This is a genomic window from Paraburkholderia sp. EG287B (assembly GCF_040965595.1).
Lineage (GTDB): Bacteria > Pseudomonadota > Gammaproteobacteria > Burkholderiales > Burkholderiaceae > Paraburkholderia.
The window spans coordinates 55366-112182 of the sequence record NZ_JBFRCG010000017.1 but is presented as its reverse complement, the minus strand read 5'-3'; the positions used below and the strand labels follow the sequence as shown (position 1 = coordinate 112182).

The following is a 56817-nucleotide window of genomic DNA, read 5'->3' as shown; positions in this document are numbered from 1 at the left end:
GCTACCTGAGCCTCTCGCCGGACGGGCGCTATCTGTTCGTGGCGAACTACTCGGTCGCCGCCGACCCGGGCGGCAGCTTCGCGGTCCTGCCCGTGCAGCAGGACGGCAAGCTGGGCGAGTCCGTGCTCACCGTGCACCACGAGGGCGGCGGCCCCGTGAAGGGGCGTCAGGACAACGCGCACGTGCACTCGACGGTGTTTTCGCCAGACGGGCACTATCTCTTCACCCAGGATCTCGGCACCGACAAGCTGTGGACGTATCTCTACACGCCGGACGGCAGCCGCGGCCTGGTGAGCCCCACCGAGTGGCGTTATACCGATGTGAAGTCAGGCAGCGGTCCGCGTCACCTGATCTTCGGCAATGACGGGCGTCACGCGTATCTCACGAGCGAACTGGCCGCCACCGTGACGGTGTTCGCGTATCACGATGGCCACATGAAGCCGGAGCAAGTGGAGAAGCTCGCGGAGCCGGGCTTCAAGGGAATCCAGGGCGCGGCGGCACTCCATCTGTCGCCGGACGGCAAGTTCCTCTATGTTTCCAATCGCGGCGACGCCAACGACATCTCGATCTTTGCCGTCGATGGCGACAGCGGCAAGCTTAGGCGCGTGGGGCGCCAGTCGAGCCTCGGCAAGTCGCCGCGCGAGTTCGCGATCGATCCGACCGGGCAGTGGCTGATCGTCGGCAACCAGAACAGCGATACCGCCTACGTGTTCCGCCGCGATCAGCAGACTGGGTTGCTCGCGCCGAACCCGAAGCGCATCGAGATCGGCTCACCGGTCGATTTCAAGTTCGTCGCGCAGTAACGGCTCGAGATGACGAAAGAAGGCGCGCGGCGCGCCTTCTTCCTCACTCGCCCTGGCCGCCGCCGGGCACGAGCACTTCGCGGCTGCCGTTGATGCCCATCGGCGAAACGAGCCCCGCCGTTTCCATCTGTTCGACCAGACGCGCGGCGCGGTTGTAGCCGATGCGCAGTTGCCGCTGCACCGACGAGATCGATGCGCGCCGTGTGCGCACGACGAACGCGACGGCCTCGTCGTAGAGCGGGTCGGCTTCGGCGTCGGGCGAGTCGCCGAACAGGTCCTGCGGCGCGCCTTCGGCAGCCGGGCCGTCGAGAATGCCTTCGACGTACTCGGGCTCGCCGAACTGCTTCAGATACTCCACCACGGCGTGCACTTCCTCGTCGGCGACGAACGCGCCGTGCACGCGCTGCGGGTAGCCCGTGCCCGGCGGCAGGAACAGCATGTCGCCCTGGCCGAGCAGCGACTCGGCGCCCATCTGGTCGAGAATCGTGCGCGAGTCGATCTTCGACGACACCTGGAACGCCACGCGCGTCGGAATATTCGCCTTGATGAGACCGGTGATGACGTCCACCGAAGGACGCTGGGTCGCGAGAATCAGGTGAATGCCGGCGGCGCGTGCCTTCTGTGCGAGACGCGCGATCAATTCTTCGATCTTCTTGCCCGCAACCATCATGAGGTCGGCGAGCTCGTCGATCACGACCACGATCATCGGCAGCGGCGAGAGCGGCTCGGGGGCTTCCGGCGTGAGCGAGAACGGGTTGCCGATCTTCTTTTCGTGCGCTTCGGCGTCGCGGATCTTCTGGTTGAAGCCCGCGAGATTGCGCACGCCCACCGCCGACATCAGCCGGTAGCGCTTCTCCATCTCGCCCACACACCAGTTGAGCGCGTTGGCGGCGAGCTTCATGTCGGTCACGACCGGCGCGAGCAGATGCGGAATGCCTTCGTAGACGGACAGTTCGAGCATCTTCGGGTCGATCATGATGAGCCGCACGTCCTCGGGCGTCGCCTTGTAGAGGAGCGAGAGGATCATCGCGTTGATCGCGACCGACTTGCCCGAACCGGTCGTGCCCGCCACGAGCATGTGCGGCGCCTTGGCGAGATCGGTGACGATCGGATGGCCGACGATGTCCTTGCCCATCGCGATCGTGAGCTTCGACTGCGAGCGATGGTAGGGCGCCGATTCGAGGATCTCTGAAAGGCGGATCATCTGGCGGCGCGCGTTCGGCAGTTCGAGGCCCATGCAGGTCTTGCCGGGGATCGTCTCCACCACGCGGATCGACGTGAGGCCGAGGCCGCGCGAGAGATCCTTCATGAGGCCGACGATCTGGCTGCCGCGCACGCCGAGCGCGGGTTCGACTTCGAAGCGCGTGATGACCGGGCCCGCCGAGGCGCCGACCACCGTCACGGGGACCTTGAACTCCTGGAGACGCTGCTCGATGAGCTGGCTCGTCTCTGCGAGCTTCTGCTCGGAGACGGGCTCGATCTCTGACGATGCACGCTCGAGCAGATCGAGGCCCGGCAGCTCGACCGCCGATGCGCTGAGCGGCTCGAACGCGAAGGACGTGGGCGCGTGGCCGCGCACGGAAGTGCGCTGGACTACGGGCTCGGGGGCTTCGACCAGCTCGGGGGCTTCGATGGCTTCGGGTGCTTCGGATGCGGACTCGAAGTCGGGGCTCGCGGCGCCGGGATCGGTCGCGATGGCGGGGTAGGGCGCCGCGATCGGCGTGGCAACCGGCGTCGCGGGCTGCGCGGGAGTCGGCGTGAGCGTGGGCTCGGCAACGGCAGGATGGCTTACCGGCTGCGATTCGGCAACCCATGGCGGCGTTGCTGTGGGTGCGGGCGCTTGCGCTGCGGGCAGGGGCGTCGCGTCAAAAGCCGGTGTCTGGGTTGGCGGCGCGCCAGGTGCCGGCAAGGCCTCAGCGGCTTCGTTCGCAACGCCCTGCGCTTCGTCCATCGACGGGGGTTGCTCGCCGACGCTGGCGGATTCGCTGTGCGCGACGGGCGCGAAAGACTCGCTCGCCTTCTGCTCTGCCACCGGTGAAGGCGCTACGTCGAACGGCGTCGCGGCGTCGTCGGGTTGCGCGTCGCGTGCGAAGCGGGGGAAGTGCACGATGTCCGACGCGGCCGCTGTGTCGAGCTGATCGTCTGCTTCGTGCGCATCGTGTGATTCGGCCGGAGCGGGTTGCTCGGCCTGCGCGCTTGCCGCGACCGGCGTTTGCGTCGCTGCGGGCACTGGCACTGGCACTGGCGCCGGTGCCACAACGGGAGAAACCGCTGCAGGCGCAGGCACCTGCTCCTGCACCGTCGACGGGCTGAACGTGAAGAACGGTTCGGCGGCGCGCGTCTCGGCGGGGGCGGTGGACGGTTCGTCGTCGAGCAGGATCCACGGCATGCCGTGATCGAGCGTTGGCCACGCCGAGGGCGTTGCGGCTTCCTCCGCTGCAGCTTGCACCGGCTCGACATGCGTTGCCTCGCTCGAAGCGCCTTGCGCGGCTTCGTCCACGTGCGCAGCCATCGGTTGCCAGGCAGTCGGCGCAGCCGTGTAGCCGGCGCTGACCGGATTCGGCTCGAACGATGCCGGGTTCTGAGCCACGGCAGGGTAGGAGGCAGCGGACGTCGCGCCCGGCGTCGTGTCGCCCGGTTGCGCCGAGGCCTGCGTTTCCACGAACGACTGCACACCCGCGTTTGGCGAAACGTAATCGCCGTCCGGCTGCGTGACCGGAGTGGACGTCGCGTCCAGCGACCCGGCCGACGGCATCACCGGGAGCGCCGCCGTCGCGATGTCCGGCGATGCGCTCGGGAATTGCGCGTGCGTCTGTTCCTCGCCCGTGAGCGCACTCGCTTCGTCCAGGGTACGGCGTGCGAGGCTCGCGCCGGCGAGCGTGGTCCAGCGCGCGGCGTTTTCTTCGATCGAGCGCAACGTTTCGAGCACGCTCGTCGAGAGCGGCGCCTCCGCCTGCGGCGCGCTGGTGGGGGCGGGGCGCGAGTAGGCCGGCGTCGCGGGCGGCGTTTCGGCTGGATGCGAACCGAACGGCGCCGTGCGCGGCGCACTCATGGGCGGGCGAGGGTTCACGCGCGCGGGCTGCCCCTGCCAGACGTACGGCTTAGGCGGCTTCGCGACGCGCGGCGGCGCGGCGGCCGCGGCGCGCGCGGCCGTGCTGCCCGCCGCGGGCGGTGGCGCCGTGCGGCGCGGCATGACGGGTTGCGCGAACGGCGAAGTCAGCGGATCGAGCGGCGCCGGCGTCGTGCCGAACGCGGCACTACGCGCGGCGGCCGCGGCTGCTGCGGCACCGGCCGCGAGCGGCGCAGCGTGCACTGCCGCCGCCGAAGCTGTGCGCGCGCCCGCGCCGGTCATCGCGGCGGCCATGGCCGGTCGCGTGTGAGCCGTCTCCGCCCGCCACGGGGCATTGGGCTGCGCAGGGACGCCCTGCGCCCCACGCACTCCCGCCATGTCCTGCACTGCGCCCGCACCGCGCGCCGGCTGGCGGCGCGCGTCGCCAAGCGGCGCGCCTGTCTGCAACGGCGCGCGCGGCGGCTCCATCGGGGCTCGCGACGCGCCCGCAGGCGGCGTTGGCCCCGGCGCACGCGTGCCGCGCAGCCAGTCGGCGGTCGCGGTCGGTTCGGTGCGCGCCCACGCCGCGGAGGGATCGGCGGGACCACGGAAGCCCGGTTCGGCACGCCACGAACCCGCATCGGCAAAAGCGTCCTGTGCGGTGGCAGCGGCCGACACTGCGCCAAGTCCCGCAGCCATCGCACCGGCTGCGCGCGGGTTATCGCGACCCTCGCGCGCGTCACGCGCCGGCGGGCGCCAGATCGTCGGCCGTTTGCGTCGCGCGCCGTCGCCAGGCATCGGTGGATTGAAGGTGGCGGCGCTATGCGCGGGCAGTCCCTCTTCGGCCGCGGCGCGGCGGCTGCGGCGTTCGCGGCGCGGGCTGTCTTCGGTGTCGCGCGCGGCGCGGATGTTCAGGCCGAGGCCGAGCGAGATGTCGGCCCACGCGAGGAATTCGCGCCAATGGAAGTCGAGCAGCCACGGCAAGCTCACGACGAGGAGCGCCGTCATCGCGAGCGGCGCGGCCACGTGGCCGATGAGCTTGCCGAGCCCGCCCGCGAGCGCGTGGCCGAGCCCGTTGAAACCGGCGATGTCGATGAGTGTCGCCTCGAGCGCGCAGCTCGCCACGAGCACGCCGACGAAGCCGAGCCAGAGTCTGATCGTGCCCGGGCCGCGCAGGCCCGCGCCGCCCGGCAGCACGGACTTGACGAGACGCCAGATCAGAGGGATGAACCAGACGGCCGAAACGCCGAACCAGCCAGGAACTACCGTGTGCATGCCAAAGATGTACGTAGAGAAGGTGTGCGACGTGTGGAGTGTAACCGCTCGGCCTCTGCGCGCCGCCATCCACATGAGGGTCGTGTTGCGCGCGGTACGGCGGGCGTTGCGCGGCCGACACGCCAGAGACCCTGCGCGCGCCGCTTTGGTTCGCGCGCAACAAAAAAAGCGCCGCGCCGGGTAAGGGCGCGGCGGCTCATGCGCGCAGCGTTCACTGCGCCGGTTTGGCGTCGGAGGCGGCGCCGGGCGTCGCGGCCGGGCCCGTGCCTGGCTCGGCGCCCTGCTCGGCGAACGTCAGGCGGTCGCCGTTTTCGAGCACGAGAAAGAGCGATTGCGGATGGCGCATCTGCACGCCCGATCGCGCGATATGCGAGAGCGCTTCGAGATAGGCGCCCTCGATATCGCCGCCTGCGCCGATGCACGCCATGCGCGTGCCGCCGAGCTGGCTGAACGAGAGCAGGCCGTTCTTGAGCCTGTAGGCGCCGAAGTAGCGGTTGCAGCCCGAAAAGCCGCTTGCGCGGCGCTGGCCGTTCTCGGTCGAGAGGTCGAGCGTAATGGGGCGGGCGTCGGGGTTTTCGGCGTTGCCGGCATCGGCGTTGCGCCCCGGCAGGGCGCGCATCGTGCCGTCGGCGCGCTTCCATTCGACGAGCTGCCAGTGGGTGTTGTCGAGCAGCTGCGTCGTGGCGGGGTTGAACGGATCGGGCAGCGGCGCGGAGGCGTCCGTGTGCACAGGCAGCTTGCACGCGCACACCAGCAGGGCCGCAGCGAGCATCGCCGTGCGCGAGGCCAGCTTTCGCGCGAATTTGCCTCGGGCAGGGCGCAGGCGCGGGCGCATATTCATGCGCGGGCTCTCGCTCGGCGTCTGGCTAATAGGCATCGCATCGTTCCTCGTAATCGACGAAGGCGTAAGCGTAACGCACCGCGCTGCAGCATGCGAGCGCAAACGTGCGCGCGCCGTGCTGGAAGCGGGCGGCCGCCGACGCGCCAAAGCGCCGCGCCGCGGCGGGGTCGCGTGTTAACATCGGCGCTCTTACGCATTTGCGCCATACCGCCATTCTGGAGACATCATGCAAACCCGCCCCCGCATCGGCACGCCGCTTTCCGCTTCCGCCACCCGTGTCATGCTGCTCGGCGCGGGCGAGCTTGGCAAGGAAGTGATCATCGCGCTGCAACGTCTCGGCGTCGAGGTGATCGCCGTCGATCGTTACGAAAATGCGCCCGGCCATCAGGTCGCGCATCGCGCGCACGTGATCGACATGGCCGATCCCAAGGCGCTGCGCGCGCTCATCGACGCCGAACGCCCGCATCTCGTCGTGCCCGAAATCGAAGCGATCGCCACCGACGCGCTCGCCGCCGTCGAGGCCGAGGGTGTCGCCGAGGTGATCCCCACCGCGCGCGCCGCGCAGCTCACGATGAACCGCGAGGGCATCCGCCGCCTCGCCGCCGAGGAACTCGGCCTCGCCACCTCGCCTTATGCGTTCGCCGATTCGCTCGACGAGTTGAAGGCGGGCGTCGCCAAGGTCGGCTATCCGTGCGTGGTGAAGCCGGTGATGTCGTCGTCGGGCAAGGGGCAGTCGGTCGTGCGCAGCGACGCCGACGTCGAGCGCGCCTGGGAATATGCGCTGGCGGGCGGCCGCGTGAACCGCGGTCGCGTGATCGTCGAGGGCTTCATCAACTTCGACTATGAAATCACCCAGCTCACCGTGCGCGCCATCGACCCGGCCAGCGGCCAGGTGCAAACGTATTTCTGCGATCCGGTCGGCCACCTCCAGGTGGACGGCGACTACGTCGAATCGTGGCAGCCGCAGCCGATGAGCGCGAAGGCGCTCGAACGCTCGCGCGAAATCTCGCACAAGGTGACCGAGGCGCTGGGCGGGCGCGGTCTCTTCGGCGTCGAGCTGTTCGTGCGCGGCGACGAGGTGTGGTTCTCGGAAGTGAGCCCGCGCCCGCACGACACGGGGCTCGTCACGCTCGCGTCGCAGCGCTTCTCCGAGTTCGAACTGCATGCGCGCGCGATTCTCGGCCTGCCCGTCGATACGACGGCGCGCGGTCCGGGCGCCTCGGCCGTGATCTACGGCGGCATGGACGCGCGCGGCATTGCGTTCGAGGGCGTCGCTCAGGCGCTGGCCGTGCCGGGCGCGGATCTGCGCCTGTTCGGCAAGCCCGAGAGCTTCGTGAAGCGCCGCATGGGCGTCGCGCTCGCCACCGGCGCCGACACCGACGAGGCCCGCTCGCGCGCCCGCGAAGCGGCCGCGGCGGTGCGTCCGGTGCCGGGCGACACTGCGCAGTGAGCGCGCAGTGAGCGTATAGCGCGGCGCCAACGCAACCCACGGAGAACACGATGATCGATGCTCGAAGCGGTGCAATCCGGTTGGCGGCAGCGTGCGGTCTCGCCGCCGCGCTGCACGTGGGCGCGGCGAGCGCGGCAAATGCGGCAGCCCCGCTCGAAGTGCGTGACATCCAGGTCCAGTCGCGCCACACGTTCAGCTACACCTGCGCCAACAGCAAGACATTCAAGGTCACCTATCTGAACGCGGCCAACGGCCAGAGCTTCGCCCTCGTGCCCGTGGCAGGCCGCAAGCTCCTTTTCGTCGGCGTGATCGCGGCCTCGGGCGTGAAGTACGTCGCCGACCGCTACACGTGGTGGACCAAGGGTCCCGGCGCCGATCTCTACGACGTCACGTCCGACGCGAGTCCGAAGCCGGTGCTCTCGGGCTGCGCGACGATCATGCGCTGACGCCGAACGCACGCTTCACGACGCATTCCGCCTCGCGGGAGTAACCTGACGGCCTGTTCGCGAAAGCCGGCTGCCGCCCGCGCCGCCGGCCACGCTCTTGCCAGCGAGGTGGTCGATGAAAGCATCGGATCTGTTCGTGAAGGCGCTCGAAGCAGAAGGCGTCGATTATGTGTTCGGTATTCCAGGGGAAGAGAACCTCGATCTGCTCGAATCGCTGCGGCGCTCGAAGATTCGTCTGATCGTCACGCGCCACGAGCAGGCCGCAGGCTTCATGGCTGCCACTTACGGACGGCTGACGGGCCGCACCGGCGTGTGCCTGGCCACGCTCGGGCCCGGCGCCACCAACTTCGTGACCGCCGCGGCCTACGCGCAGCTGGGCGGCATGCCCATGCTGATGGTCACGGGCCAGAAGCCCATCAAGTCGAGCAAGCAGGGCCACTTCCAGATCGTCGACGTGGTGCGCATGATGGAGCCGCTCACCAAGTACGCGCGGCAGATCGTTTCCATCGGCAACATTCCGGCGCTCGTGCGCGAGGCGTTTCGCCAGGCCGAGCAGGAGCGGCCCGGTGCCGTGCATCTCGAGCTGCCCGAAGACGTGGCCGACGAAGAGGGCGACGGCAAGCCCATTCCCAAGAGCTTCAGCCGCCGGCCCGTGGCCGAGGAAAAGGCCGTCGCGCACGCGGTCGGGGCGATCTGCAAGGCACGCCATCCGCTTCTCATGATCGGCGCGGGCGGCAACCGCAAGACCACGCGCAACGTGCTGCGCGAATTCGTCGACGAGACCGGCATACCGTTCTTCACCACGCAGATGGGCAAGGGCGTGATCGACGAGTCGCATCCGCTCTGGCTCGGCAATGCCACGTTGTCGGACGGCGACTTCGTGCATCGCGCGATCGAGCACGCCGATTGCATCATCAACGTCGGCCACGACGTGATCGAAAAGCCGCCGTTCTTCATGCGCAGCGCGGAAGAGAAAACCGTCATCCACGTGAATTTTCTCGGCGCGGAAGTCGACCCCGTGTATTTCCCGCAGATCGAGGTGGTGGGCGACATCGCCAACGCCGTGTGGCAGCTCAAGGAAAGCCTGAAACCGCGCGAGCACGCGTGGGACTTCGCGCGCTTCGAGGAGATCAAGCGCCATTTCGAGGCGCATCTCGCCAAAGGCCAGCACGACGAGCGCTTTCCCCTGTACCCGGTGCGGCTCGTGCACGACGTGTACGGCGCGATGCCCGAGGACGGCATCCTGTGCCTCGACAACGGCATGTACAAGATCTGGTTCGCGCGCTACTACCGCGCGCGTGAACCCAATTCGATCCTGCTCGACAACGCGCTCGCCTCGATGGGCGCGGGGCTGCCTTCGGCCATCGCCACGAAGATCGTGCATCCGCAGCGCAAGGTCGTGGCGGTGTGCGGCGACGGCGGTTTCATGATGAATTCGCAGGAACTGGAGACGGCGGTGCGCCTGAAGCTCGATCTCGTCGTGCTGCTGTTGCGCGACGACGCGTTCGGCATGATCCGCTGGAAGCAGGAGAACATGAATTTCCCCGATTACGGGATGACGCTGCAGAACCCCGATTTCGTCGACTATGCGCAGAGCTACGGCGCGCATGGCCATCGCGTGGGCTCGGCGGACGAACTCAAGCCGCTCGTCGAGCAGTGCCTGGCGCAACCTGGCGTGCATGTGGTCGACGTGCCCATCGATTACTCGGACAACGAGCGCGTGCTCAATCGCGACATCAAGCGCCTGAGCGCGCAGCTTTGACGCCGCACTTACGGAGAACCCGTCATGCTCAAACCGACTTATCCGTACTATCTGGCCAACGAGGCCGTCGCCGCCAACACCGACCTCGAAGTCACCGATAAATACAGCGGCGAAGTCGCCACGCGCGTCGCGCTCGCCGACGCGAAGGCGATCGACCAGGCCATCGCGGCGGCCGAGGCCGCCATGCCCGCCATGCGCGCGTTCCCGCCGTACAAGCGCCAGGCCGTGATCGATCATTGCGTGGCGCGCTTTCGCGAGCGCTTCGACGAGCTGGCGATGGCGCTGTGCATCGAGGCGGGCAAGCCGATCAACGATTCGCGCGGCGAGGCCACCCGCCTGATCGACACGTTCCGCGTGGCCGCCGAAGAGAGCGTGCGCATCGACGGCGAGATCGTGAATCTCGAGATTTCGGCGCGTGCGAAGGGCTATCACGGCTACGTGAAGCGGGTGCCGATCGGGCCGTGCTCGTTCATCTCGCCGTTCAACTTCCCGCTCAATCTGGCGGCCCACAAGGTCGCGCCGGCGCTCGCTGCGGGCGTGCCGTTCGTGCTCAAACCCGCGAGCCGCACGCCGGTGGGGGCGCTCATCATCGGCGAGGTGCTGGCGGAAACCGACCTGCCCAAGGGTGCGTTCTCGATCCTGCCGGCGCACCGCGACGGCGCCGACCTCTTCACCACCGACGAGCGCTTCAAGCTGCTCTCGTTCACGGGCTCGCCCGCGGTGGGCTGGGACCTCAAGAAGAAGGCCGGCAAGAAGAAGGTGGTGCTGGAACTGGGCGGCAATGCGGCGGCCATCGTCGACGGCGATCAGGGCGGCAAGCTCGACTACGTCGTGGACCGGCTGGCGTTCGGGGCGTACTACCAGTCGGGGCAGAGCTGCATCGGGGTGCAGCGCATTCTCGTGCACGCGTCGATTTACGACACGCTGCGCGAGAAGCTCATCGCCAAGGTCAAGACGCTCAAGATGGGCGACCCGAAGGACGAGAAAACCTTCGTCGGGCCGATGATCTCCGAGTCCGAGTCGAAGCGCCTCGCGGGCTGGATGGAGAGCGCGGTGCTCGCGGGTGCGAAGATCGTCGCGGGCGGCAAGGTGGACGGCGCGATGTTCGAGGCCACGCTGCTCGAAGACGTGCGACGCGACACCGACCTCTACCGCAAGGAGGCGTTCGGGCCGGTCGCGATCCTCGAGCGCTTCGACGACTTCGGCAAAGCGCTCGACATCGTCAACGACAGCGATTTCGGCCTGCAGGCCGGCGTGTTCACCGATTCGCTCGCCAACGCGCACCGCGCGTGGGACGGCCTCGACGTGGGCGGTGTGGTGATCAACGACATTCCGTCATTTCGCGTCGATAACATGCCGTACGGCGGCGTGAAGGACTCGGGCCTCGGGCGCGAGGGCGTGCGCTACGCGATCGAGGATATGACCGAACTGCGGTTGATGGTGATGCGCGAGACGTGGTGAGCAGGGAGCAGCGGGTTGGCGGAAAAAGGGAGCGATGCTTCGCCGCATGGCGTGTGAGGATTTCCCATGCGCCGCTTTGCAGAACGCGTGGCCCGCTGCCATAGGGATTTATGCCAAGGTGCTACAATACCGGCCTTTCGGCCCTTTGCGCCTGCCACAAAGGGCGGGCAGAACGCCGGCAGAAAGCAAGCAGCAAGCAGGCAGCAAGCCGCCCCGAGGCTTGCTGGATCGGCCTGAATTGCCGGTCGAGCCATTTTGACATTTCCGGTGCGCAGCCAGTCAATAGACGAGGACGGCGCCGGAACCATCTGGAATCGAGCGAGTCTGGCTGGGTTGAACCCGAGCGAGCGCGGCGATGGAGCCAGCGCCCCGTCCCCGGCAGATTGTCTCGTCGTCCACGGGCCGTCCCGGGCCATCCGTTTGCCGGGAGGCCCTCGCGGGCGTGTGTTCCGCCCGTCGCCGCAGGGCGCCTGACGTGTTGTCCGGCGCCTTTGATCGACCTGCAATGCCCAGCAGTGACCTTTTGAGGCGCTCCCGCGCCTTGCGCGAATAGCGCCTTTATAGCGAAGCCACCATGTCCGACACAGCCGTCACGCCCAGCACTGCGAACTTTGACCAGTTTGGTCTGGCCCCCGAAATTCTCCGGGCCATCAAGGAGCAGGGCTACACGACGCCCACGCCGATCCAGGCAGAGGCGATTCCCGTGGTGCTCACGGGCCGCGACGTGCTGGCTGCAGCGCAGACTGGCACGGGCAAGACGGCGGGTTTCTCGCTGCCGATCCTGCAACGCCTCTTGCCGATGGCGAGCACGAGCGCCTCGCCCGCCCGCCATCCCGTGCGCGCGCTGATTCTCACGCCCACGCGCGAGCTGGCCGACCAGGTCGCCAACAACGTGCGCACCTATGCCCAGCACACGCCGCTGCGCAGCGCGGTGGTGTTCGGCGGCGTGGACATGAATCCGCAGTCCGACGAGCTGCGCCGCGGCGTGGAAATCCTGATTGCGACGCCTGGCCGCCTGCTCGACCACGTGCAGCAAAAGACCACGAACCTGGGTCAGGTGCAGATGCTCGTGCTCGACGAAGCCGACCGCATGCTCGACATGGGCTTCCTGCCCGACCTGCAGCGCATCCTGAACCTGCTGCCGAAGGAGCGCCAGACGCTGCTGTTCTCGGCCACGTTCTCGGGCGAGATCAAGAAGCTTGCCGCGACCTATCTGCGCACGCCGCAGACCATCGAGGTGGCGCGCAGCAACTCCACCGCGACCAATGTCACGCAGGTGGTGTACGAAGTCGCCGAGGGCGACAAGACCGGCGCGGTCGTTCAGTTGATCCGCGACCGGGGCCTGAAGCAGGTGATCGTGTTCTGTAACAGCAAGATCGGCGCGAGCCGTTTGGCGCGCCAGATCGAAAAGCAGGGCATCGTCGCGGCCGCGATCCACGGCGACCGCACGCAGAACGAGCGCATGCAGGCGCTCGACGCCTTCAAGCGCGGCGAAATCGAAGCGCTCGTGGCAACCGACGTGGCCGCGCGCGGCCTCGACATTGCCGAACTGCCCGCCGTCATCAACTTCGACCTGCCGTTCAACGCCGAAGACTACGTGCACCGCATCGGCCGCACCGGCCGCGCGGGCGCCTCGGGTGACGCGCTGTCGCTGTGCAGCCCGAACGAGAAGAAGCAGCTCGCCGATATCGAGAAGCTCATCAAGCGTCCGCTGACCGTGGAGCGCCTCGTGGTCGACGTGCCGGTGCCGCATCACGAGGGTGGCGGCCGCCGCCGCGAGCGCGACGGCTATGAAAGCCGCGAAGGCCGCGGCGAGCGTGGCGAGCGCGGTACGCACCGCCGCGCGGCGTCGTTCGAGCGCCCGCATCATCATCGTTCGCAGCCGATCGACGACTTTTTCCTGAAGCCCTACGAGCCCTCGGCGGCTGCGCGCAGCAAGGCCGAAGACAAGCCCGCGAACGCCGCGCCGCAAAAGCAGCAATCGAAGCAGCCGCTCGCGGCGCTGCTGGGCGGCCTCGGGTCGTCGTGGCGCAACAAGCCGACGTCGTCTTCGTCGAGCTGAGTTCGCGCGCGAAAGATTCGCGCGGCGCAGAAAAAACGGCATGTCGCTCCAGGCGGCATGCCGTTTTTGTTTATGCGGCCGGCAATTGCGCGAGCCGCCGCTTCCATGCTTCGATCGCGTCGAGCTGGAACGCTGCGAGCGTCGCGGGCGCGGGATCGCGCAATGCGAGGCCCAGGTGCCGCGCCGCGGCCATCAGCGCTTCCAGAGGGCGTGATGCATCGAGCGCCTGCGCCCCGGTCTGCTTCGAGAGCTTTTCGCCATCCGCGTTCGTCACGACCGGCACATGCAGATACGCGGGCGTCGGCACGCCGAGACACTGCTGGAGCCAGATCTGCCGCGCCGTCGAGTCGAGCAGGTCCGCGCCGCGCACCACGTGTGTGATGCGCTGGTCGGCGTCGTCCACGACGACGGCGAGCTGGTAGGCCCACTGGCCGTCCGCTCGGAGCAGCACGAAATCGCCAACCTCGGTAGCGAGGTCCTGCTCCTGTGGGCCTTGCCAGCGGTCGTCAAAGCAGATTAGTGCGGGATTGGCGCGCGGGCCGGCAGGTTCGCGGTCAGTTTCGTCCGCGGTTTCATCGTCGGGCACGCGCAGCCGCCACGCGCGGGCGCGCTTGCCGTGCAGGCCGTCGCGGCAGGTGCCCGGATAGATCAGCGTGGTGTTGCGCTGATGCGCGCACAGTTGCGAATCGGCGATTTCCTTGCGCGTGCAGCCGCACGGGTAGACGTGGCCCGAGGCAATCAGCCGGTCGAGTGCCGCGCGGTAAAGACCGGTGCGGCGGCTTTGCCATTCGGGTGGTTCGTCGGCGTGAAAGCCGAAGGCCGCAAGCGTCGCGAGAATGTCTTCGGCTGCGCCCGGCACCGTGCGCGGGCCGTCGATGTCCTCCACGCGCACGAGCCAGGCGCCGCCGTGCGCCCGCGCGTCGAGCCAGCTCGCGAGCGCCGAAACGAGCGAGCCGAAATGCAGCGGGCCAGTGGGCGAGGGCGCGAAGCGCCCGCGATACCCTTCTTGGGGTGTTGCGCTCACGCGCGCGGCTTGCTTAAGCGGCAGCCTGAGCCGCCGCATCCGTCGCGCCCGCGCGCTCCGGATGGCACGCCGGACAGCTCTTGCCCACCACGTAGAGCGGCGAAGCCTGCTCCTGCGGCGTCACGACGGCGCGGCACGCGAAGCACTGCACGGTGTCCGTCGGTTCGAGCTGCGGATTGAGCGCGGTGCGCTGGTCGAACACGAAGCAGTCGCCGTTGTAATGTGCGCCGCCCACTTCCTCGAAGTAGTTGAGAATGCCGCCTTCGAGCTGGTACACGTGCTCGATGCCCACTTCCTTCATGTGGATGGCCGCCTTTTCGCAGCGGATGCCGCCCGTGCAGAACGACACGACCGTCTTGCCTTCGAGGTCGGCGCGGTTCGCCTCGATCACGCCGGGGAATTCGCTGAACTTGTCGATGCGGTAGTCGAGCGCCTTGTCGAACGTGCCGAGGTCGATTTCGAACGCGTTGCGCGTGTCGAGCATGACGACGGGGCGGCCTGCGTCGTCGAAGCCGCGGTCGAGCCATTCCTTGAGCACGACGGGCGCCACGGAAGGCGCGCGGCCTTCCTCGGGGCGGATCGCGGGCTTCTTCATCGTGATGATCTCGCGCTTCAGGCGCACGAGCATGCGGTTGAAGGGCCGCGTTTCGGAGAGGCTTTCCTTGAACCGCAGCGTCGCGAACTTGCCCTCGAAGAGCGGATCGTGGTTGATGTAGTCCATGAAGGCGCGCACGTTGCCTTCATCGCCGGCGACGAACAGGTTGATGCCTTCCGGCGCGAGCAGGATCGTGCCCCGCAAATCGAGCGATTGGCAGCGCTCGAGCACGAGCGGACGCCACTCGGCGGTCTTCTCGAGCGTGGCGAACTGGTAAGCGGAGAGATTGAGGATACGCATGGTGCAACTGGAAAAGCGCCATAAAAGCGCGCGTGAAACCGGAGCCGGGCGCGCGTGCTTGCCTGTCAATGTCGGGGCCAAACTGCGGTCCCCCGAAAACGGGAATTGGGGCAGGGCGCGCGGCGGGCGCAATCCGCTATTATCCCTCAATCGCGCCTCGCGCCGCCTGCGGCGTAGTCGACATGCGGTGCGGCGGCCCCGCGCCCGCGCAAGGTCCTGGCCAGACGGCCAGCATCACCTGCTCATGCGAGCGTGTGCCGAAAATCGCGTGCCCCTGAAGGTACAATGACGGCCATGTCAGATCCCCGCTTCGTCCATCTCCGCGTCCACTCCGAATTCTCGATTGCCGACGGCATCGTGCGCCTCGACGACCTCGTTAAGGCGGCGGCCAAAGACGGCCAGGGCGCGCTCGCGCTCACCGACCTCGGCAACGCATTCGGCCTCGTCCGTTTCTACACCGAAGCCCGCGGCAAAGGGGTCAAACCCATCGCCGGCTGCGACGTCTGGATCACCAATCCCGACGACCGCGACAAGCCGTCGCGCCTCCTGCTGCTGGTGAAGAACAAGCGCGGCTACCTGAATCTGTGCGAGCTGCTTTCCAAGGCGTGGCTCACGAACCAGTATCGCGGCCGCGCGGAAGTCGACGTTGCCTGGCTCGAAGAAGGACTCGGCGAGGGCCTGCTTGCGATCTCGGGTGCGCAACAGGGCGACGTGGGGCTCGCGCTCGCGGCGGGCAATGCGGAAAGTGCGAAGCGCCATGCGCAGCGCTGGGCGAAGCTGTTCCCGAACGCGTATTACATCGAGCTGCAGCGCTGCGGCCAGCCCGGCGGCGAGCAGTATGTCGAGCAGGCGGTGGCGCTCGCGTCGCAACTGAAGCTGCCGGTGGTCGCCACGCACCCCATGCAGTTCATGACCGACGAGGAATACACCGCGCACGAAGCGCGCGTGTGCATCTCGGAAGGCGACATCCTCGCGAATCCGCGCCGCCAGAAGCGCTTCACGACCGATCAGCGTTTTCGCACGCAGGAAGAAATGGCCGCGCTGTTCGCGGACATTCCGTCGGCAATCGCGAACACCATCGAAATCGCGCGGCGCTGCAATCTCACGCTCGAACTCGGCAAGCCGAAGCTGCCGCTGTTCCCGACGCCCGACGGCCTCTCGCTCGACGACTATCTCGTGCAGCTGTCGAGAGAAGGTCTCGAAAAGCGCCTCGTGCAGCTGTATCCGAACGAAGCCGAACGCGAACAGGAGCGCGCGCGTTACAACGAGCGGCTCGAATTCGAGTGCGGGACCATCATCAAGATGGGCTTCCCGGGCTACTTCCTGATCGTTGCGGACTTCATCAACTGGGCGAAGAACAACGGCGTGCCGGTGGGACCGGGCCGGGGTTCGGGCGCGGGCTCGCTGGTCGCGTACGCGCTCGGCATTACCGACCTCGATCCGCTGCGCTACAACCTGCTGTTCGAGCGCTTCCTGAATCCGGAACGCGTATCGATGCCCGACTTCGATATCGACTTCTGCCAGCACGGGCGCGACCGCGTCATTCAGTACGTGAAGGAAAAGTACGGCGCGGATGCCGTCTCGCAGATCGCCACCTTCGGCACCATGGCCGCAAAGGCCGCGGTGCGCGACATCGGCCGCGTGCTCGATCTCGGCTATAACTTCACCGACGGCGTCGCCAAGCTGATTCCGTTCAAGCCGGGCAAGCACGTCACCATTGCCGACGCGATGAAGGAAGAGCCGCTTCTGCAGGAGCGCTACGACAACGAAGACGAAGTGCACCAGCTGCTCGACCTCGCGCAGCTCGTAGAAGGTCTCACGCGTAACGTGGGCATGCACGCTGGCGGCGTGCTGATCGCGCCGGGCAAGCTCACCGACTTCTGCCCGCTCTACACGCAGGGTGACGAAAGCGGCGTCGTGAGCCAGTACGACAAGGACGACGTGGAAGCCGTCGGCCTCGTGAAGTTCGACTTTCTGGGCCTGACCACGCTCACGATTCTCGACTGGGCCGAGCGCTATATCCGCATGCTCGATCCGTCGAAGCAGGACTGGTCGCTCGCCCAGGTGCCGCTCGACGACGCGCCGTCGTTCCAGATCCTCAAGAAAGCGAATACGGTCGCCGTGTTCCAGCTGGAAAGCCGCGGCATGCAGGGCATGCTGAAAGACGCGCAGCCCGACCGCTTCGAGGACATCATCGCGCTCGTGGCCTTGTACCGTCCGGGCCCGATGGACCTGATCCCGAGCTTCTGCGCGCGTAAGCACGGCCGCGAAGTGGTGGAGTATCCCGATCCGCGCGTCGAACCTGTTCTGAAAGAGACCTACGGCATCATGGTCTACCAGGAGCAGGTGATGCAGATGGCGCAGATCATCGGCGGCTACTCGCTCGGCGGCGCGGACTTGCTGCGTCGCGCGATGGGCAAGAAAAAGCCCGAGGAAATGGCCAAGCACCGCGAGATCTTCGCGGAAGGCGCGGCGAAGAACGGCCTCACGCGCGAGAAGGCCGACGAGACCTTCGACTTGATGGAGAAGTTCGCGGGCTACGGCTTCAACAAGTCGCACGCGGCCGCTTACGCGCTGCTCGCCTATCACACGGCATGGCTCAAGGCGCACCATCCGGCCGAATTCATGGCGGCGAATATGTCGCTCGCCATGGACGACACCGACAAGGTGAAGATCCTCTTCGAGGACTGCCTGACCAACAAGATGGTCGTGCTGCCGCCGGACGTGAACGCCTCGGCGTATCGCTTCGAGCCGGTGGCCGATGCCAGCGTGGCCGAAGGCAAGCGCTCGCGCACGATCCGCTACGGTCTCGGCGCGATCAAGGGCAGCGGCCAGAACGCCATCGAAGAAATCTTGCGCGCGCGTGAAGAGGGCGGCCCGTTCAAGGACCTGTTCGACTTCTGCGAGCGCATCGACCGTCGTCTCGTGAACCGCCGCACCATCGAAGCGATGATCCGCGCCGGCGCGTTCGACACGATTCACGCGAACCGCGCGCAGTTGCTCGCGTCCGTGCCGATGGCGATGGAAGCCGCCGACCAGGCGAGCGCCAACGCCATGCAGGCCGGCCTCTTCGACATGGGCGACGCGCCGCTCGCCGCGCACGAACTGGTGGACGAGCCGGCGTGGGGCGAGAAGCGCAAGCTCCAGGAAGAAAAGGCGGCGCTGGGCTTCTACCTCTCCGGCCACCTGTTCGACGCCTACAAGGACGAAGTGCGCCGCTTCGTGCGCCAGAAGATCGGCGAGCTGAAAGAAGGGCGCGACAAGCTGATCGCTGGCGTGATCGCCTCGTTGCGCACGCAAATGACCCAGCGCGGCAAGATGCTGATCGCGCTGCTCGACGACGGCACCGGCCAGTGCGAAGTGACGGTGTTCAACGAGCAGTTCGAGGCGCACAAGGCGCTCTTCAAGGAAGACGAGTTGCTCGTCGTGCAGGGCGGGGCGCGCAACGACGCGTTCACGGGCGGCATCCGCTTCACGGTGGATACCGTGATGGACCTGGAGCGCGCGCGCAGCCGCTACGCGCAAGCCGTGAAGCTGCAGATGAACGGCAACGCCAATGCCGGTGCGCTGCGCACGGTGCTCGAAGCGTATCGCGCGAAGCCCGACGACTCGCTGCCGGCGCCTGCCACGGAAACGCGCGGCCGCGGCGGCTTCGGGCGCGATCGCGGCGAGCGCGCGCAGGCGGTCATTCCGAACGGGCTCGCGGTGCAGATCGCCTATCGCAACGATCGGGCGGAAGGCGAAGTGCGTCTGGGCGACGCCTGGCGCGTCAAGCCCACCGACGACCTGCTCGCCGCGCTGCGCGGCGAGTTCGCGGGCAGCGAAATCGAGATCGTTTATTGACGGGATGGGGCGGCGTGGCAGTTTTCACTGCTGCCATGCCATGCCATGCCATGCCATGCCATGCCATGCCATGCCGTCGTTCGGCCAAACGCGCGTTTAGCTCGCGAGTTCGGCCAGACCGCGTTCGGCGCGCACGGTGCCGTCCGCGATACGCACCTTGACCCGTTGCTCGTTGGAGTTTGCCTGCGCACGCGGCTGCTCGCGGTGCCACAGGTGGAAGATTTCCGTCGCATAGGCGCCGAGCTTGCGGTGCACGCCGCAATTGGCGAGCCGGGCCACGAAATCGGCGTCCTCGTGCCCCCAGCCGGTGAAGCTGGTGTCGAACCCGTTCACGCGCTCGATGTCGCTGCGCCAGGCGCTCATGTTGCAGCCCTTGATGCCGCGCCACTTGAACTGCTCGATCACACGCCACTTGCGATCCGGCAGCTTGACGAAGAGGGGCGCGATCTTGTTGACGTGGCCAGCGAGGCGTTGCTGCACCCAGAAGCCGAAGCCCTTATCCGCAAGCGGAATCGTCTGCGCGATCACCTGTTGCGTGAGCGTTTCGTCGAGCAGGATGCGGCTGCCGGTGATGATGGCGTGCACGCTTGCGAGCTGCCGATGGCGCGCAACGAAATCGTGCTGCGCGACGCAGTCGCCGTCGAGAAAGATCAGGTAATCGCCGCGGGCCTGCACGATGCCCTTGTTGCGAATCTCGGCGAGGCGAAAGCCGTCGTCCGGGTGCCACACGTGCTCCATGCGCACCGGGCTCGACGCCGCGCAGCGCTCGACGGTTGCGCGTGTCGCATCGGCCGAGCCGTCGTCGGCGACGATGATTTCGTAGCGCGTGTCGGACTGCGCGCTCAGGCTGGCCAGTACCCGTTCGAGCGCATCGGGCCGGTTATAGGTGCTGACGATCACCGAAACCAGCATGTCGCGACGCGCGTTCATCGGCTCTCCGGTGCGGCGTCGCGGGTTTTTGCGGCGGCGGACTGCTGGGTCTCGAGGAGCATGAGCTTCAGGTAGCGGTAGTAGGTGCCTTCGGCGTTGGAGATCGCCAGCACGAAGCCCATTTTGCCGTCGAGGAAGCCGCGCTGGATGATCCAGCTGCGCACGAAGGACCAGAAGCCGTGCAGCAGCGCCTTGCGCAGGCCGCCGCGCTTGCCGCGCGCTGCGCCCTGGGTCGCGCCGTAGGTCGAATAGCTGTCGATTTTCCCGAGCACTTCGGAGAAGTCGCGGAAGCTGTAGTGAATCAGCGCCTGAGCGAGCGTGCCGATGCGCGCCTCGGGCGCGGCGATCACGCGTTCGTGCACGAGATCGTTCGAGAAGCGCGCCGCGTCGCGGCGAAAGAGCCGCGTCACATAGTCGGGCGACCAGCCGGAATGGCGGATCCACTTGCCGCAGTAGTTCGACTGGCGAGGCACGCGGAACAGGTCGGCGCCGTTCGTCTTCACGCTTGCGAGAATCTCGTCGCGAAGCAGGGGGGAAACGCGCTCGTCGGCGTCGAGCGAGAGAATCCACGGGCCGCGGGCCGCGTCGAGCGCGCGCTGCTTTTGCGGGCCGAAACCGGGCCAGTCGGTTTCGACGACCGTCGCGCCGAACTCGCGGCAGATGGCCTGGGTGCCGTCCGTGCTGCCCGAATCGAGCACGACGATTTCGTCGACCCAGCCGTGCAGGGAAGCAAGGCAGTCCCGAATATCGTGTGCTTCGTTTTTGACGATGACGATGACGCTGATCGCATCGGGTTTGGCGCTGTCGTTCATCGGCGCTGGCTCGCGATGGCTGGAAGAAGGTGAAGAGGGCGGGACGGCCGGCTGGAGCCGGCCTCGCGTTCGGAGAGCGCTTCGCGCAGACGCTTGCTGCGCGCGCGTTCGTGCCCCGAAGCCGAGTCGCTGAGTATATACAAAAACGCCGGCGGCGACGAAACCGCCCCGGCGCCGGGCCCGTCCGGACGGATACATCGCCTCCTGGGCCGAACGTTTACAATGGCGTACCTGTTTGCCGGGGGGCGGGCAGATTACCCGCATTTTTTTCGAGGAAATTTTGGGCGAGAGATCAACCTTGAGCAAGCCGATCGGCTCCGACACCAAGTCGTCGCCGCTCGTGATTGGCCGGCGGCTGTGGCCGTATGTGAAGCCGCTAATGTGGGTGCTCCTCGCAGGCGTGCTCGCGATGGCTGTGGTGGCGGCCACCGAAGCCGGTATTCCCGCACTGCTCAAGCCGCTGCTCGATCACGGTTTCGGCACGCGCGGCGCTCCGCAAGCGAAGTGGCTGGTGCCTATCGCGGTCATCGGGCTGGCGCTCGTACGCGGCCTCGCGCAATACGCGTCCGGCTATCTGCTGCAGTACGTGTCGAACCGCGTGCTGCTCGCGCTGCGCTTGAAGATGTTCGAGCGCATGATTCACGCGAGCGTCGGCTTCTTTCAGCGCGAAACCGCGAGTACGGTCATCAACGCGATCGTGTTCGAGGTCAACCAGATTCTCGGCGTGCTGCTCGGCGTGCTGGTCACGCTCGTGCGCGACTCGCTCACGGTGATCTTCCTGCTCGGCTATCTGTTCTATCTGAACTGGCGGCTCACGTTGATCGTCGCGGTGCTGCTGCCGGCGATCGGCTGGCTCGTCAGCAAGATCAACCGGCGTCTGCGCCGCCTGAACCGCGAGCATCAGATGCTCACGAACGACCTGTCCTATATCGTCGAGGAGACGGTGGGCGGCTACAAGGTCGTCAAGGTTCACAACGGCGAGCGCTACGAAAAGGACCGCTTCGGCGAAATGAGCCGGCGCCTGCGCGGCTACCAGATGCGCATGACGGTGTCGGGCGGGCTCGCGCAGCCGCTCACGCAGTTCCTCGCTTCGATCGCGCTGGCGATCGTCATCACCATTGCCGTTGTGCAGGCCTCGAACGACCAGACGACGGTCGGCGGCTTCGTGGCGTTCGTCACGTCGATGCTGCTCGTGATCTCGCCGCTCAAGCACCTGATCGACGTGAATCAGCCGCTGCAGCGCGGCATGACCGCGGCCGAGCTGATCTTCGGGCTGATCGACGAGCCGCCCGAGCCCGTGGGCGGCGGCTTGCCGCTCGAACGCGCGCGCGGCGAAGTGGAGTTCCGCGACGTGTCGTTCGCCTATGGGGCGAGCCACCGCGTGACGCTCGACCATGTGTCGTTCCGCATCAACCCCGGCGAAATGGTGGCGCTCGCCGGCCCGTCGGGCAGCGGCAAGACCACGCTCGTGAATCTGTTGCCGCGCTTTTTCGATCCGAGCGGCGGCCAGGTGATGGTCGACGGCGTGTCGATCGCCGATTACGACGTGCATGCGCTGCGCAACCAGATCGCGATGGTGAGCCAGGACGTGGTGCTGTTCAACGACACGGTCGCGAACAACGTCGCCTATGGCCAGACGGCCGACCGCGAGGGCGTGGAGCGCGCGCTGCGCGCCGCCAACCTGTGGGAGACGATCTCGGCGCTGCCCGAGGGCATGGACACCCTGATCGGCGATAACGGCATGAAGTTCTCGGGTGGCCAGCGCCAGCGCCTGGCGATCGCCCGTGCGATCTACAAGGATGCGCCGATCCTGATTCTCGACGAGGCGACCTCGGCGCTCGATTCGGAGTCGGAGCGACATGTGCAGGCGGCGCTGGAAACGCTGATGCGCGGGCGCACGACGCTCGTGATCGCGCACCGCCTGTCGACGATCGAGCGCGCGAACCGCATCCTCGTGATGGATGGCGGCCATATCGTCGAATCGGGCACGCACCAGCAACTGCTCGAGAAGGGCGGCATGTACGCGCACCTGCACAAGATCCAGTATCAGCAGAGCGCCGCCTGAGTCTTCCGGGCGATGACGCGGCGCGCGCGTTCAGGCGCGCCGCGGTCATGAAAGTGCGCCGGCGTGGGCCTGAGCCGCTACGTCTGGAGTGATCAGGCCGCCGCGGGCGCCGTAGCGGGCGCGTGAGCGGCGAGTTGGCGCAGCACCGCGCCGACGACTTGCGCGGGCGGGATGGTATCCACGTTGCCGCTGCCCTGCAGGCCGATGGACCGGCAGGCTTCGGTCAGCCGCAGCGCGGGCGGCTCTTGCTCCCTGAACAGCGAGACGCTGGGCGTTTGCGTGGTGTGGGCGACGTGCATCAGGCCGCCGTCCGCGCCCACGAACAGTTCGGCGTGCGCGACGATCTCGCGTGCCTGAAGGAACGCGAGCTTGCCGGTCAGCGAGCGGATATGTACGCCAGCGGGCGCGCTCGCGCACAACTGCTCCGCGATCTGCGTGCCGTTGTCGGAGCCGAGCACGACGATTTCCTTCGCGGCGCCCACGTTGTCGTACTTGTTCAGCAATTCGACGACTTCGGGCCAGCGGTTGTAGGTACGATCGGGGTCGACGCCGCCCGCCGCGATCGCGATGAACGGACGCGCCGGCAGGAGGCCGCGCACCGACTCGCGCGTTGCCGGCTTGCTGGCGAGATAGGGCTTGCTGATTTCGGCGAGCGTGTCGGCGTCGTGACCGAGCGAGAACACGTCGTTGACGCTCGCGAAGCTGAAGCGGGTCTGGTTGCGGTCGGGGCCGTTGAAGTAACGGAACAGGCCCGCGTACGGCAGCTTCGCGAAGTGCCGGGTCTTGATGCGAATCGAGGGCAGGTTGTACTCGGAGAGCAGGATCGCGTCGTAGCGGCTCGCATCGACTTCGTCCGGGTCGCCGTAGACCTTGCCGAACACGTCGTCTTCGCTGAAAAGCGGCACCAGCGACGGCAGCGCGAGCAGATCGATGCGCATGCCCAGGTCCTTGAGCAGCGCGCGGCCGGCCATGTCCATCGTCGCGTCGCCGAAATTGCGTTTGGCGTAGACCCAGAGGATGCGCTGCGAAGGGTCCAGATGCGCCTGTTCGAGGCGCATCTGGCTGTGCGCCTTCAAAAGAAACTGCTTGTGCAGGTATTTCTTCGCGATCTTGATGCGGCTGGTGCTGCGAAGAAACGACTCCGGCTCGTAAGGCACGCCCGGGTAGGGGATCATGCAGGACCGCGAAACGGCGCGATCGAGCCAGCTTGCCGGCGAAACCCACGAAGTGTTTGAGTTGGTCTGCTGAAACACGGGTCTACTTGCTCTTCAAGATAACCTCTTATTATCACACGATAGCGGCTCGCGCGCTTGACGAAGGATCGGGGACGGCTGCCTTGGCGGGCGCTGCAGGATACGAACTTCCGCGGCGGGTTCGGGTAAGAAGAATGTATGCGTACAATATCGCGTCTCTCGTCATGCTTCGCACCCAAAAAGCCGCGTAGTCAGGACGTTATGAAAGAACCCATTTTCCACGTGTCCATGCTGGCCGTTCTCGCGGCGGGCACGGAACGCACGGATGCCAAATCTGACCCTTTCTAGGGCAAATCTTCATGTTCAGTATTCTGATCCCGACCTGGAACAACCTGCCGTACCTCAAGATGTGCGTCGACAGCATCCGGCGCCATTCTTCGTTCGAGCACGAGATTCTCGTGCACGTCAACGACGGCAGCGACGGCACGCTCGACTGGGTCCGTGAGCAGGGTATCCGCCATACGTGGAGCAAAGGCAACGTGGGCGTCTGCCTCGCCGTGAACGACGTGGCGCGCCTCGCCACGACCGAGTGGATCCTGTTCATGAACGACGACATGTTCTGCACGCCCGGTTGGGATTCGGCCTTCGTCGACGCATTGCGCGAAATCGGCCAGGCGCCTGCCTATCTCGCCTCGCAGATCATCGAGCCGACCGACACCGGCAACGGCCTCGTGACGGTCGCCCACTTCGGCACGGGTCCTGCCGACTTCAACGAGGCGGGGCTGCTCGAATTCGCCGCGAAGATGAACACGGCCGACCGCAACGGCATCGCGCTGCAGCCGACGCTCGTGAGCCGCGAGCTTTGGCTGCGCGTGGGCGGCTATAGCATCGAGTTCGGGCCGGGCATGAGCAGCGACGACGACTTCCTGATGAAGCTCTGGCTGGTCGGCTGTCGCACGTTCCGCTCGGTGGGCGCGAGCCGCATCTACCATTTCGGCTGCCGGACGACGGGACGCATTCGCCGCAACCGCGGCGGCCGCGAATTCCTCCTGAAGTGGGGCGTGACGCAGCGCGACTTCAAGTACAACTACATGGCCCGCACGGCCGACGCCGCGCCGGGCACGCTTCCCAACGTGCCGCGCCCCAACTTCGTGAGCCGTCTCAAGCGGGTGATCTACGCGTTCGGCCTTTACCCGACGCAGGATCTCGAAGCGTGGGAGCCCGATCTGCCTGCGCAGCTCCTGCACACCGCTTCGTTGACTCAAAACGCCACGCCGCGTACGTAATCGCGCCAACGCCGACGGCGCCTTTCGGCGCCGGCTCGCGCGGACTTTGCCTCGAATTGGAACAGTGCCTTAGGATTCTAGGGGTTAACCCTAGGGATTCGTGAGCATACGATGCGTACATCGGTCGCATGCACACACAGTCGCACGTCGGCCGCCTATCCAACTGGAGGTCGTTTCCATGAAGTCCCTGATTCAAGCCGTTGCCGTCGCCACCGTTCTTGCCGCTGCCGCCCTGCCCACCGCTTCGTTCGCGCAGTCGCACTCGACCATCACCCGCGCCCAGGTGCGCGCCGAACTCGTGCAGCTTCAGCAGGTCGGCTACCGCGTCGGTGATGGCGACAACGCTCATTATCCCGAAGCAATCCAGGCCGCCCAGGCGAAGGTCGCCGCGCTGAATGGCGCAAACAGCAGCTACGGCGGCGTGGCGAACGCCTCGCAATCGGGCGGCCGCGCCACGGTTTCACCTGAAGACTGGAACGCGATGTACTCGCGCTAAGCCATCGCGGCGCGCGCCTTTTGTGAAGTCCGCGAAGGGGAAGGGATACGTCAGACGGTGCGAGGCGCTTCGGCTTCGCTGTCCGCGGGTTCCGCGGCGTAGGCCGTTTCCTCCAGCCGCACGAGCAGCGTGCGGGCTTGCGCGAGCGTGTCGCCCGTCATCGGCTGGAACGCGAAGTGCAGCGATTTTTCGAGCTTCGCGAAGTTGCGCCGCGTGCTGCGCGTGTAGGCGGGATCGTAGTGCTGCGCGACGAGCGCCTCGTAAAGCTCTGCCCTGCGATCTTCGTCGAGCAGCTTGCACCACGATTCGATGCGCTCGCGCCCATGCAGCGGCGTGAGCTTGTCCAGTTGCTCGCGGAAATAGGTACGTTCGTCGAACAGGTGCCCGTACTCCTCGAGCAGCAAGTCGATGCGTTCTTTACGCGCGACATCGAGTACGACACACGGCGCTGCATGCAGACGTTCGACGAGCGCGGGCGGCAGCGTGATGATGCCGATGCGCCGGCTTTCGGCCTCGACGAACACGGGGCGCGTGGCGTCGAAGCCGCGCAGCGTCTCTACGAGCGCCGTATCGAACGACTTTTGCGACGGCTGCGCCCGCTCGGGCAGCGCGCCCAGCAACGAACCGCGATGCGCGGCGAGCCCTTCGAGGTCGAGCATCTGCGCGTTCGCTTGACCCAGCGCCTTCAAGAGGCGCGTCTTGCCGCTGCCGGTCGGCCCGGCCAGCACGATATAGCGAAACCCTTCGGGCAGCGTGCCGAGCGCCTCGACGACCGTATGCCGGTACGCCTTGTATCCGCCGTCCAGTTGACGCGCGCGCCAGCCGATCATGTTGAACCAGGCCGTCATCGAGCCGGAGCGCTTGCCGCCGCGCCAGCAGTAGATGAGCGGGCGCCAGTTGCGCGGACGGTCGGCAAACAGCGTGTCGAGATGCATGGCGATATTGCGCGCCACCATGGCCGCGCCCACGCGGGTCGCCTCGAAGGGCGAGTCCTTGTACATCGTCCCGACGATCACGCGCTCTTCGTTGCTGAGCACGGGCGCGTTGATCGCGCCGGGAATGTGGTCCTCGGCAAATTCGAGCGGCGTTCTGACGTCGACGATATCGTCGAATTCGCCGATCTGTTCAATGGTGACGCGCTGGTGATTCAACTGCGATGCTCCGGTGATGCCTGCCACGGCGTCGTGCTACATGAGCACGATGTCGTACTGTTCCTGACTCAGATTCGACTCCACCTGCAACGAAACCGGCTTGCCGATGAAGTCGATCAACATGGCGAGATGCTGCGACTCTTCCTCGAGAAAGAGGTCGATGACCTGCTGTGAAGCGACCACGCGAAACTCGCGCGGATTGAACTGGCGCGACTCGCGCAGAATTTCACGCAGCACGTCGTAGCAAACGGTGCGTGCGGTCTTCACCTGGCCTTTGCCGAGGCAAGTCGGGCAGGGCTCGCACAGCACGTGGGCAAGCGATTCGCGCGTGCGCTTGCGCGTCATCTCCACGAGCCCGAGCTGCGAGAAGCCGTTCACGGTCACGCGCGTGCGGTCGCGCGAAAGGGCTTTCTTCAGCTCGCCGAGCACCTGGTCGCGATGCTCGACGTTCTCCATGTCGATGAAGTCGATGATGATCACACCGCCCAGATTGCGCAGACGCAGTTGCCGCGCGATCGTATGCGCCGCTTCGAGATTGGTCTTGAAGATCGTGTCGTCGAAGTTGCGCGCGCCGACGTAGCCGCCGGTGTTCACGTCGATGGTCGTCATCGCCTCGGTCTGGTCGATCACGAGGTAGCCGCCCGACTTGAGGTCCACGCGGCGCGAGAGCGCGCGCTGGATTTCGGCCTCGATGTTGTAGAGATCGAAGAGCGGCCGCTCGCCCGAATAGTGATGCAGCTTCGGCTGCACGGCGGGCGTGAATTCGGTGGCGAACTCGGTGAGCTTCTGGAACGTTTCGCGCGAATCGACCTGAATGCGCGAGGTCTCGTCGTTCACGAAGTCGCGCAGCACGCGCTGCGCGAGATTCAGGTCTTGATACAGCAGGCTCGTGGCGGGCACGCGCTGCGCCTGGGCGAGTATCGTCGCCCACGTCTTGCGCAGATACGCGACGTCCGCCGCAAGCTCTTCGCTCGTGGCGTCTTCGGCGATCGTGCGCACGATATAGCCGCCTTTTTCGTCGGCGGGCAGCACGGCCGTGAGGCGCGCGCGCACCGCTTCGCGCTCGGCCTCGCTCTCGATCTTCTGTGAGATGCCGATGTGCGGTTCCTGCGGCAAATAGACCAGCGTGCGCCCCGCAATGCTCACCTGCGTGGAAAGGCGCGCGCCCTTCGTGCCGATCGGATCCTTCACGACCTGCACCATGAGCGTTTGCCCTTCGAACACGGTCTTTTCGATGGGCTGATGATGCACGCTCGTATGCGCTTCGCCGGCAATGCGCGGATGCCAGATATCGGCCACATGCAGGAACGCGGCGCGCTCGAGACCGATGTCGATGAACGCGGACTGCATGCCCGGCAGCACGCGCACGACCTTGCCGAGATAGACGTTGCCGACGCGCCCGCGCGACAGCGTGCGCTCGACGTGAAGCTCCTGTACTGCGCCTTGCTGGACCAATGCGACGCGCGTCTCCTGGGGCGTGACGTTGATCAGGATTTCTTCGTTCATGATTTGTTCTAGAAGTCGATGCCCGCGGCGCGCAGGAGGGCGGCCGTTTCGAATAATGGCAAACCCATGATACCCGAATAGGACCCGTCGATTCGCTCGACGAATTCCGCCGCGCGGCCCTGTATGCCGTATGCGCCGGCCTTGCCGAACGGCTCACCGCTCGCCACGTAGCGCGCGATCGCGGCGGGCAGCGCCGGGGCGAAGCGCACGTGCGAGCGCGAGACCGCGACGGGCAGACAGACCCCTTCGGCGTTGACCACGGCCACCGCCGTGAGCACTTCGTGCTCGCGTCCGGCGAGGCGCTCGAGCATCGCATACGCTTCGGCTGCATCGTGCGGCTTGCCGAGAATATGGCCGTCGATGGAGACCGTGGTGTCGGCGGTCAGAATCGGCGCATGCTTGTGCGCGCCCGCGACGAGGCGCGCGCGGGCGGCGTCGGCTTTCGCGGCGCACACGCGCTCGACATAGACGGCGGCTTGCTCGCCGGGCAGCGCGATTTCGAGCGCTTCGGCGTCTTCGTCGGGGCGCGGCAGCAGCAGCTCGAAGCGCACGCCGAGCTGCTGCAGCAGCTCCTGGCGGCGCGGGCTCTGCGAGGCGAGATAGACGAACGGATAGGGCGCGTTGGTGGGCATCGGAGCGTCTTTGTCGTTACGGACTTCGGGTTGACGTGCGCGGCCGCCATTTCGGGCGCAAGCGGGGCTCGAGCGGGGGGCGCAAGCGGGGCGCCGGCGCACGACGAAAGGCGGCGCCCTCGCGCTTTAAACCTGCATCACACGCGATGATAGGGGTGATTCTGCGTGATGGTCCACGCGCGGTAAAGCTGCTCGGCGAGCAGCACGCGCACCATCGCATGCGGCAGCGTCAGGGAGGACAGGCGCAGGAGCGTGTCGGCGCGCGCCTTGAGTTCGGGGTCGAGGCCATCTGCGCCGCCGATCAGGAACGCCACGTCGCGGCCGTCCTGCTGCCACAGCGGCAGCGCACGGGCGAGCTGCATCGTGGTCCAGTCCTTGCCGCGTTCGTCGAGCGCGACGATGCGCGCGTTCTTCGGCAGCGCGGCCTCGATGCGCGTGCGCTCGGCCGCCATGACGCTCTCGGCCGAGCGGCCCGACGAACGCTGCTCGGGCTTCACCTCGCGCAGCTCGATGCGCAGCTCCGGCGGCATGCGCTTCGTATATTCCTCGAAGCCCGCGGCGATCCAGTCCGGCATCTTGTGGCCGACGGCGACGATATGCAGTTTCATCGTGCGGGTCGATGGTCGTTCGCGAACGCGCCGCGCTTACTTCGCGGTCTTACGCGCGGCGCTCTTGCGCGCGGGCTTCTTGACGGCCGGCGCGGCTACTTCTTCTTCGTCCTCGTCGTCCATCGGCTCGCTCGGGCGCGCGCCCACGAAGCCCGTGCTGGCCGCGAGCTTCACGCGCACCGGCTTGTCGCCCCAGATTTCCTCGAGGTTGTAGTACTGGCGCAGCGCGGGCTGGAGGATGTGGACGACCGCGTCGCCGCAATCCACTAGCACCCATTCGCCGATGTCCTCGCCTTCCGTGCTGACGATGTCGCCGCCGGCTTCCTTGACCTTCTCGCGCACGCTGTTGGCGAGCGCCTTGGTCTGGCGGTTCGAGGTGCCGCTCGCGACGACCACGCGGTCGAACAGCTCGGTCAGATGGCTCGTGTTGAAGACGCGGATGTCCTGGGCCTTGACGTCTTCGAGACCGTCGACGATGGCGCGTTGAAGTTTGCGGATGTCCATAGTTACTCGTGTTGCAGATAGAGATGATGTTGAAGGATATAGTCCCACACGGCCGCGGGAAGCTTGTCGGCGGCGGTGCCGCGACGTTGCCCGCTTGCCACGCAGGCCGGCAGGTCGCGCCGGATTTCGGTCGCCGAAACGTCGAGCGCGAGCGTTTCGTCGACCAGCAGGTGACCGTGCGACGTGGTCGCAAGCGCGACAGCGCCGGCACGGCGCGCGGCGGCTTCGCGCGCAACTTCGGGCGGCAGCGCCGCAAAGCCGAAGCCGGGGCGGCTCGCCACGGCCAGATGCGCGAGCGCGAAAAGCTCGCGCCATTCGTGCCACGAATCGAGGTGCAGCAGTTGATCGGCGCCCATTAACAGCGTGAGCGCCGCTTGCGCGTTGCTGTCGCCGCCGTCGACGGCGCGCCGCGCGCGCCAGCGGCGCAGCGTTTCGACCGTGTAGGTCGGGCCGTTGTGCCCGATTTCGTCGGCGTCCACCGTCACCGTCACGCCCGGCAGCGCGAGCGAGGCAGCGGCGGCACGCGTCATGGCGAGCCGATGCTGCGCCGCGGTCACGCCCGGCTTCTGCCACGGTTGCCCGGCGGGCAGCAGGATCAGCTCGTTCAGGCTCAGCACGCGCGCAAAATGGCGCGCGAGCGCGAGGTGGCCCTCGTGGATCGGATCGAAGGTGCCGCCGAGCAGCCCGACGCGCCGTGCGAGCGCGTTGGGCGGGACGGTGAAAGCTTGCGTCACGGCGTCAGACCCAGTCGCGCACGGGCAGGAAGTCGCTGTAGAGGCGCGCTTCCGGCGTGCCCGGCCGTGGCTGCCAGTCGTAGCGCCAGGTGGCGGCCGGCGGCATCGACATGAGGATCGATTCCGTGCGGCCGCCGCTTTGCAGGCCGAAATGCGTGCCGCGGTCGCAGACCAGATTGAATTCGACGTAGCGGCCGCGCCGGTACGCCTGGAACTCGCGTTCGGCTTCGCCGTAGGGCGTCGCCCGGCGCTTTTCGATGATCGGCAGATACGCCTTCAGGAAGCCGTCGCCCACGCTGCGGAGCATGGCGAACGCCTCGTCGAAGCCGCCAGTGGCGTAGTCATCGAAGAAAATGCCGCCCACGCCGCGCGCTTCGTTGCGGTGCTTGAGGAAAAAGTACTCGTCGCACCAGCGCTTGAAGCGCGGGTACAGGTCTTCGCCATAGGGCGCGAGCGCGTCGCGGCACACGCCGTGAAAGTGCTGCGCGTCTTCCTCGAAGCCGTAAAAGGGCGTGAGGTCCATGCCGCCGCCGAACCAGAACACCGGCGCCTCGCCCGCCTTGGTGGCGAGCAGCATGCGCACGTTCATGTGCACGGTCGGGCAGTACGGATTGCGCGGATGCAGCACGAGCGACACGCCCATCGCCTCGAAGCCGCGGCCGTTCAGTTCGGGGCGCGCCGCCGTTGCCGAGGGCGGCAGGGCGTCGCCGGAAACGTCGGAAAAGCCGATGCCCCCGCGCTCGAAGAACTCGCCGCCTTCGATGATGCGCGTGCAACCGCCGCCGCGCAGCTTCTCGCCGGGGCCGCGTTGCCAGTTGTCGGTGGCGAACGGCTTGCCGTCGAAGGCGCCGAGCGTGTCGGCGATCTGCGTCTGCAGGCCGGCCAGCCAGGCGCGGACGGCGGCGCTGTCGGGGTAGGCGCGGTTAGGGGTGTCGGTCATCGATGGAATGGGGACGGCAGCGCACCGGCGCTGGAATCGGGTTATTCGTCGGGCTATGCGTTGGGTTACTCGGACAGACCGCCTGGCGCGGCCTGACACCGGCAGTGTAGCGCCGATTGGCGCGACGTCCGGCGCTAACGGCGGCCGCGCGGGCTGCCGGTCTGCGCGCACTTCGGACTGCTGCGCGGAGGTTGGCTTTTCGGCGCGCGAACCGGCCAGGCGAAAATGCCGTGAGCGCGCCTTTGCGCGGCGGCGCATGGCCGTTCGCTGCCTTTGGGGCCGCATCGAAACGGGCGGCCCCGGCAAAGCACTGCGCTTATTGCTTGCGCCCCGCGGCGCGATGGCCGATGTCGTTGCGATACTGCATGCCGTCGAACGAGATGCGGTTCACGGTTTCGTACGCCACGTTCTGCGCGCTGCGCACCGAATCGGCGAGACCCACCACGCACAGCACGCGGCCGCCCGAGGTCACGAGCTTGCCGTCCACCATCTGCGTGCCCGCGTGGAACGTCACCGAATCGGCGGTTTCCGCGGGGATCTCGCTGATGCGGTCGCCCTTGCGCGGCGTGTCCGGATAGTTGTGCGCGGCGAGCACGACGCCGAGCGCCGTGCGGCGGTCCCACTCGAGCTCGACCTGGTTGAGCGTGCCGGCGATGGCGTGCTCCACGACCTTCGAGAAGTCGCCCTTCAGGCGCGCCATGATCGGCTGCGTTTCGGGGTCGCCCATGCGGCAGTTGAATTCGAGCGTCTTCGGGTTGCCCTGCGCGTCGATCATCAGACCGGCGTAGAGGAAGCCCGTGTAGCGGATGCCTTCCTTCTCCATGCCCGCCACGGTCGGCAGGATGATTTCGCGCATCACGCGTGCGTGCAGCTGCGGCGTGACGATCGGCGCGGGCGAGTAGGCGCCCATGCCGCCCGTGTTCGGGCCCTGGTCGCCGTCCTGCAGGCGCTTGTGGTCCTGGCTCGAGGCGAGCGCGAGCACGTGCTTGCCGTCCACCATGACGATGAAGCTCGCTTCCTCGCCCGTGAGGAATTCCTCGATCACCACGCGCGCGCCGGCGTCGCCGAGCTTGTTGTCGGCGAGCATCATGTCGATGGCCTGGTGCGCCTCTTCCAGCGACATCGCCACGACCACGCCCTTGCCGGCAGCCAGGCCGTCGGCCTTGATGACGATGGGCGCGCCGTTCTTCTCGACGTAGGCGTGCGCCGCGGCGGCGTCCGAGAAGGTCTCGTAGGCCGCCGTCGGGATGTTGTGGCGTTTCATGAACGCCTTGGCGAAGTCCTTCGAGCTTTCGAGCTGCGCGGCTTCCTTCGACGGGCCGAACACCTTCAAGCCGCGCTGGCGGAACACGTTGACGATGCCCGCGGCGAGCGGCGCTTCGGGGCCGACCACCGTGAGGGCGACGCCTTCGCGCTCGGCGAAATCGGCGAGCTCGTGGATATCCGTGATGTCGACGTTGGCGAGCCGCTCGTCCTGCGCGGTGCCGCCGTTACCGGGTGCGACGTAGACGAGCTGCACGCGCGGCGACTGCGCGAGCTTCCACGCCAGCGCATGTTCGCGGCCGCCAGAACCGACGACGAGTAACTTCATGAGAATCCCCGAGAGACCAAGACCAGAAACAGTTGCGGCCGGCGCGCAGTGCGCCGGCCGTGAAAATCGCGAGCAGGAGGCGGGGCCAAAGCAGACCTCGACGCGGCCTCCCGGGCCGACGCCTTATTCCTCGGCGATCGACGCGTTGGTGTACACATCCTGGACGTCGTCCAGGTTTTCGAGAGCGTCGAGCAGTTTTTGCATCTTCACGGCGTCGTCGCCCGTGAATTCGACCTCGTTTTGCGGCTTCATGGTGACTTCGGCCATTTCGGCCTTGAAGCCCGCGGCTTCGAGGGCGGTCTTCACCTTCGTGAAGTCGAACGGCGGACAGACCACTTCGATCGAACCGTCGTCGTTCGTCACGACGTCGTCGGCGCCCGCTTCGAGCGCGGCGTTCATGAGCTCGTCTTCGGGCGTGCCCGGCGCGAACACGAACTGGCCCACGTGATCGAACATGAACGCAACCGAGCCGTCCGTGCCCATGTTGCCGCCGAACTTCGAGAACGCGTGGCGCACTTCCGCGACCGTGCGGGTGCGGTTGTCGGTCATCGTGTCGACGATGACGGCCGCGCCGCCGATGCCGTAGCCTTCGTAGCGGATTTCCTCGTAGTTCGCGCCATCGACGCCACCCACACCGCGCTGGATGGCGCGGTTGATGTTGTCCTTGGGCATGTTGGCGTCGTACGCCTTGTCCACAGCCAGACGCAGGCGCGGGTTCGTATCGGCATCGCCGCCGCCCATGCGCGCCGCGACCTGGATTTCCTTGATGAGCCGCGTCCAGACCTTGCCGCGCTTCGCGTCAGCAGCAGCCTTCTTGTGCTTGATGTTGGCCCATTTCGAATGACCCGCCATACCTTTCTCCGTCTCACGCGCCATGCGCGTGCAGTGTGCAATGTGCTGTTGTCGTTGCGATGTTCCCGGGTGCGGCCTTCGCGCGTCGTTCGCGCGGCGCGCGTGATTTTCGCGCGTGCCTCGCGCGTCATGCCCGCGCAGCATGATGTGCCGGCAGGACGGGACGCAGCGCCCGTTCAGGTGGACCTGAATTTTATCACGCCGGGACCGACCGGCTTCGCCTGCCTTCGTAACGCAACGCCAGACGATTGCCGCTTACGCCGGCCGCTGAGGGCGCTAAGGGGGCAGGATCGGGTGTGCCCGCGCAAGGCGGGGATGGGGCGAGGGCGGCCCGTTTTCCCCGGCCGCCCCTGAACAACCGCGGCGCGGCGGTTAGTTCTTCGTGCCGAAGAGCCGGTCGCCGGCGTCACCGAGGCCCGGAATGATGTAGGCGTGCTCGTTCAGATGCGAATCGAGCGACGCCACGTAGAGCTTCACGTCCGGGTGCGCCTTCTGGAACACGTCGACGCCTTCGGGCGCGGCCACCAGCGCGAGGAACAGGATGCGCTCGCCGGACACGCCGCGGCGCTTGAGCACGTCGATGGCGTGCGCCGCCGAGTAGCCCGTCGCGACCATCGGATCGCAGAGGATGAAGGTGCGGTCCTCGAGGTCGGGCAGCCGCACGAGATACTCGACCGGGCGATGGTCGTCGGCGCGATACACGCCGATATGGCCGACGCGCGCGGACGGCACCAGCTCGAGCAGGCCGTCGGACATGCCCACGCCCGCGCGCAGCACCGGCACGATGGCGAGCTTCTTGCCCGCGATCACCGGCGCATCGATTTCGACGAGCGGCGTTTGCACGCGGCGCGACGCGACCGGCAGGTCGCGCGTGATTTCATAGCCCATCAGCAGCGTGATCTCGCGCAGCAGCTCGCGGAACGTGCGCGTGGACGTGTCCTTGTCGCGCATATGCGTGAGCTTGTGCTGGATCAGCGGGTGATCGAGGATGAAGAGATTCGGGAAACGGCTGTCCTGTTTCATGGCGGGGCGCACAAGGCTGCAAGGGAATCGGAGAAGCGGTCGTGCCGTTGCCGCGCGAGCCCGAAGCTCACGCCCGGGTTGCGCGGTGGCGGCGAGCACGGCCCGCCGCGCGGCAAGCGCTCAAGGCTTGCGAGGGCGCCGGGCCGCGCTACAGGCGCAAGTATACGGTAAGCATGCACCCATCGGCGCGCGCATGGCGCGTGGCGAGGCGACTTCGCTCACCGGTTGCCGGGTCCCGCGCCAGCGGCCTTCCACGCGTCGCGCCCGATTCTTCTAGAATCCCAAAAAGGTCGCAGGGCGGCGCGGCGCAAGGCCTGGCCGTGTCCGCCCTGTCACAGGACGGTCATCCACGCAAAAAGGACACGAAAACGATGGACATGGGCATCGCAGGACGCAACGCGCTGGTGTGCGCGGCCAGCAAGGGACTTGGGCGCGGCTGCGCCGAGGCGCTCGCCGCCGAAGGCGTCAACGTGACGATCGTCGCGCGCACCGCGCAGACACTGGAGGAAACCGCCGCGCAGATCCGCAAGAGCACGGGCGTGGACGTCAAGGCGGTGGCCTGCGACATCACGACCGAAGCGGGCCGGGCCGCCGCGCTTGCGGCGTGTCCGTCGCCGGACATTCTGGTGAACAACGCGGGCGGCCCGCCACCGGGCGACTTCCGCAAGTACACCCACGAGGCGTGGATCGCGGCGCTCGAAGCGAACATGCTCACGCCGATCGCGCTGATCCAGTCCACCATCGACGCCATGATCGCGCGCGGCTTCGGGCGCATCGTCAACATCACGAGTTCCTCGGTGAAGGCGCCGATCGACGTGCTCGGCCTCTCGAACGGCGCGCGCTCGGGGCTCACGGGCTTCGTCGCGGGCGTGGCGCGCCAGGTCGCGGCCACCGGCGTCACGATCAACAACCTGCTGCCGGGCGCGTTCGACACCGACCGCATCCAGGCCACCATCGTCGCGCAGGCGAAGGCGAGCCAGATTTCGGAAGAAGAAGCGCGTGCGCGCCGCATGAAGTCGATTCCGGCCGGACGTTTCGGCACGCCCGAGGAATTCGGCCGCGCCTGCGCGTTCCTGTGCAGCGTGCACGCGGGCTATATCACCGGGCAGAACTGGCTGATCGACGGCGGGGCCTATCCCGGCACCTACTGATATCGAGTCAGCGTTGGGCAGCCGCGGCGCCGCCACCACGACACGCAGCACGACACGCATCACGACAATTACGCACGCAAACCCCACGTCAAGGAGAGTTACGCCATGCCAACCCGCGTCGCACTGATCGCGCACGACCACAAGAAGGATGACATCGTCAAGCTGGCGACCGAATACGTCGATACGCTGCGCCACTGCGAGATCATCGCGACCGGCACGACCGGCTCGCGCATCGAGGCCGCGACGGGCGTGAACGTCGAGCGCATGCTCTCGGGCCCGCACGGCGGCGACCTGCAGATCGGCGCCCGGCTCGCGGAAGGCAACGTCGACATCGTGATCTTCCTGCGCGACCCGATGACTCCGCAGCCGCACGAACCCGACATCAACGCGCTCGTGCGCGCATGCGACGTGCACGACGTGCCGTGCGCGACGAACATCTCGACGGCGCGCATGCTGCTCGACGTGCTCACGCTGCGCCAGAAAAACGCGGTCTGAAGCGCGCCGCGTAGCCCGATTTCAGGAAACCAGCCAGGACAACACCAAGGAGACGTGATGACCAAGGCAATCCGATACGACAAGACCGGTGGCCCCGAAGTGATGAAGTGGGTGGATGTCGACGTGGGCGAGCCGGGCGAGGGCGAGGTGCGCCTGCGCCAGAGCGCGTGCGGCCTCAATTACATCGACGTGTACTTCCGCACGGGGCTCTATCCGCAGGCGCTGCCCGCCGGGCTCGGCATGGAGGCAGCCGGCGAGGTGACGGCGGTGGGCCGCGGCGTGAGCACGCTGAAGGTGGGCGACCGCGTGGCGTATGTCGCGCGCCCGCCGGGTGCCTACGCGCAGGAGCGCGTGCTGCGCGCCGACCAGTTGATCAAGCTGCCCGACGCGATCAGCGACGAAGCCGCCGCTTCGATCATGCTGCAGGGTCTTACGGCGCAATACCTGCTGCGTCGCACGTATCGCGTGCAGGCCGGCGACACCATCCTCATTCAGGCGGCGGCGGGCGGCGTGGGCCTGCTCGTGTGCCAGTGGGCGAAGGCGCTGGGCGCGACCGTGATCGGCACCGTGGGCTCGGACGAGAAGGCCGCGATCGCGAAGGCGCACGGCTGCGATCATCCGATCGTCTACACGCGCGAGGACTTCACGGCGCGCGTGCGCGAGATCACGAACGGCGCGGGCGTGCCCGTGGTGTACGACTCGATCGGCAAGGACACCTACACGAAATCGCTCGACTGTCTTGCGCCGCTCGGCATGTTCGTGAGCTTCGGCAATGCTTCGGGGCCGCTGCCGCCGATCGATTCGTCGGAGTTCGCCGGGCGCGGCTCGCTTTTCTTCACGCGCCCGACGCTCTTCACCTATATCGCGAAGCGCGCCGACTACGAAGCGATGGCCGCCGAGTTGTTCGACGTGGTGTCGTCGGGCAAGGTCAAGACGTCGATCAACCAGCGCTGCGCGCTCGAGGACGTCGGGCAGGCGCATGCCGACCTCGAAGCGCGCAAGACCACCGGTTCGACCGTGCTGATCCCGTGACCTGACACTTGATGCACCGCCGCGGCGCACGGGGCATGCCATCGGCGCTGGCGCATTGATCTGTTCTTTACGTTCCTTGACTCCGTCATGGAGCCCCAAAAGGCGCGCAACGCCAATGTTGCGCGCCTTTTTTCCTCGTGCGCCGTCTCGTGTTCTCGCCCGCGTTTACGCGCTTTTTATACGCGCGCCAAAACCTTTGATCCGGATTTAATGCCTTAGCGGGTAACTTTCTGCCATCCGTCATCCGCGAATGGAGAACACGACAATGGATGTGCTGTATATCGGGGGGCTGGTGGTTTTCGCCGCGCTCACATACGCGTTGATCGCGGGCTGCGAGAAGCTCATGCAGTACCGCCGCGATCAAGGTGCGAAGGGGGTGCGCCCATGACCTGGATCTTCTGGCTATCGGGGGCGGCAACGCTGTTGCTGTTCGTTTATCTCGTCCATGCGCTGCTGCGCGCGGAGGATATCGAATGAACGCCAACAATCTGCTCCAGGCGGGGATTTTCCTCGTCGTTCTGCTCGCGCTCGCGGTGCCCGTATCGGGCTACATGACGCGCGTGCTCGACGGGCGCTCGCGCGTCGTGCGTCTCTTTGCGCCGCTCGAAAACTTCCTCTATCGCATTGCCGGCGTCGATCCGCAGGCCGAGATGAACTGGAAGCGCTATGCGCTCGCCACCATCTCGTTCAACGTGCTCGGCGTGGGCTTTCTCTATGTGCTGCTGCGCATTCAGGGCTGGCTGCCCGGCAACCCGCAGCAGTTCGGTGCGATGACGGTGGACGGCGCGTTCAACACGGCCGTGAGTTTCGTCACCAACACCAACTGGCAGGACTACACGCCCGAGCAAACGGTGAGCTATCTCACGCAGATGCTCGGCCTCACCGTGCAGAACTTCCTGTCGGCGGCGACGGGCATCGTGGTCGTGATCGCGCTGATTCGCGGCTTTGCGCGCCACTCGGTGCAGACCATCGGCAACTTCTGGGTCGACCTCACGCGCACGACGCTCTACATCCTCGTGCCGATGTCGGCGATCATCGCTGCGCTCCTGATGAGCCAGGGCATGATCCAGAACTTCAAGGCGTATCAGGACGTGCCGGTGCTGCAAACCACGACCTACGCCGCGCCGAAGCTCGACGCCCAGGGCAACCCGGTGAAGGACGCGAAGGGCAATCCTGAAACGGTGGACACGAAGGTCACGTCGCAGACGCTCGCCATGGGTCCGGTCGCCTCGCAGGTCGCGATCAAGATGCTCGGCACCAACGGCGGCGGCTTCTTCAACGCGAACTCGGCGCATCCGTACGAGAACCCCACGCCGGCCTCGAACGTCATCGAAATGTTGGCGATTCTGATCATTCCGGCCGCGCTGTGTCTCGTGTTCGGCAACGTGGTGGGCGACCGCAGGCAGGGCGTCGCGGTGCTCGCGGTGATGACGGTGGCGTTCGCCGTGGCCGTGGGCGGTGTGCTGTCCGCCGAGCAGTCGGGCAATCCGATGTTCACGACGCTCAACGTCGACCAGCACGCCAGCGCGCTGCAGGCCGGCGGCAACATGGAAGGCAAGGAAACGCGCTTTGGCATCGCGCAGACGGGCATCTTCGTGGTCGCGACCACGGCGGCTTCGTGCGGCGCCGTGAACGCTGCACACGACTCGCTCACGCCGCTTGGCGGTCTCGTTCCGATGCTCTTCATCCAGCTCGGCGAGGTGATCTTCGGCGGTGTCGGTTCGGGTCTCTACGGCATGCTCGTATTCGCGCTGCTCGCGGTGTTCGTGGCGGGGCTCATGATCGGCCGCACGCCGGAATATGTCGGCAAGAAGATCGAGTCGTTCGAGATGAAGATGGTCTCGATCGTCGTGCTGCTCACGCCGCTGCTCGTGCTGGTCGGCACCTCGATCGCGGTGCTCGCCGACGCGGGCAAGGCCGGTATCGCCAATCCGGGCGCGCATGGCTTCTCCGAGATCCTGTATGCGTTCAGCTCGGCCGCCAACAACAACGGCAGCGCGTTCGCAGGCCTGACCGTGAACACGCCGTTCTATAACTGGCTGCTCGCCATTGCGATGTGGTTCGGCCGCTTCGGCACCATCATTCCGGTGCTCGCCATCGCGGGTTCGCTCGCAAGCAAGAAGCGTATTGCGGTAACGGGCGGCACGCTGCCCACGCATGGTCCGCTCTTCGTCGTGCTGCTGCTCGGCACGGTGCTGCTGGTCGGTGCGCTCACCTATGTGCCCGCGCTCGCGCTCGGTCCCGGTGTCGAGCATCTGATCATGATGGGCGTGCATTGAACGGGGGCCTTCGCAACATGAGCGAAACGAAAATGAATCAGCATAGTGCAACTCGGTCCATGTTCGATCCGGCGCTGGTGCGTCCGGCCATCGTGGACTCGTTCAGAAAACTCAATCCGCGCACGCAGTTGCGCAACCCGGTGATGTTCTGCGTCTACGTGGGCAGCGTGCTCACGACGATCCTCTGGGTCGCGGCGCTGGTGGGCCAGGCCGAAGCGCCCGCGGGTTTCATCCTCGCGGTCGCGCTCTGGCTGTGGTTCACGGTGCTGTTCGCGAACTTCGCGGAAGCGCTCGCCGAAGGTCGCTCGAAGGCGCAGGCAGCGTCGCTGCGCCAGGCCAAGAAAGACGTCATGGCCAAGAAGCTCAACGAGCCGCATCCGAAGGCGCCGATCCGCATCATGACGGCGTCCGACCTGCGTCGCGGCGACGTGGTGCTTGTCGAGACCGGCGACACCATTCCGGCGGACGGCGAAGTGATCGAAGGCGTGGCATCGGTGGACGAATCGGCCATCACGGGCGAATCGGCGCCGGTGATCCGCGAGTCGGGCGGTGACTTTTCTTCGGTGACGGGTGGCACGCGCGTGCTCTCCGACTGGATCGTCGTGCGCGTCACCGCGAACCCGGGCGAAGCGTTCCTCGACCGCATGATCGCGATGGTCGAAGGCGCGAAGCGCCAGAAAACGCCGAACGAAATCGCGCTCACGATCCTGCTCGTTGCGCTGAGCATCGTGCTGCTGCTCGCCACCGCGACGCTGCTGCCGTTCTCGATGTTCTCGGTCGATGCCGCGAAGATGGGCCACGTGGTCACGATCACGGCGCTCGTGGCGCTGCTCGTCTGCCTGATTCCGACGACCATCGGCGGGCTGCTTTCGGCGATCGGCGTGGCCGGCATGAGCCGCATGATGCAGGCCAACGTGATCGCGACTTCGGGTCGCGCGGTGGAAGCCGCCGGCGACGTGGACGTGCTGCTGCTCGACAAGACCGGCACGATCACGCTCGGCAATCGTCAGGCGTCGATGTTCCTGCCGGCGCCCGGCGTGACCGAAGAAGTGCTCGCCGACGCCGCGCAGCTCTCGTCGCTCGCCGACGAAACGCCGGAAGGCCGCAGCATCGTCGTGCTCGCGAAGCAGCGCTTCAACATTCGCCAGCGCGACATGCACTCGCTGCACGCTGAGTTCCTCGCTTTCAGCGCCCAAACGCGCATGAGCGGTGTGGACATGCCCGGCCGCGAGATCCGCAAGGGTGCCGCCGATGCCGTGAAGAACTACGTTCAAGCGCACGGCGGCCGTTTCCCTGGCGAAGTCGAAAACGCCGTGGACGATGTGGCACGCCGCGGCAGCACGCCGCTCGTGGTCGCCGAGTTGCATGACGGCATCGCGCGCGTGCTCGGCGTGATCGAGCTGAAGGACGTGGTGAAGGGCGGTATCAAGGAGCGATTCGCCGAGCTGCGCAAGATGGGTATCAAGACCGTGATGGTGACGGGCGACAACCGCCTGACCGCCGCCGCGATCGCCGCCGAAGCGGGCGTGGACGACTTCCTCGCGCAGGCCACGCCTGAAACCAAGCTCGCGACCATTCGCGAGCACCAGGCGCAAGGCAAGCTCGTGGCGATGACGGGCGACGGCACCAACGACGCCCCGGCGCTCGCGCAGGCCGACGTGGCCGTGGCGATGAACACGGGTACCCAGGCCGCGAAGGAAGCGGGCAACATGGTCGACCTCGACTCGAACCCGACCAAGCTCATCGAGATCGTCGAGATCGGCAAGCAGATGCTCATGACGCGCGGCTCGCTCACGACGTTCTCGATCGCCAACGACGTCGCGAAGTACTTCGCGATCATCCCGGCGGCGTTCGCCTCGACGTATCCGCAACTGCGCGTGCTCGACGTCATGCATCTGACGTCGCCGTCGTCGGCGATCCTCTCGGCGGTGATCTTCAACGCGCTCATCATCGTCATGCTGATTCCGCTCGCGCTCAAGGGCGTGAAGTACCGGCCGCTCGGCGCGGCGACGCTGCTGCGCCGCAATCTGCTGGTCTACGGCCTCGGCGGCATTCTCCTGCCGTTCCCGTGCATCAAGCTGATCGATATGGTGCTCGCCGCGTTCGGCTGGGTTTGATCCGCGCCGACCCACACGGATAGATACATAGGAAGCCAAAATGAAATCGCAGTTTCGTCCTCTGATCGTGATCTTCGCCGTGCTGACGGTCATCACCGGCCTCGTGTATCCGGCCGTGATGACCGCGTTCGGCCAGGCCGCGTTCCATCACCAGGCCAACGGCAGTCTCGTCGAAGTTGACGGCAAGGTGGTGGGCAGCTCGCTCATCGGCCAGCAGTTCGACGCGCCCCAGTACTTCTGGGGCCGTCTCTCGGCCACCTCGCCGATGCCGTACAACGCGACGAGCTCGGGTGCCTCGAACCTCGGGCCGACCAACCCGGCGCTCGCCGACGAGATCAAAGGCCGCATCGCCGCCCTCAAGGCCGCGGGCACCGATGTCTCGCAGCCCATTCCGGCCGACCTCGTGACGTCGTCGGGCAGCGGGCTCGATCCCGAGATCTCGCCGGCCGCCGCCGCCTACCAGGTGGCGCGCGTGGCGCAGGCGCGCCATATGAGCCCGAGCGACGTGCAGACGCTCGTGGAGCGTCATACGAAAGGTCGCCAGTTCGGCCTCTTTGGCGAGCCGCGTGTGAACGTACTCGAGTTGAACCTCGCGCTCGACGGCAAAGAGGTTAGCTGAGCGGGAACGTTGAGCCGCACCGCACGCTCGACGCCTGGCGCGTCGAGCGTGCGGTTTGCCATTTCCGCGCCACGGTGAGACGATCTTTCGTGCGCCAGGTGCCACCCACGAGAAACTCATCCCGACTTCCGCATGAACCGCCCCGATCCCGACGAACTGCTCGACCGGCTGCAGCGCGACGAAGAAAAACGCCGCCGCGGCAAGCTGAAGATCTTCTTCGGCGCGTCAGCCGGCGTTGGCAAGACCTATGCAATGCTGCAGGCCGCGCGCCGCCGCGCCGAGGAAGGCGTGGACGTGGTGGTCGGCATCGTCGAGACGCATGGGCGCAGCGAGACCGCCGCGCTCACCGCCGGCCTCGAAGTGATGCCGCGCCAGCGCATTGCCTACCGCGGGCGACTGCTCGAAGAGTTCGATCTCGACGCCGCGCTCGAACGCAAGCCGCAGCTCGTGCTCGTCGACGAACTGGCGCACTCGAATGTGGCCGGCGCGCGCCACATGAAGCGCTGGCAGGACGTGTACGAACTGCTCGACGCGGGCATCGACGTCTACACGACCGTCAATGTGCAGCACCTCGAAAGTCTCAACGACGTAGTGGGGCAGATCACGGGCATTCGCGTCTGGGAAACCGTGCCCGACCGTGTGTTCGACCGCGCCGACGAAGTCACGCTCGTCGACCTGCCCGCCGAAGAACTGCTCGACCGCATGCGCGACGGCAAGGTCTACATGCCGGCGCAGGCCGAGCGCGCGGTGCGCAACTTCTTTCGCAAGGGCAACCTGATCGCGCTGCGCGAACTTGCGCTGCGCCGCACCGCCGATCGCGTGGACGCGCAGATGCGCGAGTATCGTGCCGACCGCTCGATCCAGCATGTGTGGCAGGCGCGCGAGCGGCTCGTCGTCTGCGTGGGGCCGGGGCCCGAGGCGAACGCGCTGGTGCGCGCCGCGGCGCGGCTCGCCGCGAGCCTGAAGGCCGACTGGATCGCCGTGTACGTGGAGACGCCGAAGCTCCAGCGTCTGCCCGATGCCGTACGCGAGCGCACGCTCGGCGCGCTCAAGCTCGCCTCCGAACTCGGCGCCGAAACGGCGACGCTCGCGGGCGAGGACGCCGCGACCACGCTGGTCGGCTACGCGCGGCTGCGCAATGTCTCGAAGCTCGTGGCGGGCGGCTCGCTGCGCACGGGCTTGTCACGCTGGGTGAAGCGCCCGTTCGGCGAGCGCCTAGCCGAAAAAGCCGGCGATGTCGATCTCACGCTTGTGCGCGCGAGCGCGGGCGAAGCCGTGCGCGGGGGCAGCGAGCCCGGAGGCGCGGCCAGTGCCGCCACGCGCGCTGCGAACGCCTGGCGCGATGCGCTTGCGGCAGGGGGCGCCGAACGCTCGCCCCCGCGCGCCTACGCGGCCGCGCTCGTGATCTGCGCCTGCGTGACGCTCGTCGCGAACCAGCTGATCGACCGCATCGACCTCGCGAATCTCGTCATGCTGTATCTGCTCGGCGTGATCTTCACGGCGACCAGGCTCGGGCGCGGGCCGGGCGTGATGCTCTCGTTTGCAAGCGTTGCGGCGTACGACTTTTTCTTCGTGCCGCCGCGCATGTCGTTCTCGGTCTCCGATACGCAATATCTGCTGACGTTCGTCGGCATGCTGCTCACTTCGCTCGTCATCAGCCATCTGACGTCGAGCCTGCGCCGCGAGGCGAGCGTCGCGCAGCGGCGCGAACAGCGCACCGGCGCGATGTACGCGATGGCGCGCGAGCTGGCCGCGGCGCTCACCACGGAGCAGATCGTCGCGATCGGCAGCCGCCACGTGAGCGAGGTGTTCGGCGCGCGCGTGGCGCTGCTGCTGCCGGATAGCGCCGACAAGGTGCAGCAGAAGATCGAGGAGCCCGATCCGAAGATCATGCTCGAAGCCGAAAACGTCGACATCGACGTGGGCCAGTGGGTGTACGACCAGCAAAAGCCCGCGGGCAACGGCACCGACACGCTGCCGGCGGCCGTGGCGCGCTACCTGCCGCTCAAGGCGCCGATGCGCACGCGCGGCGTGCTCGCCGTCGTGACGCGCGACGCGCGCGAGCTGCAGGTGCCCGAACAGCAGCGCATGCTCGACGCGTTCGCCGCGCAAATCGCACTCGCGCTCGAGCGTGTGCACTACGTGGACATCGCGCGCGACGCGCTCGTCAACATGGAGTCGGAGCGGCTGCGCAACTCGCTGCTCTCGGCCATCTCGCACGACCTGCGCACGCCGCTCACGACGATCGTCGGCTTCTCGTCGATGCTCGCGCAAACCCACGAGCCGGGGGATGCGCAGGATGCGCGCTCGGGCGAACTGATCGAGGCGATTCACGACGAGGCGCTGCGCATGACGGGCATCGTCACGAACCTGCTCGACATGGCGCGGCTGCAGGCGGGCAGCCTCAATCTCAATCGTCAGTGGACGCTGCTCGAGGAAACCGTGGGCGCCGCGCTCGCCGCTTGCCGCCGCGTGCTCGCGCGCCACCCCGTGCGGGTGAAGCTGGAAGAGGGCTTGCCGCTGCTCCAGCTCGACGCCGTGCTGATGGAGCGTCTCTTCTCGAACCTGCTGGAGAATGCGGCCAAGTACACGCCGGCCGACGCGTCGCTCACCATCGCGGCACGGCGCGTGGAGGAGGGCGGCCAGCCGTTTGTGCGCGTCTCGATCGAGGACAACGGGCCGGGTCTGCCGCCCGGCATGGGCGAGCGCGTGTTCGAGAAGTTCACGCGCGGCGAGAAGGAGTCGGCCAAGCCCGGCATCGGGCTCGGACTCGCCATCTGCCGCGCGATCGTGGAGGCGCACGGGGGTACAATCGGTGCAGCCAATCGCGTTGCCGCCGACGGCCATGTGCAAGGCGCGACGTTCTGGTTCGCGCTGCCCGTGGAGTCGCCGCCGCCGCTGCCCGCCGATGTGACCGATGCGCCAGAGGCACACGAAGCGCTCGAGCCGGTTGAGCCGGTTGAGGCCGCCGGCGACGCAGAACATGTGAGCGCCGCCGAACCTGTCAGAGGCGAATCCGTCCCGCGCATGGCCGCCCCTCAAGAAAACGTCGATCCCAAACCCGCAAATGAGTGACCCGAGCATCGCCGTCGTTCTAATCGAAGACGAAAAGCAGATTCGCCGATTCGTGCGCGCAACGCTGGAGGGCGAGGGCATCGTCGTGCACGACGCCGAGACCGGCAAGCAGGGCCTCGTCGAGGCCGCCACGCGCAAGCCCGACCTCGTGATCGTCGACCTGGGCCTGCCCGACACCGACGGCCTCGACGTGATCCGCGAACTGCGCGGCTGGAGCGATCTGCCCGTGATCGTGCTTTCGGCCCGCACCCAGGAAAGCGAGAAGGTGGCCGCGCTCGACGCCGGCGCCGACGACTACCTCACGAAGCCGTTCGGCGTGTCCGAGCTGCTCGCGCGCATTCGCGCACAGCTGCGGCGGCGCAACCGCGGTGGCGCGAACGAGGCGCCGCAGGTGAGTTTCGGCGCCGTGAACGTCGATCTCGGCCTGCGCCAGGTCACGCGCGAAGGCGCGCCCGTGCATCTCACGCCGATCGAGTACCGCCTGCTCGCCACCCTCGTGCGCGACGCGGGGCGTGTGCTCACGCACCGGCAACTGCTGCGCGAGGTCTGGGGGCCGTCGCACGTGGAGAGCAGCCATTACCTGCGCATCTACATGGCGCATCTGCGGCAGAAATTGGAGCGCGATCCCGCACAGCCGGAGCACATCATCACGGAGACGGGCGTGGGGTACCGGCTGGTCGGCGTGCAGTAAGGCTGCACGGCGAGCCCTCACGGCGCGCCTGCACCGCGCTGGTGCTATCATTACGGTTCTGTAAGGACGGCCTTGCAGATTTTGATGTCATCGGGGACGGCCCCATTTTTTCAAATGGAGCGTCCCTCATGTCCTGGTTTCTTCTTCTTGTCGCCGGCCTGCTCGAAGTGGCGTGGGCCGCCGGTCTCAAATTTTCCGAAGGATTCACGCGGCTCTGGCCCTCGGTGTTCACCGTGGTCACGGCCCTGGGCAGTTTCGTCCTGCTCGCCATGGCCATGCGTCAACTGCCGCTCGGCACCGCCTATGCGGTGTGGACGGGCATTGGCGCGGTCGGCGCGTTCGTGTTCGGCATCGTCATGATGGGCGAGGCCGTGAGCGCCGCGCGTGTGGCGAGCGCCGCGCTGATCGTGCTCGGCCTCATCGGACTCAAGCTTTCTTCGGCCGCCTGATCAAATTCGCTGCGCATACCTCGATGCCTATCCCGTGCCGCGGCCGCGCAACACCGCTGCGGCACCGCAGCGAGCGTGGCTATAATGGAACGGTCATAACCCGATAACACTCCGCGCCGCATGAGCGGCGAGCGTGTGCGCACAGCGCCTGCTCTCCCGCTTTGCGCGTGGAGCGCCGGCGCCCCGGCCGCGCCGCGCGAGGAGGCAGCCATGCTGGAACCACTTTCGCTAGCAGCGGGCCTGTCCTGGGGCAGCGGCCTGCGCCTCTATCTCACGGTGCTGATCGCCGGCGTATTGCAACGTCTCGGCCTGATTCACCTGCCTGACACGCTCGCCGTGCTCGCTTCGCCGTGGGTGATCGGCATCGCCGCCGCGCTCACGGTGCTCGAATTCCTCGCCGACAAGATTCCCGCGTTCGATTCGCTCTGGGACGCGGTGCATACCTTCATCCGCATTCCGGCCGGGGCCGTGCTCGCGGCCGGCGCGCTCGGCCATGCCGATCCGGCGCTGTTGACCGTCGCCGCGCTGGCGGGCGGCACGCTCGCGGGCACGGCGCATCTCGCCAAGGCGGGCACCCGCGCGCTCATCAATCTGTCGCCTGAGCCGGTGTCGAACGTCGTCGCATCGAGCGCCGAAGACGGCATGACCTTCGTCGGCGTGCTGCTCGCGCTCTTCGTGCCGCTGCTCTTCCTCGTCATGCTCGTGGCGTTTCTCGTGCTCGCGGCCTGGGCGCTGCCGCGCCTATGGCGCGGCGTGCAGGGCGGTTTTCGCGGCATGGCGACGCACATGGTTTCGCGGCTTTCGCTGCGGGGTCGTCACGATTGAGCGGCGGCGCGCCTTCTTCCTCCAACGCCAGGCCTCCGCGCAGCGAAGGCGGCCCAGGGTTCGTGCAGGCTGAGCCGCCGGGTGCGGCTGGTGGCCCGGGCGGCCCGGGTAGCACGGACGGCCCGCGCGCACCGGTGGCCGTGCGTACCACGCCAGGCTGGTCCGATCTCGTGCATCTTGCGGCGCGCATGACCGCGCGCGACTGGCGCGCGGGCGAACTCACCATGCTGCTGTTCGCGCTCGTGCTGGCCGTGGCGGCGCTCGCCAGCGTCGTTTTTCTCGCCGACCGGCTGCAGCGCGGCCTCGAGCGCGATGCCCGGCGCATGATCGCCGCCGATTTCATCGTGCGCGCCGATCACCCCGTCGATCCCATGTTTGCGCGCGAGGCGCAGTCGCTCTCGCTGCGCACGGCGACCACGGCGATTTTCCCAAGCATGGTGAGTTCGGGGGCGCCGCAAGCTGCGGCAGCGGCGGGCGCTTCCGCCGCCGCGGGCGCAACGGCCACGCGTCTTGCCGCCGTCAAGGCCGTCTCGGCGGACTATCCGTTGCGCGGCGCGCTGCGCATCGCCGCGGCGCCGGGTGCGCCCGATCACGCGGCGCAAGGCATTCCGCCGCCCGGCACCGTCTGGGTGGACGACGAACTGCTCGACGCGCTCAAGCTCCATGTCGGCGACACGGTGAAGGTCGGCACGCGCACCTTCACCGTCAACGCGCTCATCACGAAAGAACTCGACCGCGGCTTTTCGTTCGTGAACTTCTCGCCGCGCCTCATGATGCGCGCCGACGAAGTCGCGTCGACCGGTCTGCTCGGCTATGGCAGCCGCGTGACTTACCGCCTGCTCGTGGCGGGCGCCGATCCGGCCGTCGCGCAGTTCGCGTCGTGGGCGCGTGCGCGCGTGGATGGCGGCAAGATGCGCGGCGTCGCGCTCGAATCGCTCCAGGACGGCCAGCCTCAGGTGCGCCAGACGCTCGACCGCGCGCGCCACTTCCTCACGCTCGTTTCGCTCCTGACGGCGCTGCTCGCGGCGGTGGCGATCGCCATGGCCGCGCATCGCTACACGCGCCGCCATCTCGACGCCTGCGCCGCGATGCGCTGCCTGGGCGCGAGCCAGCGCACGCTGCGCACGCTGTTCGTGCTGGAGTTCGCGGGGCTCGGGCTCGCGGGCGGCGCGGCGGGCGTGGCGCTCGGCTATGCAGGGCATCTCGCGCTGCTGGCGTGGCTCGGCAATCTCATCGACGTCGTGCTGCCGCAGCCCGGCCCGTTGCCCGTGCTCGAAGGCATCGCCGCGGGTCTCGTGCTGCTGCTCGGCTTCGCGCTGCCGCCGCTCCTGCCGCTCACGCGCGTGCCGCCGGTGCGCGTACTGCGCCGCGAGTGGGGCGATGAAGGGCGTGCCGCGTGGGCGGCCTACGGCGTCGGCATCGCGCTGTTCGCGGGGCTGCTCGTGATCGCGGCGGGCGAACTCAAGCTCGGCGGCATCGTCGCCGGCGGTTTCGCGATCGGGCTGCTCGTCTTTGCCGGCGTGGCGCGCGTAGCGCTCTGGTGCGCGGCGCGCGTGGCGCGCAGCGGGCGTCTCTCCGGCCAGGCGCGCGCGGGCGTGGGTTGGCGCTATGCCCTGGCGTCGCTCGAACGGCGGCCGGGCGCAAGCGCGCTGCAGATCACGGCGCTCGCCATCGGCCTGATGTGCCTGTTGCTGATCGCGATGACGCGCAACGACCTCGTCGAAGGCTGGCGCAAGTCCACGCCGCCCGACGCGCCCAACGAATTCCTCATCGACATCCAGCCCGATCAGCGCGACGCCGTGGCCGCCTGGCTGCGCGCACATGGCATCGCCGGGGCTGCCGACAGCGATCTCCAGCCGATGGTGCGCGGGCGCCTCATCTCGATCAACGGCAAGCCCGTGAATCCCGACTCGTACCAGAGCGAGGACGCGCGCCGGCTCGTCGATCGCGAGTTCAATCTCTCGTACACGACGAAGCTGCCCGACGACAATCGCATCGAGGCCGGCAGCTGGTATGGCGATTCGGCCACGCCGCAGCTGTCGATCGAACAGGGACTCGCGAAGCTCATCAACGTGAAGCCCGGCGACGTCCTCAAGTTCGACGTGACGGGTCTGGAAGTCACGGCGCCCGTGACGAGCGTGCGCAAGCTCGATTGGGGCTCGTTCAAGGTCAACTTCTTCGTGCTGATGCCGCCCGAACTGTTGCGCGATTTTCCGGCGACGTACATCACGAGCTTTCATCTGCCGCCCGGACAGCGCCAGGTCGTGGACGGTCTCGTAGCGCGCTATCCCAACGTCACCGCGATCGACATCGCGCCGATTCTCGCGCAGATCGAGCGCGTGCTGGAGCAGGTGATCGGCGCCGTGCAGTTCCTCTTTCTCTTCACCCTCGCCGCCGGCGTGCTGGTGCTCTACGCGGCGCTCGCGGGCACGCGCGACGAACGCATGCGCGAGTCGGCGCTGCTGCGCGCGCTGGGGGCATCGCACCAGCAGGTGCGCGCGGTGCAGGTGGCCGAATTCATTTCCGTGGGTGCGCTCGCGGGGCTCATGGCGGCAATCGGCGCGCAGGCGGTGGGCTCGGTGCTCGCCACGCACGTGTTTCTCTTCTATCTTCCGTTCGATCCGTGGCTCCTGCCTGCCGGCATCGCCGCGGGCGTGGTGTGCGCGGGCGTGGGCGGCTGGATCAGCTTGCGGCACGTGCTCGCGCGGCCGGCGCTGCAGTCGCTGCGCGACGCGTAGTGCAGCAACCCGCGGCCACCCGCCACGCGCCGCTGTGCGAAAATCATCGGTCTACGGCAGTGCGCTGCCGTCCCTCTTTTTTCCTGATTCAACCGTATGACCGATCCAGCCGACGAAGCGCCGCAGAAACCCACGGCCTTCGAACTCGTCGGCGGCGAGGCGCGCGTGCGCGAACTCGTCGACCGTTTCTATGACCTGATGGACCTCGAAGCCGATTTCGCGGGCATCCGCGCGATGCATCCGCAGACGCTCGACGGTTCGCGCGACAAGCTGTTCTGGTTCCTCTGCGGCTGGCTTGGCGGCCCGGACCACTACATCGAGCGCTTCGGCCATCCGCGCCTGCGCGCGCGCCATTTGCCGTTCGCGATCGCCTCGTCGGAGCGCGACCAGTGGCTGCGCTGCATGGCCTGGGCGATGGAAGACGTGGGCCTGGCGGAGCCGCTGCGCGAGCGCCTGCTGCACTCGTTCTTCGATACCGCCGACTGGATGCGCAATCATCCGGGCTGATTGACTGCCCGAGTCACGGCGCGGGATTGTTCCGGTCCGCGGGCCGGTACAGTCAGGCGCTCACGCATCGCGGCCGTCCGGCGGGGCGTTTCGCCTCGCGGCCATAATGGGCCTTTGGCGGGCGGCCGGCTTCACGCGGCCCGCCGTACGCAAACAAGGAGACACCCACGATGACGACCACCCGCGCGCTCTTTCGCGAAGACGCCTATCTCACGCAGTGCGAAGCGACCGTGCTTGCCGTTGGCGAGGACGGCGTGCGGCTCGACCAGACCGTGTTCTATCCGCTCGGTGGCGGCCAGGCCGGCGACGCCGGCGCGCTGGTGCTCGCTGACGGCACGCGCATCGAGATCGCCGACACGCGCAAGGCGAAGTTCGAAGGCGCGACGCCCGACGACGCGCTCCACGTTCCCGCGCCCGGCCAGGGCTCGCTGCTCGCGCGTCTCGCTGCGGGCGAGCGCGTGCGCGCCGAGATCGACTGGACGCGCCGTCACCGGCACATGCGCCTGCATACGGCGAGCCATTTGATGTGCGCGGTGCTGCCATATCCGGTGGACGGCTGCAGCATCACGGCCGACTACGCGCGCCTCGATTTCGCGACCGTCGAGCCGATCGAGCGCGAGATGGTGGAGGCGCTGCTCGCCGAACTCGTGTCGGGCGCGCACGCGGTGGCGACCGAATGGATCACCGACGAGGAAATGGCGCAACGCCCAGAACTCGTGCGCACGATGAGCGTGAAGCCGCCTATGGGCCTGGGCCGTGTGCGGCTCTTGCGTATCGATAACGTCGATTTGCAACCCTGCGGCGGCACGCACGTGCGCAACACGCAGGAAATCGGTGCGCTGCGCGTGGCGAAGCTCGAGAAGAAGAGCGCGCGCACGCGGCGGCTCGTGCTGGAACTGGCGTCATGAGTCTCGACGCGCGTGCGCGCGAGGTGCTCGACTTCTGGTTCGGCGCGCCAGGTTCGGAGGAGTTCGGCCGCGAGCGCAAGATGTGGTTCCGCAAGAACGCCGCGTTCGATGCAACGCTGCGCGAACGCTTCGGCGCACTGCTCGACGCCGCGTGTGCGGGCGAACTCGACGCATGGTGCGAGACGCCCGAAGGCGCGCTCGCGCTTCTGATCGTGCTCGACCAGTTCTCGCGCAACTGCCACCGCGGCACGCCGCGCGCATTCTCCGCGGACGACAAGGCGCTCGGCATCGCGCGCATGATGGTGGCGAGCGGCGCAGATCAGCGCCTGCCCACGCTGCAGCATCGCTCCTTCGCGTATCTGCCGTTCGAACACGCCGAAAGCGCCGAAGCGCAGCGCGAATCGCTGCGTCTGTTCGGCGAGCTGGCGAAGAATCCCGAGGGGAAGGGCTACTACGATTACGCGGTGCGCCACGCGCAGATCATCGAGCGCTTTGGGCGCTACCCGCATCGCAACGCGCAACTGGGCCGCGTTTCCACCGACGAAGAAGCCGCGTTCTTGCGCGAGCGGGGTTCGTCGTTCTAGCCGGGTCCGGCGCGCGCATTCAGCGTCCGCCGCTCACGTCGAGCAGGGCGCCTGTGACATACGAGGCCGCGTCGCTCAGCAACCACACGATCGTTTGTGCGACTTCGTCGGCGCTGCCGGGCCGGCCGAGCGGCGTTTGCGCGCCGAGCACGGCCGCGCGATCGGGCCGGCCGCCGCTCGCGTGGATTTCGGTGTCGATGAGCCCGGGGCGCACCGCGTTCACGCGCACGCCCTGCGGGCCGAGTTCCTTGGCGAGCCCGATCGTCATCGTGTCGACCGCGCCTTTCGACGACGCATAGTCCACATATTCGTTGGGCGAGCCAAGGCGCGCGGCAGCCGAAGAGACATTGACGATCGAGCCGCCGTCGCCGCCGCGATCCTTCGACATGCGCCGCGCCGCTTCGCGTGCGCACAGAAACGCACCGTACACGTTCACGTCGAACATGCGCTTCAGACGCTCGGCGCTCATGTCGGCGACCGGGCTGCCGGGCGCCACGATGCCCGCGTTGTTCACAAGCGCGTCGATGCGGCCATAGGCCGATTCGAGCGCGTCGAACATCGCGACGACGTCCGCCTCGCTCGCGACGTCGCCGCGCAGCACGCGCGCGTGGCCGCCTGCGCGGCCCACTTCGGCGGCGGTTTCGTCGGCGGCCGGTTCGTTGTGCAGATAGTTGACGCCCACGGTCCAGCCGTGTGCGCCAAGCAGACGCGCCGTCGCGCGGCCGATGCCGCGGCTTGCGCCGGTGATCAGGACAACCTTGCTCATCGCGATGGACTCGTCATGAAGGTAACTGCGCGTGGTGACTGCGGATCGTCGGGCGAACGGTGCGCGGCGGCCGGGTCAGACGTTCTCGCGCAAGTCCGCCCACTTGTCCTTCTCGGGCGCGTGGTAACGCTTGAGCCTGGCGATCAGCGCCACGGGATCGCCGTCGGTTTGCAGCATGTCGCGGTAGGTCTGACGCATGAAGCCTTCGCGCACTGTGTGATCGAGCAGCGCCATGAGCGGATCGTAGAAGCCGCCGATGTTCAACACGCCCACCGGCTTGCGGTGATAGCCGAGCTGCGCCCACGTATAGACCTCGAACAGCTCTTCGAGCGTGCCCGCGCCGCCCGGCATCGCGACGAAGGCGTCGGAGAGGTCGGCCATCATCTTCTTGCGGTGGTGCATGTCGGGCACGACGTGCAGCTCGGTCAGGCCCACATGGCCCACTTCCTTGTCCACCAGCAGCTTGGGGATCACGCCGATGGCGCGGCCGCCGCCCTCCATCACGGTGTCGGCGATCACGCCCATCAGGCCGACCTTGCCGCCGCCATAGACGAGCGCGAGGTTCGAGGCGACGAGCGCGCGGCCGAATGCCTGTGCGGCTTCGGTGTAAACCGGATTGGCTCCGGGCGAGGAGCCGCAATATACGCAGACTGCTTTCATTCGGCTTTGGCCTTTATTCGCGGTTGTCCTTCGCGGCGCCCGCACCTTCGCGCGGCGGCAGATAGTCGTAGAACTCGCGTTTGGCGAGCTTGCCCGAGACGAGATCGTCGAACAGCTCGCGCGCGCGGCCGCGCAGATACGGCGCCATCAGCGAGACGATCTGCACGCTGACCTGGTGCAGCTCGTCGCGAATCGCTTCCTGGTCGTTGTACTTGCGCGGATTCATCACGAACTGGTACGAGAGCCAGTAGGTGGCGATCACACCGATATTGGTGGAGATCACGTCGATCTCGGCGGGCGTGGCGACCATGTCGCCGTCTTCCATGAGCTGCTCGCAGAACTGCTTCGCGAAGTGCACCTTGTGGCTGATGATCTGCTTGAAGTGCATCTCCAGCGTGCGGTTGCGCGCGAGCAGGTCGTTCAGGTCGCGATAGAGAAAGCGGTAGCGCCACGTGAAGTCGACCATGTACTGCAGGTACGCCCACATCTCGTCGATGGTGGCGCGATGGTCCTCGGGGAAGCGCAGACGCTTTTCGATCTCCTGCTCGAACTGGCTGAAGATGCTGTTGATGATGTCGTCTTTGTTGCGGAAGTGGTAGTACAGGTTGCCTGGACTGATCTCCATTTCCTCGGCGATGGTCGTCGTGGTGACGTTCGGCTCGCCGATCTCGTTGAACAGCTTCAGCGACAGCTCGAGAATCCGTTCGCGTGTACGGCGGGGAGGTTTGGCATCCATGTCGTCCGGCCCTGAAAATGCAGTGCCGGGCTCAGGCGCCCGCTCGTATGTTGCGGTGCGCGCGGCCCGGACGCGGTTGGTCGTTTATAAGACTGTCGTTCGATTATAAACCGACGGCCCGCGCGCACCGACAGCTTGCGCCTGTCAGATGCCGGGGAGCGTGGCGAGGCCCCCGCTGACTGGGGGCGTGGGGCGCTAGAGTACGCCGATTCCGTGCAGCAGCAGCGGCCCGAAACGGGGTACGAGGATCAACCCCCAGGTCAGGACGCAGAGCAGCAAGGCGAGCGTAACCGCCGCGCTGCCCAGGTCCTTGGCGCGGCCCGAGAGCTCGTTGCGCTCGAGGCCGATGCGGTCCACCGCGTTCTCGATGCTCGAATTGAGCAGCTCGACGATCAGCACGAGGATCACCGAGCCGAGCAGCAGCACGCGCTCGACAGGTTCGACCGGAATGAACACGCCGATCGGCACGAGGATGGCCGAGAGCGTGAGTTCCTGGCGAAACGCGCTTTCCTCGCGGATGGCGGCGCGAAAGCCCTTGATCGAGTACTTGAGCGCTTTCCAGGCGCGGGTGATGCCGCGGTTGCCCTTGTAGGGGTTGAAGGGCAGCGGGGCGAGCGGATCGTCGGGGCCGAGCGGTTCGTGCAGATGCGGCGGCTCGGGCGGTTCCGGTGCGGCCGCGCGCGACCCAATGGGTGCAGTGGGCTTGGCGGGCTCGCTCGCCGACGCGGGTGCGGCTGGCGGCGCAACGCCAGGTGCCGCAGCGGCGGCAGCGCTCGCGCGCGGATCGAGCGCTTCGGCGGCGCGTGCGGCGCGCGTAGAGCCGCCGGCACGCTGGCTGGCTGGCGCATTGGGACTGCGTGCGCCCTGGGCGCTATGCGGCGGTAACGGAGGACGTGGCGTCATGGTGGTGCCAGGTAGAACCCCAGTATCGCACGCGTGTGAGACGGTTGCGCCGGGGCCGTCCGTGTCCCCGGCGCGCTCGCGGACAGTCGAAGCGCGCACCATAGCCGGTCTCGCGCTCAGGCAGCGGCGCTGGACGGCTCCATCGTCGCGCGCGAGCGCGGCTTGAGATGCGCCGCGAATTGCTCGGAGGCCGCACGCCACGAGAAGCGCTCGGCCCAGGCGCGCGCCTCGGCGCGGTCGATCTTCAACGCTTCGAGGCACGCTTCGCGCAGGTCTTCGTTCATCGAGCCCGCGCCGCCCGTGCCCAGTACATCGATCGGGCCCGTCACCGGGTAGGCGGCCACCGGCGTGCCGCATGCGAGCGCTTCGAGCAGCACGAGACCGAAGGTGTCGGTGCGGCTCGGGAACACGAATACGTCGGCGGCGGCGTAGACCTTCGCGAGCTCGGGCTGGCTCAGGACACCCAGGTAATTCGCCTGGGGATAGCGCGACTTCAGCTCGGCGAGCGCCGGGCCTTCGCCGCACACCCATTTCGAGCCAGGCAGATCGAGCTTGAGAAACGCCTCGACGTTCTTCTCCACGGCTACGCGGCCCACATACAGGAAGATGGGCCGCGCCGTGTTGAGCACCTTGGAATCCATCGGCCGGAAGATGTCGAGGTCCACGCCGCGCGTCCACAGCACGACGTTCGTGAAGCCGAACTTCTCGAGGTCGGTCTTCACGACGGGCGTGGGCGCCATCACGGCGAGCGAAGGCTTGTGGAACCAGCGCAGGAAACGGTAGGTCGCCGCGAGCGGAATGCCGAAGCGCGCCTGCACGTACTCGGGAAAGCGCGTGTGATATGCGGTCGTGAACGGCAGGTCGTGGTCGATCGCATAGCGGCGTGCGGCGAGTCCGAGCGGACCTTCGGTCGCGATGTGGATCGCATCGGGCCCGAACGCGCTGATGCGTTCCTTCAGATGGCGCCTGGGAAACAGCGAGAGCTTGATTTCCGGGTAGGTGGGGCACGGTATCGTGCGGAACTCCAGCGGCGTGAGCAGTTCCACTT

General features: G+C 67.2%; 49 protein-coding genes (2 of these 49 cut by a window edge). 26 read left to right on the top strand and 23 right to left on the bottom strand.

Going from position 1 to position 56817, the window contains the following annotated elements; genetic code table 11:
- Nucleotides 1-803, top strand: the 3' portion of a protein-coding gene (locus tag AB4Y40_RS29685) for a lactonase family protein (RefSeq protein WP_368690883.1). The gene continues 496 nt to the left of window position 1, outside the view; only the last 803 of its 1299 coding nucleotides appear in the window; its start codon lies off the left edge, out of view; its stop codon occupies nt 801-803.
- 43 nt (nt 804-846) lie between these two features.
- Here the strand turns inward: AB4Y40_RS29685 and AB4Y40_RS29680 are convergent, their stop codons facing one another.
- From AB4Y40_RS29680 to AB4Y40_RS29670, 3 genes are all read right to left on the bottom strand, one after another.
- Entirely contained in the window at nt 847-5127 is a 4281-nt protein-coding gene (locus AB4Y40_RS29680) for a DNA translocase FtsK (RefSeq protein ID WP_368690882.1), read from the bottom strand.
- A 211-nt stretch (nt 5128-5338) separates the two neighbouring features.
- Nucleotides 5339-5962: an META domain-containing protein gene (locus AB4Y40_RS29675; protein ID WP_368690988.1), complete on the bottom strand. Its 624-nt coding sequence runs from the start codon at nt 5960-5962 to the stop codon at nt 5339-5341.
- A gap of 31 nt (nt 5963-5993) precedes the next feature.
- Nucleotides 5994-6149, bottom strand: coding sequence for a hypothetical protein (locus AB4Y40_RS29670; RefSeq protein ID WP_368690881.1), 156 nt, complete (start codon nt 6147-6149; stop codon nt 5994-5996).
- A 45-nt stretch (nt 6150-6194) separates the two neighbouring features.
- On the opposite strand from AB4Y40_RS29670, the gene purT reads away from it, so the two are divergent.
- From purT to AB4Y40_RS29645, 5 genes are all read left to right on the top strand, one after another.
- Complete coding sequence (gene purT, locus AB4Y40_RS29665) at nt 6195-7418, top strand: formate-dependent phosphoribosylglycinamide formyltransferase (RefSeq protein WP_368690880.1); 1224 nt, start codon at nt 6195-6197, stop codon at nt 7416-7418.
- 50 nt (nt 7419-7468) lie between these two features.
- Nucleotides 7469-7864 carry an MliC family protein gene (locus tag AB4Y40_RS29660; RefSeq protein ID WP_368690879.1) on the top strand — a complete coding sequence of 132 codons (396 nt, stop codon included), beginning with the start codon at nt 7469-7471 and terminating at the stop codon, nt 7862-7864.
- A 115-nt stretch (nt 7865-7979) separates the two neighbouring features.
- On the top strand, nt 7980-9626 hold the full coding sequence (locus AB4Y40_RS29655) for an acetolactate synthase large subunit (RefSeq protein ID WP_368690878.1): 1647 nt from the start codon (nt 7980-7982) through the stop codon (nt 9624-9626).
- A gap of 24 nt (nt 9627-9650) precedes the next feature.
- Nucleotides 9651-11087 carry an aldehyde dehydrogenase family protein gene (locus AB4Y40_RS29650; protein ID WP_368690877.1) on the top strand — a complete coding sequence of 479 codons (1437 nt, stop codon included), beginning with the start codon at nt 9651-9653 and terminating at the stop codon, nt 11085-11087.
- Between the two features lie 574 nt (nt 11088-11661).
- Nucleotides 11662-13149 (top strand): DEAD/DEAH box helicase, encoded by a 1488-nt coding sequence (locus AB4Y40_RS29645; RefSeq protein ID WP_368690876.1) that lies wholly within the window; start codon nt 11662-11664, stop codon nt 13147-13149.
- A gap of 70 nt (nt 13150-13219) precedes the next feature.
- Here AB4Y40_RS29645 and gluQRS read toward each other — a convergent pair whose 3' ends face one another.
- Nucleotides 13220-14173, bottom strand: a complete 954-nt coding sequence (gluQRS, locus tag AB4Y40_RS29640) for a tRNA glutamyl-Q(34) synthetase GluQRS (protein WP_368690875.1) — start codon at nt 14171-14173, stop codon at nt 13220-13222.
- A gap of 13 nt (nt 14174-14186) precedes the next feature.
- Nucleotides 14187-15068: a sulfurtransferase gene (locus AB4Y40_RS29635; protein WP_368690874.1), complete on the bottom strand. Its 882-nt coding sequence runs from the start codon at nt 15066-15068 to the stop codon at nt 14187-14189.
- 285 nt (nt 15069-15353) lie between these two features.
- On the opposite strand from AB4Y40_RS29635, the gene dnaE reads away from it, so the two are divergent.
- Nucleotides 15354-18911, top strand: a complete 3558-nt coding sequence (dnaE, locus tag AB4Y40_RS29630) for a DNA polymerase III subunit alpha (RefSeq protein WP_368690873.1) — start codon at nt 15354-15356, stop codon at nt 18909-18911.
- A gap of 96 nt (nt 18912-19007) precedes the next feature.
- Here dnaE and AB4Y40_RS29625 read toward each other — a convergent pair whose 3' ends face one another.
- Nucleotides 19008-19841 (bottom strand): glycosyltransferase family 2 protein, encoded by an 834-nt coding sequence (locus AB4Y40_RS29625; protein ID WP_368690872.1) that lies wholly within the window; start codon nt 19839-19841, stop codon nt 19008-19010.
- Nucleotides 19838-20653, bottom strand: a complete 816-nt coding sequence (locus tag AB4Y40_RS29620) for a glycosyltransferase family 2 protein (protein ID WP_368690871.1) — start codon at nt 20651-20653, stop codon at nt 19838-19840. Before AB4Y40_RS29620 ends, AB4Y40_RS29625 begins: the two co-directional genes overlap by 4 nt.
- Nucleotides 20654-20933: 280 nt before the next feature.
- On the opposite strand from AB4Y40_RS29620, the gene msbA reads away from it, so the two are divergent.
- Complete coding sequence (gene msbA, locus AB4Y40_RS29615; protein ID WP_368690870.1) at nt 20934-22718, top strand: lipid A export permease/ATP-binding protein MsbA; 1785 nt, start codon at nt 20934-20936, stop codon at nt 22716-22718.
- A 92-nt stretch (nt 22719-22810) separates the two neighbouring features.
- Here msbA and AB4Y40_RS29610 read toward each other — a convergent pair whose 3' ends face one another.
- Entirely contained in the window at nt 22811-23893 is a 1083-nt protein-coding gene (locus AB4Y40_RS29610; RefSeq protein ID WP_368690869.1) for a glycosyltransferase family 9 protein, read from the bottom strand.
- A 377-nt stretch (nt 23894-24270) separates the two neighbouring features.
- Here AB4Y40_RS29610 and AB4Y40_RS29605 point away from each other — a divergent pair, with 377 nt between their 5' ends.
- Nucleotides 24271-25197: a glycosyltransferase family 2 protein gene (locus tag AB4Y40_RS29605; RefSeq protein ID WP_368690868.1), complete on the top strand. Its 927-nt coding sequence runs from the start codon at nt 24271-24273 to the stop codon at nt 25195-25197.
- 178 nt (nt 25198-25375) lie between these two features.
- A complete protein-coding gene (locus AB4Y40_RS29600) occupies nt 25376-25693 on the top strand; it encodes a DUF4148 domain-containing protein (protein WP_324160048.1) in 318 nt (105 codons plus the stop codon).
- A 50-nt stretch (nt 25694-25743) separates the two neighbouring features.
- On the opposite strand, the gene mnmH is transcribed toward AB4Y40_RS29600, so the two are convergent.
- The 10 genes from mnmH to upp form a co-directional block, all read right to left on the bottom strand.
- Nucleotides 25744-26844, bottom strand: coding sequence for a tRNA 2-selenouridine(34) synthase MnmH (gene mnmH / locus AB4Y40_RS29595; RefSeq protein ID WP_368690867.1), 1101 nt, complete (start codon nt 26842-26844; stop codon nt 25744-25746).
- Between the two features lie 36 nt (nt 26845-26880).
- A complete protein-coding gene (rng, locus tag AB4Y40_RS29590) occupies nt 26881-28350 on the bottom strand; it encodes a ribonuclease G (RefSeq protein WP_368690866.1) in 1470 nt (489 codons plus the stop codon).
- 8 nt (nt 28351-28358) lie between these two features.
- Nucleotides 28359-28982: a nucleoside triphosphate pyrophosphatase gene (locus AB4Y40_RS29585; RefSeq protein ID WP_368690865.1), complete on the bottom strand. Its 624-nt coding sequence runs from the start codon at nt 28980-28982 to the stop codon at nt 28359-28361.
- Nucleotides 28983-29119: 137 nt separating this feature from the next.
- Entirely contained in the window at nt 29120-29590 is a 471-nt protein-coding gene (gene rlmH / locus AB4Y40_RS29580; protein WP_368690864.1) for a 23S rRNA (pseudouridine(1915)-N(3))-methyltransferase RlmH, read from the bottom strand.
- A 36-nt stretch (nt 29591-29626) separates the two neighbouring features.
- On the bottom strand, nt 29627-30094 hold the full coding sequence (rsfS, locus tag AB4Y40_RS29575; RefSeq protein WP_368690863.1) for a ribosome silencing factor: 468 nt from the start codon (nt 30092-30094) through the stop codon (nt 29627-29629).
- 2 nt (nt 30095-30096) lie between these two features.
- Complete coding sequence (locus AB4Y40_RS29570) at nt 30097-30828, bottom strand: nicotinate-nucleotide adenylyltransferase (protein ID WP_368690862.1); 732 nt, start codon at nt 30826-30828, stop codon at nt 30097-30099.
- A 4-nt stretch (nt 30829-30832) separates the two neighbouring features.
- Nucleotides 30833-31768 (bottom strand): oxygen-dependent coproporphyrinogen oxidase, encoded by a 936-nt coding sequence (gene hemF / locus AB4Y40_RS29565; RefSeq protein ID WP_368690861.1) that lies wholly within the window; start codon nt 31766-31768, stop codon nt 30833-30835.
- A gap of 316 nt (nt 31769-32084) precedes the next feature.
- Nucleotides 32085-33359, bottom strand: coding sequence for a phosphoribosylamine--glycine ligase (purD, locus tag AB4Y40_RS29560; RefSeq protein WP_368690860.1), 1275 nt, complete (start codon nt 33357-33359; stop codon nt 32085-32087).
- A 123-nt stretch (nt 33360-33482) separates the two neighbouring features.
- The gene (locus AB4Y40_RS29555; RefSeq protein WP_069265309.1) at nt 33483-34211 is read right to left on the bottom strand and encodes a YebC/PmpR family DNA-binding transcriptional regulator; all 729 of its coding nucleotides are present in this window, start codon (nt 34209-34211) and stop codon (nt 33483-33485) included.
- Nucleotides 34212-34583: 372 nt separating this feature from the next.
- Nucleotides 34584-35234: a uracil phosphoribosyltransferase gene (upp, locus tag AB4Y40_RS29550; protein ID WP_342921021.1), complete on the bottom strand. Its 651-nt coding sequence runs from the start codon at nt 35232-35234 to the stop codon at nt 34584-34586.
- A 371-nt stretch (nt 35235-35605) separates the two neighbouring features.
- Here upp and AB4Y40_RS29545 point away from each other — a divergent pair, with 371 nt between their 5' ends.
- From AB4Y40_RS29545 to AB4Y40_RS29470, 16 genes are all read left to right on the top strand, one after another.
- Entirely contained in the window at nt 35606-36385 is a 780-nt protein-coding gene (locus AB4Y40_RS29545; protein ID WP_368690859.1) for an SDR family oxidoreductase, read from the top strand.
- Nucleotides 36386-36490: 105 nt separating this feature from the next.
- Nucleotides 36491-36880, top strand: a complete 390-nt coding sequence (locus AB4Y40_RS29540) for a methylglyoxal synthase (RefSeq protein ID WP_321929849.1) — start codon at nt 36491-36493, stop codon at nt 36878-36880.
- 57 nt (nt 36881-36937) lie between these two features.
- Nucleotides 36938-37912, top strand: a complete 975-nt coding sequence (locus AB4Y40_RS29535; RefSeq protein WP_368690858.1) for a quinone oxidoreductase — start codon at nt 36938-36940, stop codon at nt 37910-37912.
- 265 nt (nt 37913-38177) lie between these two features.
- A complete protein-coding gene (locus tag AB4Y40_RS29530; RefSeq protein WP_069265305.1) occupies nt 38178-38300 on the top strand; it encodes a potassium ABC transporter ATPase in 123 nt (40 codons plus the stop codon).
- On the top strand, nt 38297-38389 hold the full coding sequence (gene kdpF / locus AB4Y40_RS29525) for a K(+)-transporting ATPase subunit F (RefSeq protein ID WP_027819619.1): 93 nt from the start codon (nt 38297-38299) through the stop codon (nt 38387-38389). The genes AB4Y40_RS29530 and kdpF overlap by 4 nt, the downstream gene beginning before the upstream one ends.
- A complete protein-coding gene (gene kdpA / locus AB4Y40_RS29520) occupies nt 38386-40191 on the top strand; it encodes a potassium-transporting ATPase subunit KdpA (RefSeq protein ID WP_368690857.1) in 1806 nt (601 codons plus the stop codon). Before kdpF ends, kdpA begins: the two co-directional genes overlap by 4 nt.
- 32 nt (nt 40192-40223) lie before the next feature.
- Entirely contained in the window at nt 40224-42308 is a 2085-nt protein-coding gene (gene kdpB / locus AB4Y40_RS29515) for a potassium-transporting ATPase subunit KdpB (RefSeq protein ID WP_368690856.1), read from the top strand.
- Nucleotides 42309-42348: 40 nt separating this feature from the next.
- Nucleotides 42349-42927 carry a potassium-transporting ATPase subunit KdpC gene (gene kdpC / locus AB4Y40_RS29510; protein WP_133182052.1) on the top strand — a complete coding sequence of 193 codons (579 nt, stop codon included), beginning with the start codon at nt 42349-42351 and terminating at the stop codon, nt 42925-42927.
- A 132-nt stretch (nt 42928-43059) separates the two neighbouring features.
- On the top strand, nt 43060-46002 hold the full coding sequence (locus tag AB4Y40_RS29505; protein ID WP_368690855.1) for a DUF4118 domain-containing protein: 2943 nt from the start codon (nt 43060-43062) through the stop codon (nt 46000-46002).
- On the top strand, nt 45995-46693 hold the full coding sequence (gene kdpE / locus AB4Y40_RS29500) for a two-component system response regulator KdpE (protein ID WP_028205706.1): 699 nt from the start codon (nt 45995-45997) through the stop codon (nt 46691-46693). The genes AB4Y40_RS29505 and kdpE overlap by 8 nt, the downstream gene beginning before the upstream one ends.
- 128 nt (nt 46694-46821) lie before the next feature.
- On the top strand, nt 46822-47142 hold the full coding sequence (sugE, locus tag AB4Y40_RS29495; RefSeq protein ID WP_368690854.1) for a quaternary ammonium compound efflux SMR transporter SugE: 321 nt from the start codon (nt 46822-46824) through the stop codon (nt 47140-47142).
- Between the two features lie 210 nt (nt 47143-47352).
- Nucleotides 47353-47967, top strand: coding sequence for a DUF4126 domain-containing protein (locus AB4Y40_RS29490; RefSeq protein WP_368690853.1), 615 nt, complete (start codon nt 47353-47355; stop codon nt 47965-47967).
- A gap of 188 nt (nt 47968-48155) precedes the next feature.
- Entirely contained in the window at nt 48156-50705 is a 2550-nt protein-coding gene (locus AB4Y40_RS29485; protein ID WP_368690987.1) for an ABC transporter permease, read from the top strand.
- Between the two features lie 96 nt (nt 50706-50801).
- Nucleotides 50802-51212 (top strand): group II truncated hemoglobin, encoded by a 411-nt coding sequence (locus tag AB4Y40_RS29480; protein WP_069265299.1) that lies wholly within the window; start codon nt 50802-50804, stop codon nt 51210-51212.
- Between the two features lie 170 nt (nt 51213-51382).
- Nucleotides 51383-52120: an alanyl-tRNA editing protein gene (locus AB4Y40_RS29475; RefSeq protein ID WP_368690852.1), complete on the top strand. Its 738-nt coding sequence runs from the start codon at nt 51383-51385 to the stop codon at nt 52118-52120.
- Nucleotides 52117-52704, top strand: coding sequence for a DUF924 family protein (locus tag AB4Y40_RS29470; protein WP_368690851.1), 588 nt, complete (start codon nt 52117-52119; stop codon nt 52702-52704). The genes AB4Y40_RS29475 and AB4Y40_RS29470 overlap by 4 nt, the downstream gene beginning before the upstream one ends.
- Before the next feature lie 19 nt (nt 52705-52723).
- Here the strand turns inward: AB4Y40_RS29470 and AB4Y40_RS29465 are convergent, their stop codons facing one another.
- The 5 genes from AB4Y40_RS29465 to AB4Y40_RS29445 all read right to left on the bottom strand — a co-directional run.
- Complete coding sequence (locus AB4Y40_RS29465) at nt 52724-53470, bottom strand: SDR family oxidoreductase (RefSeq protein ID WP_368690850.1); 747 nt, start codon at nt 53468-53470, stop codon at nt 52724-52726.
- A 75-nt stretch (nt 53471-53545) separates the two neighbouring features.
- Complete coding sequence (locus AB4Y40_RS29460) at nt 53546-54130, bottom strand: TIGR00730 family Rossman fold protein (protein WP_368690849.1); 585 nt, start codon at nt 54128-54130, stop codon at nt 53546-53548.
- A gap of 13 nt (nt 54131-54143) precedes the next feature.
- The gene (locus AB4Y40_RS29455) at nt 54144-54866 is read right to left on the bottom strand and encodes a TetR/AcrR family transcriptional regulator (RefSeq protein ID WP_028205698.1); all 723 of its coding nucleotides are present in this window, start codon (nt 54864-54866) and stop codon (nt 54144-54146) included.
- A 195-nt stretch (nt 54867-55061) separates the two neighbouring features.
- Nucleotides 55062-55769, bottom strand: a complete 708-nt coding sequence (locus AB4Y40_RS29450; RefSeq protein WP_368690848.1) for a diacylglycerol kinase — start codon at nt 55767-55769, stop codon at nt 55062-55064.
- Between the two features lie 116 nt (nt 55770-55885).
- Nucleotides 55886-56817, bottom strand: the 3' portion of a protein-coding gene (locus tag AB4Y40_RS29445; protein WP_368690847.1) for a glycosyltransferase family 4 protein. Its footprint extends 100 nt past the window's final position; the window shows 932 of its 1032 coding nt (coding positions 101-1032); its start codon lies beyond the right edge, outside the window; it ends in the stop codon at nt 55886-55888.

Excerpts from the sequence above, each read along its gene's own strand:
- upp (WP_342921021.1), bottom strand. The coding sequence starts at position 35,234 with ATGAAACAGGACAGCCGTTTCCCGAATCTCTTCATCCTCGATCACCCG.
- AB4Y40_RS29540 (WP_321929849.1), top strand. The coding sequence starts at position 36,491 with ATGCCAACCCGCGTCGCACTGATCGCGCACGACCACAAGAAGGATGAC.
- AB4Y40_RS29605 (WP_368690868.1), top strand. The coding sequence starts at position 24,271 with ATGTTCAGTATTCTGATCCCGACCTGGAACAACCTGCCGTACCTCAAG.
- AB4Y40_RS29645 (WP_368690876.1), top strand. The coding sequence starts at position 11,662 with ATGTCCGACACAGCCGTCACGCCCAGCACTGCGAACTTTGACCAGTTT.
- AB4Y40_RS29545 (WP_368690859.1), top strand. The coding sequence starts at position 35,606 with ATGGACATGGGCATCGCAGGACGCAACGCGCTGGTGTGCGCGGCCAGC.
- AB4Y40_RS29475 (WP_368690852.1), top strand. The coding sequence starts at position 51,383 with ATGACGACCACCCGCGCGCTCTTTCGCGAAGACGCCTATCTCACGCAG.
- kdpF (WP_027819619.1), top strand. The coding sequence starts at position 38,297 with ATGACCTGGATCTTCTGGCTATCGGGGGCGGCAACGCTGTTGCTGTTC.
- rlmH (WP_368690864.1), bottom strand. The coding sequence starts at position 29,590 with ATGAAACTGCATATCGTCGCCGTCGGCCACAAGATGCCGGACTGGATC.
- hemF (WP_368690861.1), bottom strand. The coding sequence starts at position 31,768 with ATGACCGACACCCCTAACCGCGCCTACCCCGACAGCGCCGCCGTCCGC.
- kdpC (WP_133182052.1), top strand. The coding sequence starts at position 42,349 with ATGAAATCGCAGTTTCGTCCTCTGATCGTGATCTTCGCCGTGCTGACG.
- dnaE (WP_368690873.1), top strand. The coding sequence starts at position 15,354 with ATGACGGCCATGTCAGATCCCCGCTTCGTCCATCTCCGCGTCCACTCC.
- AB4Y40_RS29505 (WP_368690855.1), top strand. The coding sequence starts at position 43,060 with ATGAACCGCCCCGATCCCGACGAACTGCTCGACCGGCTGCAGCGCGAC.
- AB4Y40_RS29465 (WP_368690850.1), bottom strand. The coding sequence starts at position 53,470 with ATGAGCAAGGTTGTCCTGATCACCGGCGCAAGCCGCGGCATCGGCCGC.
- AB4Y40_RS29470 (WP_368690851.1), top strand. The coding sequence starts at position 52,117 with ATGAGTCTCGACGCGCGTGCGCGCGAGGTGCTCGACTTCTGGTTCGGC.
- AB4Y40_RS29460 (WP_368690849.1), bottom strand. The coding sequence starts at position 54,130 with ATGAAAGCAGTCTGCGTATATTGCGGCTCCTCGCCCGGAGCCAATCCG.
- AB4Y40_RS29620 (WP_368690871.1), bottom strand. The coding sequence starts at position 20,653 with ATGAACGACAGCGCCAAACCCGATGCGATCAGCGTCATCGTCATCGTC.
- AB4Y40_RS29555 (WP_069265309.1), bottom strand. The coding sequence starts at position 34,211 with ATGGCGGGTCATTCGAAATGGGCCAACATCAAGCACAAGAAGGCTGCT.
- rsfS (WP_368690863.1), bottom strand. The coding sequence starts at position 30,094 with ATGGACATCCGCAAACTTCAACGCGCCATCGTCGACGGTCTCGAAGAC.
- AB4Y40_RS29675 (WP_368690988.1), bottom strand. The coding sequence starts at position 5,962 with ATGCGCCCGCGCCTGCGCCCTGCCCGAGGCAAATTCGCGCGAAAGCTG.
- AB4Y40_RS29535 (WP_368690858.1), top strand. The coding sequence starts at position 36,938 with ATGACCAAGGCAATCCGATACGACAAGACCGGTGGCCCCGAAGTGATG.
- sugE (WP_368690854.1), top strand. The coding sequence starts at position 46,822 with ATGTCCTGGTTTCTTCTTCTTGTCGCCGGCCTGCTCGAAGTGGCGTGG.
- kdpA (WP_368690857.1), top strand. The coding sequence starts at position 38,386 with ATGAACGCCAACAATCTGCTCCAGGCGGGGATTTTCCTCGTCGTTCTG.
- AB4Y40_RS29670 (WP_368690881.1), bottom strand. The coding sequence starts at position 6,149 with ATGTTAACACGCGACCCCGCCGCGGCGCGGCGCTTTGGCGCGTCGGCG.
- rng (WP_368690866.1), bottom strand. The coding sequence starts at position 28,350 with ATGAACGAAGAAATCCTGATCAACGTCACGCCCCAGGAGACGCGCGTC.
- AB4Y40_RS29635 (WP_368690874.1), bottom strand. The coding sequence starts at position 15,068 with ATGCGTATCCTCAATCTCTCCGCTTACCAGTTCGCCACGCTCGAGAAG.
- AB4Y40_RS29610 (WP_368690869.1), bottom strand. The coding sequence starts at position 23,893 with ATGATCCCCTACCCGGGCGTGCCTTACGAGCCGGAGTCGTTTCTTCGC.
- AB4Y40_RS29600 (WP_324160048.1), top strand. The coding sequence starts at position 25,376 with ATGAAGTCCCTGATTCAAGCCGTTGCCGTCGCCACCGTTCTTGCCGCT.
- AB4Y40_RS29530 (WP_069265305.1), top strand. The coding sequence starts at position 38,178 with ATGGATGTGCTGTATATCGGGGGGCTGGTGGTTTTCGCCGCGCTCACA.
- kdpE (WP_028205706.1), top strand. The coding sequence starts at position 45,995 with ATGAGTGACCCGAGCATCGCCGTCGTTCTAATCGAAGACGAAAAGCAG.
- AB4Y40_RS29480 (WP_069265299.1), top strand. The coding sequence starts at position 50,802 with ATGACCGATCCAGCCGACGAAGCGCCGCAGAAACCCACGGCCTTCGAA.
- AB4Y40_RS29490 (WP_368690853.1), top strand. The coding sequence starts at position 47,353 with ATGCTGGAACCACTTTCGCTAGCAGCGGGCCTGTCCTGGGGCAGCGGC.
- kdpB (WP_368690856.1), top strand. The coding sequence starts at position 40,224 with ATGAATCAGCATAGTGCAACTCGGTCCATGTTCGATCCGGCGCTGGTG.
- AB4Y40_RS29625 (WP_368690872.1), bottom strand. The coding sequence starts at position 19,841 with ATGAACGCGCGTCGCGACATGCTGGTTTCGGTGATCGTCAGCACCTAT.
- AB4Y40_RS29660 (WP_368690879.1), top strand. The coding sequence starts at position 7,469 with ATGATCGATGCTCGAAGCGGTGCAATCCGGTTGGCGGCAGCGTGCGGT.
- AB4Y40_RS29585 (WP_368690865.1), bottom strand. The coding sequence starts at position 28,982 with ATGCCCACCAACGCGCCCTATCCGTTCGTCTATCTCGCCTCGCAGAGC.
- AB4Y40_RS29485 (WP_368690987.1), top strand. The coding sequence starts at position 48,156 with ATGACCGCGCGCGACTGGCGCGCGGGCGAACTCACCATGCTGCTGTTC.
- purT (WP_368690880.1), top strand. The coding sequence starts at position 6,195 with ATGCAAACCCGCCCCCGCATCGGCACGCCGCTTTCCGCTTCCGCCACC.
- AB4Y40_RS29450 (WP_368690848.1), bottom strand. The coding sequence starts at position 55,769 with ATGACGCCACGTCCTCCGTTACCGCCGCATAGCGCCCAGGGCGCACGC.
- AB4Y40_RS29655 (WP_368690878.1), top strand. The coding sequence starts at position 7,980 with ATGAAAGCATCGGATCTGTTCGTGAAGGCGCTCGAAGCAGAAGGCGTC.
- AB4Y40_RS29650 (WP_368690877.1), top strand. The coding sequence starts at position 9,651 with ATGCTCAAACCGACTTATCCGTACTATCTGGCCAACGAGGCCGTCGCC.
- AB4Y40_RS29455 (WP_028205698.1), bottom strand. The coding sequence starts at position 54,866 with ATGGATGCCAAACCTCCCCGCCGTACACGCGAACGGATTCTCGAGCTG.
- purD (WP_368690860.1), bottom strand. The coding sequence starts at position 33,359 with ATGAAGTTACTCGTCGTCGGTTCTGGCGGCCGCGAACATGCGCTGGCG.
- AB4Y40_RS29680 (WP_368690882.1), bottom strand. The coding sequence starts at position 5,127 with ATGCACACGGTAGTTCCTGGCTGGTTCGGCGTTTCGGCCGTCTGGTTC.